The following is a 56,739-nucleotide window of genomic DNA, read 5'->3' as shown; positions in this document are numbered from 1 at the left end:
ACGGCGATCAGCACCAGGGCACCGGTCCGTCCCACGGATCGGTGGCCCCGGCAGCCCCCTCGGTTCATATGCAAAGGGTAGTCATTCGGCTACTGTCTGCGCATGTCGTCGAACGGGTGAGATTACCGCGTCGAAAGCCGGTCACCGCCCGCGGAAAGGAGCTGCCGTGACAGCCGGCAAACGCATTCTCGTCACCGGCGCGGGCTCCGGCTTCGGCCGTGCCGCCGCCCTGCGCCTCGCCGAACGCGGACACCACGTCATCGCGGCGGCCGAGAACCGCCCGCAGATGACCGAGCTGACCCGGGAAGCGGACCGGCGCGAAATCCCGCTCCGGGTGGAGAATTTGGACGTCACCAGCGCACTCCATCGCCGCCAGGCGCACACCTGGGACGTGGACGTGCTGTTCAACAACGCCGCCGTCGGGGAAATGGGCCCGCTGTCCGAAATCCCCCTGGAACTGGTCCGGCAGGTCTTCGAGGTGAATGTCTTCGGCCCTCTCGCCCTGGCCCAGGGATTCGCCCGGCAGATGGCCGGACGTGGCAGCGGCCGCATCGTCTGGCTGTCGTCCATCGCCGGCCTGACGACCAATCCGTATCTCGGTCCGTACTGCGCGTCCAAGTACGCCATCGAGTCGATCGCCCAGGCGATGCACGATGAACTCAAACCGCTGGGTGTCCAGGTGTGCACCATCAACCCGGGCCCGTACCAGACCGGCTTCAACGACCGGATGGGTGACGCGCTGCGCGTCTGGTTCGACCGGGAGAAATCCTTCAGCGCCGAGCACTTCACCACGGACCTGGGCGTCGAGGTCCGGCTCGCCGACGATTACCACGAGATGACCGGCGAGAGCCAGCAGGACCCCGAGGAGATCGTCGAACTCTTCGTGCGGGTCGCGGAGGAGGAATCCGGTCTCTTCCGCAATTTCCTTCCGGCGGACCGTATCGACGAGGTGAAGCGGCAGCAGGCGGCGATCTGGGACCTTGGACAGTGAGACCGGACACCGGGCGGCCCCGGCGGGAGGCCGCCGGGACCCGTCCCCGCACCCCACTTGGAGGAGCCGTGCCCGCGCAGACCGTCCCGCTCCGTCCCGTCCCCGGCCCCCGCGGCCTGCCGTGGCTCGGGAACCTCCTCGCCTTCGGCAAGGACCCGCTTGCTTTCATGACCCGGCTGCGGGACGAGTACGGGGACGCCGTGACGTGGTCCCTGGGGCCACGGCGCAGCCTGTTCCTCTCCCACCCGCAGCACATCGCCGAATTCCTGGCCTCCCGGGAGCACAGTTACGGCCTCCTGGAAGTCGGCTGGTCGTTCCAGCAGATCACCGGCGAGAGCGTCATACGCAGTACGGGTGCCGAGTGGCGCCGTAAGCGGGCCCTGGTCCAGCCGGCCGTCCGCCCGCGTCAAGTGCGCCAGTACGCCCGGGTCATGGTCGACAGCGCGCTCGCGGCGGCCGACCGGTGGCAGGACGGCGGCCGCGTCGACGTACACCGGGAGATGGTGGTCCTCAGCCAGCGCGTCGTCATCCGTACGCTGTTCGGCAACGACCTCGGTGACCGTGCCCGGGCGGTCGGCGCGGCGATGGCGGTGGCCGAGCAGGTGATGGCCCGCGAGCTGCGCGGCGTCGGGCTCCTCCTGCCGGACCGGGTGCGTACGCCCTCCCGGAGGCGACTGCTCCGCGCCCTCGCCGTCATCGACGCCGAGGTGCACCGACTGATCATCGCGCGGCGCGACGGACCGGCCGCCGCCGACGGTACCGGCAGCGCGGGCGCATGCGACGAGGGCGGAGGCGACGACCTGCTGGCCCGGCTCCTCGAAGCCCGGGACGAGGAGGGCCGTCCGCTCACCGCCAAGGAGGTCCGCGACGAAGCCGTGACGCTCTGGGCGGCCGGTCACGAGACGACCTCCACCGCGCTGACCTGGACCTGGTACCTGCTGTCGCGGTCGCCGGAAGCGCGGGCCCGGCTGGACGACGAACTGGACCGGGTCCTCGGCGGGCGCCCACCCACCGTCGACGACTACGAACGGCTCACCTGGACCCGGCAGATCGTCAAGGAGGCCCTGCGGATCTACCCGCCGTCCTGGGTGATTCCCGCCGTGGCCCGGGAGGGCGCCGTGCTGGGCGGCACCGCCGTCCCGGCCGGTACGGCGGTGTGGTGCAGCCAGTGGACGGCCCACCGCGATCCGCGCTGGTTCCCCGACCCGGCGGTGTTCCGCCCCGAACGCTGGGACGCCGACGCCCCCGACGTCATCCCCGACCACGCCTGGTTCCCGTTCGGCGGCGGTCCCCGTGGCTGCATCGGCGCGCGGTTCGCGCAGGTGGAGGCGGCGCTGCTGCTGGCCACTCTGGCGCAGCGCTTCCACCTGGAGCTCCCATCGGAGGAAGTGCCCCACCGGACCGGCATCCTCGTCCAGCCCGCCGTACCGCTGATCGCCACCCTGCGTGCGCGCCCGTGACTCCGCCCGCGGCTCGCCCTCCAGTGCCGTCAGCCCAGCATGCCCAGCTCGGTGTCCGGGCGGCAGCCGTAACACGCCTCCACGCCCCGGCTCAGGGCGTCGGCCGCCTGCGCACGGCTGATGGCCCGGCCGCGTGCCTGGCCGCACCCGCCGACATGGACACGGACGGGCCGCCCGTTGCGGCCTCCGAGGCGCTCGGTCTCCAGCAGCCAGTCGGGCCGGGGAGGCCGCACCGGTGCGGGGCGGTCGCGCTCCGCCTGTTCGAGGTGCTGGATGCGGGCCCGGACGGTGGCGAGCTGCAGGCGCAGCCACGTCTCCAGGGTGCGGAGACGCGGCAGATCAGGGGGCAATTCGCTCACGCGTTCGAGTCTATCCTTCCGGCGTCACGACGACCGGACATGCCGGCGGGTGGGCCGGATGGGCCGGGCGCGGAGGTCATCGCTACGGTCGCCGGATGGGGAACTGGCACCAGGACGGTGTCCGCGCGCGGATACGGGAGATGGCAGCACGGGACCCGGAGCGGGGGCCTCTCGGTGCGTGCACGCACGGCTATGCCCTGGCGCCACGGCTCCCGGAGGCGGAGATCCGGGCGTTCGGGGAATCCCACGGCATCGCGCTGCCGGTGGAGTACCGGTCCTTCGTCGCCGACGTGGGCGACGGCCCGGCCGGGCCCGGACACGGCCTGATGCCGTTGACCGTCCCTCGCCCGGAGGCCGACGAGGAGTGGGCCGCGGACGACGAGTGGGCGGAGGACCGGCTGCCGGGCCGGCTCGCCGAACCGTTCCCGCTCGCCGCCCCTCTGCCCGGCCGGATCGGGGCGCGGGCCGGTGCACTGACCGGGGGCACCCTCATGCTGGCCGAACAGGGCTGCGGCATCTTCGTCCGGCTCGTCCTGAACGGCCCGTACGCGGGCGAGGTCTGGCAGATCGATCCGGACCGGGGCGGCTTCGTACCGGTCAGCCCCGGGTTTCGCGCCTGGTACACCGACTGGCTGGCGGGCCCGTGAGCGCACGCTCACGGGCCGATACCCGACACCCGCAACGCGTACCGGGGCGTACGGGCCGGAATCACCCCACGGCGTCCTGGCCGGTGGTGACAGGCGCGGGAGGCAGGGGAGCGGCGCGGGCCGGAGCCCGGCAGGCCACCGCGGCGCACAACAGGGCGGCCGCGATGCCGCCCAGGTGGGCACGGCTGGAGAGGGTGGCGGTCAGCACGCACTCCAGCGAGAAGGTCACCACCGTACCCACGCTCAGTACGGGAGCCCGGCAGGCCCAGCCGGTGCAGATCAGCAGCCCCAGTACGGCCGCGGACGGGCCGGTGTCGGCCAGCGTCGCCTCGGCCGGCGGGACCGCCAGGGGATGGTCCGGGCCGAGGGTGAGCAGGAAGCGCGCGAAGAACGTCGCCGCGGCGGTGACGACCAGGGACACGGCCAGGGTGCGCAGTGTCCCGAGGACGCACTCGGCCACTCCGAAGATCACGGCCACTTGCAGGAGCGCTCCCCACCACGGGAGCCCCGGCGCGGGCGCGAACAGCGACAGCGGCAGTCGCAGCAGCACCAGCCGGACCGGGACGTCCGCCCGTACACCGCCGAGCGACCAGACCAGCCGTTCTCCGGCGTCCGTCAGGGTGAGTGCGTGAAAGACGATCACGAGGACCACGGAGGCCGCCGTCAGCGGTACCGCGGCCAGTCGGCGACGGCACAGCGCCGTCCAGGTCGGTCCGGCGACCCGGTGCCACTGCGCCAGGAGGGCCCGGCCGGTGCGTGCCGGCAGACCGGGCGCGCGCTCCCGCGAACCGCCGGCCGCTCGGCCGACGTCCGCCGGACGCCGCCCCGGCCCCGAGCGCCCCGTCTTCGGACCAGGCGGCCGCCGCTCGGCACGCGGAAGCCGCCGTTTCGTATCGACGCAATCCTGCCCCCGGCGCGACAGCCCCCGCTCCCGGCGCGGCAGGTCCTGTTCCCGGGGGCCCTGTCCCCGGGACGGCAGTCCTCGCTCCCGGCGCGCAAGGGGCCGCCATGCGCGGATCACGAGCCGGTCCTGTTCGTCATCGCCCCTCCGGCGCGAACCGGCGACCGGGTCGCGGTCCGGCGATCGTGGTCAGCCGTTGTTCAACGCGTACGTCACCCGTGCCTCACGCGTACCTCACAGGTACCTCACTCGTCCCCGGCACGGCTCCCACGGCCCGCCGGACTCCGCCGGTTCACTCTTTCGCCACGGGTGCCCCGGCGGGCCGGATGCATGTCGGCCACCGGCGGCTGAGGTCACCTCAGCCCGCCCGCGCCGGCGGATCCGACCGGCCACGGCCCGGCCGTCCGCCCCGCGTCCTGCGAGGATGTCAAAATACGACGTTCCTCGTACAATGATGATCCCCGGCAGGAACCGACCGCCCGGAGCCGACTTCCAGGAGCCGCCATGACGACCACCACGACGACATCCGCCGACCGGCCCGGTGCCCGCGTCCTGGACCACCCGGACCGTTCGGCGATCCGTCTCGAAGACGTACTGCACGCGCTCGCCGACCCGATGCGGCTGCGGATCGTCCGCCGCCTGGCCGCCGCCGAGGGCGAACTGTCCTGCACGGTCATCGAGCTGCCCGTCAGCAAGTCCACCTGTACGCACCACTACCGCGTACTGCGCGAGCACGGCGTCATCAGCCAGATCTACCGCGGCACCGCCAAGATGAACGTGCTGCGCCGCGCCGACCTGGACGAACTCTTCCCCGGCCTGATCGAACGCGTCCTGAAGGCGGCGGAACTCCAGGACGAACGCCTCGACGCCCCGGCTGACAGGGCGTAGCGGCACCCGGGCGCGCCGGCCCTTCCCGACGTCCCGGCTCAACACCCCCCACCCGCACTTTCACCCCCGTCCCCGCCCCCACCTCCTTTCCCGCCCCTTTCTCCCTCACCGCCCCCACACCTGGCTGCCGCCAGCAGCTCGGGCCAGTCGGCGATCTTCACGGTGGTCCGTCCCAGCCCCCGGCCGAGCGCGGTTTCCGCCGCCTCGATGCCCAGCCAGCCCGGCCAGCGGACCGGCCGCTGCCCGCTGCGCAGCAACGCGGCCACCGGATCCTCCGGCAGCGGCTCGCGCGCCAGCTCGTCCGCGTCCGCCAGCAACGCGGCCGCGGTCTGCTTCGCACACGGCCGGTTCGTGCCGATCACCCCGGTCGGCCCCCGCTTGATCCACCCCGCCACGTACTCGCCGGGACACGGCACACCCTCCCGCAGCACCCGGCCCTCCACGTGCGGCACGGTCCCGGTGGCCGCGTCGAACGGCAGCCCCGGCTGCGGCGTCCCCTTGTACCCGACCGAGCGCAGGACCAGCTGCGCCGCGATCTCCTCGTACTGCCCGGTCCCCGTGACCCCGCCCAGCCCGTCCGGAACCGTCCGCTCGAACCGCACCCCCCGCACCCCCGCGTCCGCGTCTCCGACCACTTCGACCGGCCGTAGGAAGAACCGCAACCGAACCCGCCGCCGCCCGCCGGCCACTTCCTCACTTCCCCCCTCCGCTCCCTGCGCCCCCTTCCCCTCGGCCCAGCCGCGCAGCACCTCCACATTGCGGCGGTTCACCGCGGGCAGCCCCGAAGGGTCGCCGTACGCCGGGTCCAACGCCAGTTCCCCGGGGTCCACGAGCACGTCGGCGCCCGGCAGCGCACCCAGTTCGCGCAGTTCCTTGGTGGTGAACTTGGCCTGCGACGGCCCCCGCCGCCCCACCATCCACACGTCCTCCACCCGGCTCTCCGCGAGCGCGCCGAGCGCCGCCTGCGGCACGTCCGTACGCGCCAGCTCGTCGGCCCCGCGGGCGAGGATCCGGGCCACGTCCACCGCGACATTGCCGACGCCGATCACCACCGCTGACCGCGCGGTCAGCGGGAAACGGCCGTCCGCCGCGTCCGGATGCGCGCTGTACCAGGAGACGAAGGCGGTGGCGGAGTGGCTGCCGGGCAGGTCCTCACCCGGGATGCCGAGGTGGCGGTCGGTGGCGGCTCCCACGCAGTACACCACCGCGTGGAACATGCGCCGCAGCTCCCGTGGCCCGAGGCCGTCGGCCCCCACGTCGACATTGCCGAGGAAGTGCACGCGCGGGTGCTCCAGCACCGTACGGAGGTTGTGCTGCAGCGATTTGATCTTCTCGTGGTCGGGCGCGACACCGTAGCGGACCAGCCCGTACGGGCACGGCAGCCGGTCGAGCACGTACACCTCGACATCCGGTACGGCCTCCTGCCCGACCAGCGCCTGAGCGGTGTAGACGCCACTGGGTCCCGAACCGATCACTGCGACACGAAGCACGGAAGGCCCCTTCCCGCGGAGTACTTCCAGAGTCGCACCGGTGCGGGGTACGCGGGAGGTGTGCCGCCGGAGTTGCCCCACGGAACGGCGACAGCGCCCCGTAACTCTCCAGGGTGAACCTCGCACCCAAATCGGCATTCACCCGATCAAGCGATTTCCGCAGCGCCCTGGAGCCCTCTCCCTGGCCCTGCCCCTGCGCCTACCCCTCCGCAGCAGCACCTTCCCGCCCCAGCACCGGCGGCGGGTCCTGTACCGGCGGCTCCTGTACTGGCAGCGACTCCTGTACTGGTGGCGGGCCCAGCACTGGTGGCGGGCCCTGTGCCGACGGCGGAGCCAGCGCCGGCGGCGGGTCCTGAAGCGGAGGCGGACCCTCCAGCGGCGGTTCCGGCCCTTCGCTGGGCGGGGTCCCCAGCTCCCAGTCCAGGCCGTACCGCTGGAACAGCTCCGCCCGAAGCCGCGCGGCGGGCATCGGTGCCCCCGGCAACAACACTGCCACCACCGACCCCATCAACAACGCCCGCAACAGCCGGTAGTCCGTGTCCGCGTCCTCGGTGCCGTACCGCTCCACCGTGTCACGCAGCAGAAACGCCAGCCGCTGCTGTTCGGGGCACTGGATGAAACCTTCCGCCGTCAGAATCCCGGCCATGTGCGTACGCATCAACAGCGGACGCTCCTGCGCCAGCCCCAGAATCGCGTCGATCGCCCGCGCCAGCCGCTCACGGCCCGCGTCCTCGCCCGCCGGCACCGGCTCACGGTCGAGCGCCGCCTGCAACGAGTGGTGCATCAGCCGGTGCACGGCCGACTGCAGAAGCTGCCGTTTGCCCGGGAAGTAGTACGAGATCAGCCCACGCGCCGACCCGGCACGGCAGGCGATGTCCCCGAGCGTCGTCGCCTCGTACCCGCGCTCGTCCACCAGCTCGACGGTCGCCTGCAACAGACGCTCCCGGGAACGCCGCCGCAACTCTTCATTGACCGAGGGGCTGCGGGGGGACATGCTGTTAACTCCTGCGTTGACTGGCTGAGAGCCAATATACTCAGCAGGTCTCCGGATGTCCGCCCCGACGCGGCCAGGACCCGGAAGAGCCGCCTGAGTCGGGCGACGCGGGGGATCGCCCGACTCAGGCGCGCGTGGTGTCAGTCACACCTCCTGTGACCTGCGTTTCTGCAGGTCACAGGAGGTGTGGCGGGTCGGGGTGGATGTGCAAGTTCGATCATCTCAGGCCGCCTGTGGTCGTACTGATGCTGACTCGATGCGGACTTTCCTGATGGAGCGTCAGGTGCAAACTGGTTACGCTCCGTGTCGGCCGCGAGGGGGCTCGATCTGGGTCTGGGGGCGTCAGTGAGGCGAAAGCGGCTCCCGACAGGGAGATGACTGCCTCAGTCGCGAGATGATGGGCGCGACTGTCGACCGCTCATGAGTTCCTTGCACCCGCTTGCCGACCACCACGCGTCGGTAAGCGGGCGCATGCTCGGCTGCGAAACCGTAAGGTCGTGGGCTCTACATGAAAGAGGGTCGCTTCCGAAAATCGTCAAGGCAGACGATCTCGGTACGTACGTCATGAAGTCGTCTATCGCACTGGGCTGACCTGCGCGTATGCGCTCCCGCGTGTCTGTGACCTGCAGCGATGCCTCTTTCTGCGTCTTTCAGGGCCGTGCCGCGTTATGCGGCCGATTCTCCCCAACCACTCCCCACCGGGGGCCATACTCCCCAAATTCTCCCCAGGGAGCACTCGCCGCAGACGTCGGCAACGTGCGCTATCAGCCCCTCCGCTGAGCTTCCGCCGCGCACGCTGCGTGACGCAGTCGAGCCTTCCGGTGGCGCGTGGGCCTGGTTTGGTCACGTAGGAGCTACGCCCGGGAGCCGGATCGGGTTGTGTGCTGTTCTTTCTATCGGCGGGCCGCGGTTGGTGCTGCGGACCCGCGCGTGTGCTGCATGGGTGCCCGCAGGTCTAGAGGCGGTTCAGGTGATGTGCTCCTCCCTTGGTTTCGCGTCGGCTGCAGCTCGTCCTTTTCCTGGCGGATGATGTCGATGTCGGAGTGGGGGAGGCTGCTGTCCCTTTGTGGGACGGCGGCCTTGCTGCATGCCTGAGAGGTTCACTTCGATCCCAGGGCGGTACCGCTCAGGACGCTACGGGCCTTCGATCCCGCCAGAGCGAAGAGGATGCGGGGCTGACTTCGGCATGGTGACCTTGGCGATCCCCGCAGAGATGTCCGTCCCAATGGTCGCCACGTCGGTGAAGGTCACATTCCACCTGCGGTTCTGCAGCCGCTGCTGTTCGCGGCGGAGCGCGTCATGCAATGTCCGCATGCCCGGGTCGAGAATCCAGGTCCCGTCCCGGTAGTGCTCGAACCCGAGGCGCGACCACGCGCGGCCAAGGCGAGCGCGAGCCGCAGCGAGGGCCGCCTCGTCCGCTTCCCTCCAGGAGCCCGTAGGAGGCATGGGGGCGTCGTCCAGGGGTCCGGGGAACAAGGCGATCACCCCAGCCCCGTGGCTGAGGTAGTCCAGGGCCAGCCCGGTGAGGTAGACGCCGAGCCCCTGTCCGCGAAAGCGCCGGTCCATCCTGACGCGGTCAACGATCGGGGTCTTGCCCGGAAGAGCGAGGTCCTCGTACAACTCGTCCCGTAGGCCCCCCTGCTCGGGGTCGTACAGGGCGGTCCCGATCTCGCAGAGATCGACGCTGACGGCGTCGAGGCTCTCGACGATGTCCGGCGAGCGCCAGTGGTCGACGACGTGCAGCTCGATCGTCCCGAAGCAGGGGCCGGGGCCTTCGTCCTTGAGGTGCATGCTGATGTCCCAGCGCTGGACGCTGTCGTCGTGCCACGGCGCGAGCCAGTGCTCGCTTGAGTAGCTGAGGATGATGTCGTCGATGCCTACGGTCTGTACCCATGCGCAGGGGGCAGCCTGATCCTTGGCCGGCGGCGCCTGGACGGGGGCGGTATGCGGACGCCGCTCACGACTCCTCGCTCTCAGGGCGAGCGTGCGGGATCAGCGGTCGCGTGCTCTCGTGTTCGGTGACGATCAGTCCGGCCGTGGAGGCCGGGAGCACCTGGGGGGTGGTGAGGATGATCTGGGCGTCGTCGCCGGCGGTCACTGCACAGACCTTCAGGGCAGCGTTGACAAGGCGCTCGCCTTCGGGGCCGCCGCCGAGGCCGTCGAAGGGGGCGTCGAGCCACTGGGTGGCGGGCAGGCGGACGAGCGGCATGGTACGGGCGGCTTCGAGGCACATGAGGTGGTAGGCCGTGTGGGCCAGGCTCACCAGGCCCGCGGACCGGGCGAGTTGCTCCATCGACCGGTCGAGCACGTCTTCGCCCGCATGAAGACATGGAAGATCCTCCGTGACTGCCGCCTCAAGGGCGACGGTGTCCACCACGCCATGCTCGGCATCGCCCGGATGCACAACCTCGCCCTCGCCGGATAGGTCGTAGGCAGCAGGGTGGCTGGCCCGCTTGCACGAGGCGACTCCAAGATCTTTGTGGGACAGCCCTTAGGTGGGCGAAGAGAAGTCTCGTCCGGCATGGTGCGTTTGCCTGGAAGGTGACGCAGGATACGGGCAAATATGTACCGGCTTGACTCGGTGGGCTCGAAACCAGGCCCCTTGGGCAACACCTGTTGGGGGAGGGAAGTTCACACCCAGCAGAACGACGGATCTTGGGGCGGGATGGCGCTCTCGCCCCTACTGTCTCTTAGTGTGACTGACATCACGACTGCTTCCCGGGGTGGGGCGAGCGCCTATCGCGGAGTCAAGTTGGCATGGCGAATCTTTCGGCAACGTAAGTGGCTCTCGTACCTCCGCTTGCAGGCCGTACTGAGGGCTCTGATGACGGCCGAAGGGCCCGTGCCTGCGGCCGTTAATGAAGCCGCACTAACGATCTGCGCAATACTCGACACTACTGAAGTTCCCATGGAGGTCGCGCGGGGCCGCATGGTCCGGATGAGGCGTTGGCTCCGGGAACGGATCACCCATGGCGTTAGGTATCCCAGATTTGACAGTGTGTTCCGCGATACCTACTGGGATCGCTTGCGGCTCTGGGGTGAGGCCGCAGCCCGACATCCTGGAGGTGTTAAGGCGCTCAATCATGCAGGTTTCTTGCCGGGGTACTCGGATACGGACCGCGCTCGGAAATTTGCTGACCGGCTGGTCGCTTACACGCAGCGTCTACTCTTGGATCACGGCCTGCCGGAGCAGCAGAACCGTGTTCGTGACGAAATGGCCAGTGAAGTGTTCCGCGGGATACCGCGCTCGGAGTTGAGTAACCGTGAGCGGTACCGGCAAATTACCGTGCGCTCGTTGACTTACGGCATCGGATCGTCACTTTTCACGCTGCTAGCTTTCGGGCAAGACCTGGATAACTCGGCCATTTTGGGTGGAGTGGCGGCTACCTCTGCCGCGATCACCGACATCTCTCACGGAGGGCTTGGTCGACTCAGTGGGCCGATGCTTGCTGCGCGTCGGCAGGCAAGGGACTGGTTGGCTTCAACTTTGCCGCTCTGGCTCCTGGCGCACGTCACCTGGGCCGAAGGTGCAACACCTCCTAAACCTGGCCGAGCAATCGACTGCCTTGCGCATGTTCTGGCGGCCCTAACAGCGGGGGAGGCGAAACTTAAAGGCCCTCACGAGGGCGAGCAGGTCGTTCGGCACTTAAAGCACTTGATCGAATCAGCCGATCGCGTCGGGGATGCAGCCCTGCATACAGCGTTAATGAACGTAGAGGGCGCCATAGTTTTCAGTCCGGACAACATCGCAAAATCACTCAGTGCTCTGCATTCCCTAGTCGCAGGAGTCCCCGACCTTTCAGGGCCGAGTTAAGTTTATGTCGCCACGTCGCTGTAGAGTACGGGAATTTGTACGACCGCACCACGCGACCTGGTGCTGTCGGCTGCGCGCCAGGTGAGGGTGGCGTGCGGGTGGTGCAAGAGGTTGGTGGACCAGGCGGGGTGGCGGTCGCGGCCGAAGTTGGTGGGGACCACCAACCAGCTGCCGTCGGCGAAGGCGTACAGGGGGACTGTGTGGCACCGTCCGGTGCGGCGGCCAGGCGCCGGGCGTATTCGGTGGTTGTGGCCAGTGCGGGGCTGCGATCGCACAGTGGCACCGGCGCACGCCAGTCAGCGTCTTCCCCGCTCAATCACCCCTCGCGAGGATTCAGTCAGGGGCTGCCGCTGTGATGTGGCTCAGCACGCACAGCCAGCGGCCGTCCCGCTTCACGAACACATCAGTCGTCCACTCGGCAGCGTCAAAGCTCTGTCCCCGGTAGTGGGCCGTGTTCGTCACTCGTCCGGTGAAAACCGCAGTATCGCCGTACACCCGGACCCTGGCCTGATTCACGAGGTTCATGGCCGAGTGGGTCAGCTCCCCGGACTCGACGACCGCGAGAAAGTCTTCCCTGCAGGCGACGCCCGATGCCGAGACGATCACCCACTCGTCGGCCATGAAGCGGCCGATCCGTGCGGCATCGTTGGAGACGACCGCAGCCGCCCAGTCCTCCGCGACAGTGATGAGCTGAGCGCGCACCGTGTCGTCTTCTGGACCCTTCGGGGGTGTGCCAGCGTAGTCGCCCACCGCTCGATCCTAGCCGGAAACGCAGTCTGCGGCCCCCTGCCAGCCCTGCTGCAGTGAGGTCCGGCCGGCGCCCGAGAGCAGAGCGGAAATGGTGTGTCGCTTCGGTGAGCCGTCCTCCGGAGCAGGTTGTTGCCGAAGTCTTCTCCCCGAGGCCCGCAACGTCTCGGGACTGGATCGTGCTCGTTGACGGCACACGCCGCCAGCCCGATCTGGCCCACACCGAAGCCGCCCGCCGCGGCATCCACCCTCACGTGCTGCTCGGCTTCGTCATCGCCGTCGAGTACGGTTCGACGGCCGCGCACGCCACCCACCCGGTCGGCAGTCGTGAGGCCGAGATCTGGACCGCAGAAAAACTCACCGTGACCCATACCGCCCGTGAACATCAACGCCTCCGCCTCGGCCCTGACCGGCCAGAAATACAACCTCACTGCTTGACCACAACCGTCACTTCAGAGGATGCGCACCGACATCCGTTGTGCTCAGGTCGTCGGGGGCTGTCAGGTGTCGGTGGGGCCGGTGTCGGGTGGGTCGGGCAGGTGCAGGTTTTCGTGGACGATGGCGTGGGCGAGGGTGGTGAGGTCGGTGTCGGTGGTGTGGGCGTGGGCGCGCAGGAGGGCGAGAGCTTGGCCGGTGGTGAGGGTGTGGCGGTAGCTGATGATGCCGGTGGCCTGGTGGACGACGGCGTCGGCGGGCAGGTACCAGGCGTAGGTGAGGTCGTCCTCGGCAGGCTGGGGGGCGGCCAGGAGCAGGAGTTCCGCGGCGTCGGTGTGCAGCTGGGCGGTGTGCAGATCGGCCGTGGAGAGCGGGCCGGGCTGGTCGCGGTAGAGGGTCAGGGCCACTCCGGACTGCTGGGCGGGGTCGGGGCCGTGGAGGGCGGGCAGGGCGAAGGCGGCGCGGATGTGGTGGGCCTGGGCCTGCTGGGCGAAGACGGGCCACTGGCGTGTGGTGTGGGGGTCGGCGAGATCATTGGCGAGCACGGGGGTGCCCTGGGTCAGGGCCTGGACGCAGGGGCCTTCACCGAGGTTGATCTGCAGTCTCTCGCCGTGGTCGGCCAGCGGGCCGGCGGCGCACAGGGACGCCCGTTGCGCCAAGGCCGCATCGGCCGCCAGGGTCAGGCCCACTCGCCGAACGCTGGCACACCACCCTCGACGACGCCTTCGACGCCCTGCGCCGCCACGCCCGCGCCCACCAACTGCCCCTGACCAGGATGTGCCAGCAGCTCATCGACGGCACCCTCGACACCAGCACCATCCGGCGCCCCTGACCCACCACCCGGCCCGGCATCCGCCCCAGACCCCGGCGGAAGGACGTGTCCCTCCCGCTCTGCGGCCCGGCACCCACCCTGTTGTAGGGACACCCCATGGACCACGACCATCACACCGCAGCCTGGCAGCACCTGAGCAACGCCGTCGCCACCGGCGGCTTCACCCTCACCACCGCCTGCCGGGCCTGCGCCGACGACCTGGACGCCGACTTCGCCGGCACCACCCTGATCACCGCCGCAGAGCTGCGCCTGCTGGCCGGCGCCACCGACGCACGCGCCCGCCTGGTCGAAGACGCCCAGCTCGTCACCGGCGAAGGCCCGTGCATCGACGCCTACACCCACCGCGAACCCGTCGACGTCACCGACCTGCGGCACGCACACCCCCGCTGGCCCGCCTACGCCCCCACCGCCTGCGAACAAGGCGCCCGCAGCGTCCTGGCCCTGCCCCTGACCTTCGGCAGCCGGGCCATCGGTGCCCTGGATCTCTACCGCTGCACCCCCGCCCCCTTCACCCCGCAACACCAAGCCCGGGCCGGCGCCTACGCCCGCATCATCGCCCTCCTGGCCCTGGACGAGCACCCCCACCTGCTCACCCCGCGAAACCGCCCGCCCCGGCCCGGCCCCCAGGGCTACCCGCCCACCGTCCACATCGCCGCCGGAATCCTCGCCGCCAAGTACGGCCTCACCCCCGACGACGCCCTCGCCCGCCTGCGCGCCCACTCCTTCCGCCACAACCAGCCCCTCCTGCACACCGCCCAGTACGTCCTGGCCCACCAAAGCCTCGACTAGGCCGCGTCCGGTGAATCGTCATTCGATCTTGAAGCGCCTCCCTTGATCGTTTGGGCAGTGTGGGACGTGGCGATCTGACGAACGAGGAGAGGGCTCGGCTCTCGCCGCACCTGCCTGCCAACGGTGGCCGGGGCGGGCGGTGGAATGACCATCGTCGTGTGCTGAATGGCAGTTATCTCCGAGAGCGCACAGGCGATCCCTGGCGGGATCTGCCCCTGCGGTACGGGAAGTGGAAGACCGTCTATGAACGCCATCGTCGATGGTCGGCGGGTGGGGCCTGGGGCCGGATCCTGAAACCCGTCGGATGTGGCTCCGCTGGAGTGAGGCCGCGGGGGCGGTAGGAGTCGGACTGTGTGCCCCTAATTTGCCAGTGATCACGCGTGGTCCCGGGCGGCCGGAGGTGTTGTGCTGCACCTGCTCGACCAGCGCCTGGGTACGGTGCCGCATCACGGTGTTCACTGCTGCCTGTGTCTGGGCGGCCCCTCGTTCCAGGGCGGCGGCCAGCGCCGCGGGAGCGGTGTACGCGCCACCGCTCATGCGTCCGCCTTGCGGTTGTGCTCCTCCAGCCACACGGTCCGCAGCACCGGAACCGAGGACACCTCGCCGAGCGCCGCGACCCGGTAGGTACGGCCGACGGCCTGCTGCGCCTCGGCCTGGGTCATGGCGTCGTGGCCGGGCTGCGCGATCACGATCTTCGGGTGGTTCTCGTCGGTCCAGCCGACGTCGTACTGGCGTGGCTCATTCATGATCGGTGTCCTACTTCTCGCGGTGGCGGCGGTTGGTGCGGCTACGGATGCCGGCAGGCGCGCCGACGGAGCGGGCCAACAGGTCTGGCCGGGTGCGGGCGCCCTCTGCTTCCGGGGAAGTGGCCTTACAGAAGAGCATGACGAGCGGACCACGAGGTCCTCGACGGGGCGGGCTGTGGCCGGTCGCACGTCCAGGCGCCCTGGTCGAAGACGTACAAGGCCCGCCGCCATGGCGGGTCCCGCTCAAGCCCTTCAAAATCGGTCATGCGTTCTGTTGTGCTCGACGTGTCACGCCCGGCCGCACCACACCAGGCGTTCGGCACCGAGGCCCGGGAGCGCATGGCTCAGTTCCTGTAGTTGATCTTCTTTTCCCGCATCAGCTTCTCCAGTTCTGTGTCCGACAATGGGCGCAGGGTGCGTAGGAGATCGCGCAGCCCGGGTTCGTCGAGGGTCTGGCTGGTGACCTGGGCCTCCGCGTTTCCAAGGCGGCGGACTAGGGTGACTTCGCGGGAGCCGCCGGTGAGGCCGCGGACGATGCGCATCTCGCCGTGCGCGTCGACCGCGCAGGTCATGCGTGTGTCCGCGGGCTCGGGACAGCGGAGTGCCGGCGTAAGCGGCGGACTCACGGTCAGGCCCACGTATCCGACCTCGTACCCCGCCCGGACGGGAAGGTACTCGACGCTGAAGGAGGCCGGGCCGACCTCGGCACGGGAGACCTGCATACCCGGCGGGGCAGCGCCCAGGTACAGCAGCTCCGGCTTTTCTCGGTACCGCGCGACCTCCGCCTCGTGCTGGCGCTGCTGGGCCTGCGCCGGGCCGATGTAGCCCCCGTAGGCTGCCGCGGACGCCAGTACGGTCAGCGCCCCCAGCCGCACCCAGCGGCCCGGCACGAACAACGCCGCGGCCACGGCGTACGGGACCCCCGTCAGCGCGATGCGGATACCGGCGCTGCCCAGCTCGACCTCCCCGAAGTGGGCGGCCAGACCGCCCAGGACACCGAGCGTGCCGAGGACGAAGACCAGGACCGCCCAGCCCAGCCGCTGTGACGCGGAGCCGCACAGCGGCACCACGGTCCGCGCCGGCAGGCCCGCCGTGGCCAGCAGGCCCACTGTCAGCGGCACACCCAACGCGAAGACCGGCACCGCCGCACCGGCCCCTCCACCCCAGTTCGACAGCACCAGCCCGTAGCCGAGCGTCGGCACCACGGCCGCCGTCAGCGCCCAGACCAGGAAGAGATGCAGGGCCGTCAGTGCCCTTCTGCCGCTGTGCATACCGTGGAGCTTGCCAGCCGACGTCCGGGCGCACATGAGTTCTCGTACTCAGACTCAGAACGCCCGGCCTGCGCTGAGAGTCGCTCAAGCGGTATCGCGAGAGGCCCTACGTACCGTTCCTTCGCACCGGTTTCGTTGAGTGATCTTCGGCGAGCGGCGGGCAGCGCTTGGCCTGTCGAAGGTTAAGCGCGCAGGTCAGTCGGCGTAACCGGTGGGTTCGTGTGCCCCCGTAGTCCTTGAGAAGGTCTCGTCCATGACCGGAAAACCGAGAACAGCATCATGGGCCGATGGCAAGGCCCTGTACGACGTCGTCCCCGTCCTCGACGGTTTCATCGAGATCATCGGCCGGAATCTGGTCTGAATCCGGCCGCCCGGAGCATGGCGACGTTCCTTTCCTTGTAGCGCCGGTTGACGACGAGCCGCTGAGCTGCGAGTCGGCACCTCCCGCCGGTGCCCGGCGGAGCCGGCCCGTACGGCGTGTCAGGTGTGCCGTTTGGCCCACAGCGGGGTGATGACGGCGAGCAGGACGGCCGCGATGCCGATCTGGAAGATATGGCGGATCCAGTCGATACCGCCGGTGTCGCGCACGCCGAAGGCGGTGGCGAGCGCGTTGCCGGCAACGGCGCCGATCATGCCCAGGATGATCGTCAGCCACAGCGGAACGGGCTGCCGCCCGGGCAGGACCAGCTTGGCCAGCAGCCCGACGACGAGGCCCGCGATGACGGCCCACAGAAACGACACGACGACTCCTTCCGCTGGAGGTGCCCCCTCGGGCGCCTGTACGCGTGCCCCTCGCGGCCCGCCGTACGCCCCGCAATATGACCATTCGGTCACCGATCTTCACGTCCTGCTCAGATAACGGTCACTCGTCGGTATGGTCCTGGAAAACGGTCGATGCCGTCCGTCTTCCGGACATGGGGGGCGTAACGGCACGTGTACAAAGGGGACTTGATGTTACGTATGCAGCGCATCCGCCGTCGTTTCCGTCCGGCTCTGATCGCCGCCGCCGTCGCGGCCTCGCTCGCCCTGCCGCTCGCCGCCGCCGGCCCGGCCGCCGCGTCGGCGCAGCCCCGGCCCGCCTCGGAGCGTACGGCGATGTACGCCCGTGACCACGACGGTGTGCTGTGGCAGTACGAGGGCACGGGGTGGACCGTTCCGCCGTTCCGGCCGCGGGCGAGAATCGGTGGGGGCTGGGACGAGTATGTGCAGATCACCTCGCTCGGGGGGACGTCGGCCGACGGTACGGGGGACGTCGCGGCCGTCGACCGGAGCGGGAAGCTGTACTTCTACGAGGGCAGCGGCGATCCGTCCGCGCCGTTCAAGTCTCGGCAGGCCATCGGATACGGGTGGGACCGGTACATCAGCATCACGGGTGCGGGCGACGCCAACAACGACGGCAAGAACGACCTGGTGGCCCGCGACACCGATGGCGGCCTCTACTTCTACGCCGGTACGGGCAAGCCCTCCGCCCCGTTCGCGCCGCCGGTGCGGGTGAGCGGCGGCTGGCAGGTCTACGACCACCTGACCACCTTCGGCAACGGCCTCCTGGCCCGCGACACGGACGGCGTGCTCTGGAAGTACCAGGCCACCGGCTCCAGCGACCCTTCCCGGCCCTTCGAGAGCCGGGCCCGCGTGGGCGGCGGCTGGAACATCTACGCCGACTTCGTCGGCATCCGGGACCTGGACGGCGACCAGCTGCCCGATCTGACCGCCCGCGACCTCGACGGCAACCTGTCGGTCTACGAGGGAATGCGCTACCAGGGTGGGATCGTTCCCAACAAGGCCATCCCGGTCGATGGCGGCTGGAACATCTACGACCTCCTGTTCTGACCTGCTCCGGTCCGACCTGCCCCGGTCCGGCCCGTTCCGGCCGGCCGGAGCAGGGCCCGCCGCACGCCCGAGAAGCCCCGGCCGCTTGAACGGGCCTTGCCCCGGAATCTTGGACACGGGCTATGCGGCTTGGGCCAGAGTAGTTGATGTTATGTCGAGTGCTGTCCCGTAGGCGATGGGACTGCGTTGTCCGAGGCGGGAGTGACGGCGTCGGGTGTTGTAGCGATTGAGCCAGCGGAACGCGTCGAGGCGAGCCTCGTGTTCGCTGGACCAGTGCTTTCGGCCCTGAAGCGTCTCGCGTTTGAACGTCGCGTTGAAGGACTCGGCGAGCGCGTTGTCCGCGCTGGAGCCGATCGCGCTCATGGACTGGCGGACGCCGGCCTGGCGGCAGGCATCGGCGAAGGCCCGGCTGGTGTACTGGGCCCCGTGGCCGGTGTGCAGGACCGCCCCGGCGAGGCTGCCGCGGGTTTGTTCGGCGGCGGTCAGGGGTCAGGGCGTCGGTGACCAGGTCGGTGCGCATGTGGTCCGCGATCGCCCAGCCGGTCATGCGGCGTGAGACGAGATCGATGACGGTGGCCGAATACAGGAACGTCCCGCCGTCCAGCGGGAGATAGGTGATGTCACCGACGTACTTCGTGTTTGGCTCGCGTGCCGTGAAGTCACGGCCGACGAGGTCCGGGGCCTTCGCCGCGGCCGGATCCGCGACAGTGGTGCGGTGCCTGCGGCGCAAGCGCACACCTGCCAGACCGATGCTGCGCATCACCCGCGCGATCCGCTTGTGGTTGACCCGCTCGCCCGCCTCGCGGAGTTCGGCAGTGACCCTGGGGACGCCGTAGGTGCCGTCAGACTCGCCGTGCACGGCCCGTATCCGGGCGGCGAGGCGGGCGTCGGCCGCCTGCCGCACGGCCCGGTCCGCGGCCGTGCGACGCCAGTAGCAGAAGCTGGAGCGGGCGATGCCCAGGATGGTGCACAGCCGCTTCACGCCGTAGCGGCGGTGGTGGCCGGCAACGAACTGGAAGCGGTTCACCAGTGCGTCTCCCCGGCGAAATACTTCGCCGCCTTCCGCAGGATCTCGCGCTCTTCTTCGAGTTCACGGACCTTCTTGCGCAGAACGGCGTTCTCCGCCTCCAACGGCGTCGGCGGCTCGGTCAGCACCTCCGCCCGGCGCCCCCGGGACCGGCTCGCTCCGGCCACCCGGACCCAGTTCCGCAAGGTTTCGGGGTCGATCCCCAGATCTGCGGCGACCTGCCTGATCGTCGCCTCGGGCCGCGACTGGTACAGCGCGACCGCGTCCGCCTTGAACTGCGGCGGATCGTTCTTCATGACCACGAAATGTCCGTTCTCAGATCCTCAGGATCCAGTGTCTCGCGTGTCCAAGATCAAGGGGTAAGGCCCGTCCGCGAACGTCCCCGCGGAGAACTGCGCCTCCCGGTGCTCGGCCAGGCACGCGGACGCACTCTGCTGCGGCATCAACTCCCGGCACACTGCCCGCACATCAGGCCCCACCCGACGAGGAGTCTCGGCCCCCTGCATACCCGCAGTCTGGTCCTGGCCCTTCTGAGCCGGGACCAGACTCTCCGACATCTTCAGTGATTTTCTAGGCAGATTTTCCGCACCTCGGGAAAGCTGGGTGCTCGTCAAGTCGTCGACGACGAGATCGTCCAACGGGCCGCGGCCGCACAGCACATCGCGGCCGGCCCGGTCAGGCTCGTCACCTACGACACCGGGCACGCTGGCGTTTCGACGCTTCGACGGGCACCCGCACCACGTGCTGGAGGTAGCGGTGTGGGACAGCCTGTCCGGACACGGCGTCCGCGTCCTCGATTTCGATGCGGCTGGCCTGCATGACCGCAGCGGCGTCGTGCTGTCCCTGAGGAAGGACGGGGCATGCTCCAGTGGGCCCTTAGCGCGGACCTCGGCAGATGCAATGCCGTCTACGACAAGACCCTGACAGCCGAGTGTGCCCGCAGCACCGCGGCCGTGATGACGGGCGCGGCGGCCAGCAGCCTCGCCACGCTCGGCCACCACGTGCGAGGCAGGTTTCTGGACGCGCTGCCCTTCCCGGAACTGATCGTCGACGGGAAAACGGTGGAATAGCACGAGTCTGTCTCCTGGCCCGGATCGGGGGTGAAGCGCCCCGATTCTGGCTGGCTGGAGCATTCGGCTTCCGGAAGCCGTCCAAGTGGGCACGGCAAGCAATCGGCTGATCGGCATGGAGCAGGGTGTTGTTCTTGATCAGACGCGGTCGGCACGTCCCGGGCAGCGACGACAGCCGATATGTGGTGTTTCCCAGCTTGCCCAGGACTAAATGGAGACTCAGCCGATTGTTCGGCGTGTGTTTGTTCAGTGCGGTGTCCTGACACTGAACAACGAGTCGCAGCTATACCGGACACCAACAGGCCGCCTCGTTGCGGCGATGCGGCTGGGAACCGATCGGGGCGGCGTGCAACGGGAAACGGTGCGCCGCTTCTCCGGCAATGTTGGGGAGGGCTTCATGAGATTCGTCAAGACCGGGGTCGCGGCAGCTGCCGCATTGGTCGTTGCCGTCGCGGTGCCCGCAGCAGGCCAGGCCAGTGGTGATGCGGAGAAGACCGCGCCACAGCCCCGAGCGCTCACCGCGGCCGAGGTGAAAGCGGAGAAACGGCCTTGCGGTCTGTCGGTCGACCAGCCGGGAGGTACGGGTGCCCCGGCTTGGATCTACTGGAACAACTGCTGGGCGGACAACCACGGCCTGAGCGAAACCCCGGTCTTCTCGAACGGCAAGGGGAACACCTACACCTACGTCCGGATTTGCCAGTATATCGCGCCCGGCCACACCGAGGGGTGGTATTTCCCCGCGGGTTCCTATCCTCCGGAGCCAACGAGTGTCACCGGGGTCACCTACTGCAAGTAAGCACCGATGGCAGCGGCACGTAGCAGGTTCCGCGGGATGACAACGTGCTGAGCGGCTGCCTGCGGTTCAGAGGGCAGATCGCGTCAGTGGGCCCCGGCAGGCGTCGCCGGGGCCCACTGACGTCCGGGGCAATCAACGGCGGGACTGGTGGGCCCGGGCGGCGTACCGGCGGACGCCGCCCGGGCCCGGGCGCAGGGAGCGCCATGTGCCCAGGGGCCTTACGTGCGGGCCCTCGCCTGCGGTGGGATCGGCCGTACGGTCATCGCGGTTGCGGACGTACCCGGACCGCCGTTGTCGCATCCGTAGAAACCGGGCGACAGGACGGCCATTTTCTGCAGGCAGTTGCCGAGCGCGGTCTGACCGTAGGCGTTGGGGTGCGCGTCTTCCTGAATGTGGCCCTGGAAGAAGGAGATGTCGCGGGCCCATTCGCTGACAGTGTCGCCAGGGTTCTGCTCGTCGGCCTGACGGGTGTCCCGTCCGCACACCTCCCGGCGCTCGAGGGCATTGCGCAGGTCGAGGAATTCCACGTTGTTCTCCCGGGCGACCTGCCGCAGATTCTCGGAGATCTGCGGGATCAGCCGGTCGCGGGCCCAGTCCTCGTCGGCGCCGTAGAACGGACAGCCGCGCCGGTTCGAGTCGGGGCGGTCGGGGAAACGGGACTCGCTGCCGCGCGGCAGGGGTGAGGGGTAGGACTGCAAGATGATGCGGTAGCCGCTCTGGGCCCCCATCGCGGTGCGAATGTCGGCGATGGCTGCGGCGATGCCGGCGCGTACGTCGGCAAGTTTGCGGTCGACGTTGGGCTGGTGCAGATCGTTACAAGGGCCCAGGCCGATCGCGTAGCGCCGTACGCAGTCCGTGATGATACCGGTGAAATCCAGGTCGTTGCCGCCGATGGACAACACGATGTACTTCACCTGTGCCTGGGCGGCGATGTTGGCGAGCTGGTCGACCTGGGGTGGTTCCCCTTTGAAGGTGGTGTTGCGCACGTGGGTGGTCTCGGCGCCCGAACACGCCAGGTTGACGCGTGTGGTGACCGGGAGACCGGAGCTTCTGCCTTCGATCTCGGCGGTGTCCGAGCGGTGGCATCCGTTGCCGCCGTCGGCGGTGGTGCCGCCGTAGATCCTGGCCGGGTCGTAGTCGCAGGACAGTATGGTGCAGGTGGCCGCCCGGTCGGATCCGTTACGGGTCAGGTCCCCGGTGGGTGAGTTGCCGTTCCAGCGGCCGCCCTCGCCGGAGATGTAGCTGTCGCCCATGGCCACCGCGACGGTCTCGCCTGGCGGTAGTCTGCGCGGCGCGTTCTTCAGCCGGACAGAGGAGATTCTGTCGTTCATCTTCAGCCCGACGTTCACGACCCGGTCGCCGTAGTAGTCCTCGGACAGGCCGCGGAAGTCGGTGGCCTGGTAGGCCGTGACCTGTGTGCAGTTGTTGTACATGACGAAGGAAGTCGTTGTGGTGCTCGCGGTGTGGCCCAGGTCCCTGATGCCGTACCCGCTGGCGTCGCAGGAGCCGTCACTGCTGCTGTAGACCTCCCAGTTGCCGCGCAGTTGCTCGTGCTCATAGACCTTCAGCAGCAGAGTCCGGGCCTGCTTGGCCTCGGCCAGCGGCTTCTCGGCGCGCTGTCCGCAGGTGCGCGAGACAACGCGGGAGAAGCGCTGTCCTGGCTTGACCGGATCAAGGACGGTCAGGCAGTCCTCGGCGGTCATCTTGGGCCGGGGCATCGCGGACCGGGGGCCCGGCGTCCGAGGGCCCGGGTGTGGCGTCGGTGGTGTTGCCGGCGAAACGGCTGTGGGGGCGGTGGACGTGCTGGAAGAGACGGGCGCCGTCTCGGCGGCGTTCGCCGTAGCGGTCAGTGCCACCCCGGGGAGCATCACGGCCGCGACGACGGCCGCGGTGCGTCTGAGAGCACGCATGGAAGGACAGTCCTTTCCCGTGTGGAAGAACGACACATTCCCCATCGGCCGGGCTCCCGCCGGCCCGGCTTCCTCCCGGTAGCCGGGCCGTACGGCCACCCGGCCGAAGGAATGGCGCACCGTCGGCTGCCGCGTCTCCGATCAGTTCTTGCCTGCGCGGCCGCCGATGGGCGCTTCATGTGTGCCGGGTATACCGGAGGCTCGTTGTTCAGGGTCATGGCGGCGCGTTGAACAAACACACACCGAACAATGGGCCGGGCGGGTGGCGAAAGGTGGGGACGTGGCTCAGCCCCGGTCCCGGTGACTGGTGGATGGTTCCGTGCAGGGTGGTGTGTAGGCGACCCCGGGGAAGTACTGGTCCCATTGGGCACGGGTGATGGCTGGATGGACGGTGCGGCAGATGCGGGCGGTGACGCGGTCCAGGTCGGTGTCCCACAGCTTCACGGAGCCGTCTGCGTCCGTGGAGGCGAGGGCGGTCCCGCGGGGCTGGAAGGCCACTGAGTAGATCTTGGCGGTGTGCCCGGTGAGCCGCGCCGTCTCTACGGGGTGCCGTGGATCGGCGGTATCCCATAAGCGGACGATCTGGTCGTTGCCCGCGCTGGCAAGGCGGGTGCCGTCGGGGCTGAAGGCCGCGTCCTGGAGGGTGGCGGTGTGCGCGCAGCACCGACAGCTCACGGGCCGACCCGGCCGGTGTCACGGCACGCAGTCTGACAGTGCGGTCCGCGCTGTAGCTCACCATGAGGTCGCCATGGGAGACGAAGGTCAGACCGGTGATGTCGGTGTGGCCGGTGACGCTGCGCAGCCTTTCAGGGTTCCGGGGGTCGGCGATGTTCCACAGTCGGATGGTGGGATCGACACCGCTGGCGGCCAGGACCGTGCCGCTGGGGTGGAAGCTCACGGACACGAGGGAACCGGTACGGCTGGGAATGGCGGCCAGGCGGCGGGGGCGTGCCGGACGGCTGAGGTCCCACAGGCGGATGGTCTGGTCCGTGCCGGCACCGGCCAGGAGGCGGCCGCGGGGGTGGAAGGCGACCGACATGACACCGGATCCGGGGCCGCCAGGAGTACCGGTGGGACCGGGGAGAGTAGTGATGCGCTCGGGGCGGTGAGGGTTGCTGACGTCCCACAGTTGGATGGTGTGCGCCGCGCCGCCTGTGGCGAGCATTCGGCCGTCGGGGCTGAAGGCCACCGTATGGACGGCCTCGCCCTGGCCGGTCAGGGTGGCCAGGCGGGTGGGCGCGGCGGGATCGGTGACGTTCCAGAGCCGGACCGTGCGGTCGGCACTCCCGGTGGCCAGTATCCGCCCGTCGGGGCTGAAGGCCACGCTGTAGACGATGCCGGTGTGGCGTGCAGTCAGGGCGCGCAGGTCTTCCAGGCGGACGCTGTAGTCGTCACTGGCGGTGGCCAGCGTGGTGCCGTCCGGGCTGAACGCGGCCGAGGAGACCATGTCGGTGTGACCGGCGAGGACGGTCAGCAGCGTCGGGGGGCCGCCCGGTCCGGCAGTGAGCCAGATCCGTACGGTGTCGTCGGTACCGGCACTGGCCACCATATCGCCGTCGGGGCTGAATGTGAGAGCGTTGATGACGTCGGTGTGGCCGGCGAGCGATGCGGTACGCGAACGGGGCCTGGAGGCGGTGGTGACATCCCACAGTTGGATGGTCCGGCCGGTCCCGGCGGTGGCCAGCGTCGTGCCGTCGGGGCTGAAGGCCGTCGCATAGCCCGCCGAGGTCAACGTGGTGAGGTGGCGGTGACGAGCGGGGTGGGTGACGTCCCACAGGTGGGTCGTGGCGTCGTAGTCGGCGGTCGCCAGCGTCGTGCCGTCGGGGCTGAAGGCCACGGAGCTGACGTTGTCGCGATGCTTTCTCAGGACGGCCAGCGCGCGGGGCCTGCGGGGATCGGCCACGTCCCAGAGCCGGGCCGTACCATCCTGGCCTCCTGTGGCCAGCAACGAGCCCGTGGGGTGGAAGGCCAGAGCGCTGATGTCCGCTGAGTGACCCGTGACCACGGACAGATGACGGGGCTGTCGCGGATCGGTGACATCCCACAGACGAATCGTCCGATCCCAGCCAACGGTGGCCAGTACGCGGCCGTCCGCGCGGAAGGCGGCAGCCTGGACGGTGGCGGTATGCCCCTTCAGGGTCGACAGTTGCCGGGGCCGGTGCCGGTTCTTGACGTCCCACAGCTTGATGGTCCGGTCCATGCTGGTGGTCGCGACCACGGTGCCGTCGGGGCTGAAGGCTGCGTGGGTGGTGCCGCGGTGGTGCCCGGTCAGCCGCGTCGTGTACGGCTGGGAGGACGTGCCGAGCACACTGTCGCGCGTCTCGTCCTGCGGGGCCAGCCGGTGGGCGGCGAGCCGTAGCTGCGCCGCCAAGGCCGGATCCCTCACCTGAAGCGCGGCGGCCTGCGCCACCGCCTTGCGGGCCAGCGCACTGTTACGTTCTTCGGTCGCCCGGCGTTCGGCCCCCACCGTGTAGAGCGCGCCCGCGGCGGACAACACCACGAACACGACGAGTAGCGCGACCAGTCGGCGCAGTCGGCGGGCGCGGCGGCGGGCCGCGGCGCTCTCCGCTGCCTCGGCAGCCAGGCCGGCGTCCAAGAACGCCCGCTCACGCACGGTCAGGGCGGTCTCGTCGTGTTTGAGGAGGCTCTTGGCCAGGGCGAGGCGGGTGCCCCGGTACAGGGCGCCGGAATCACGGCCGAGCGCCTCCCATTCCTGGGCGGCCTCGGTGAGCTGGCGGTGCAGGCGCAGCCGGTCGCGGTCTTCGGTCAGCCACCGGCGCAACCGCGGCCAGCTGCGGATCAGCGCCTCGTGGGTGATCTCCACATGGCCACGGTCCAAGGTGAGCAGCCGGGCGCAGGCCGCATGGTCCAAGACGGTCGTGAGGTCCGCGGTTTCGTCGAGTTCACTGCGCGGGATGCGGCGTTTGGTGTCCTCGGTGCCCTCGCCCAGGGCGGTCAGCCGCAAGAACAGAGGCCGGGCCAGGCGCTGTTGGCGGCCGGTGAGGGCGGTGTAGAGGGCCTTCCGCGCTCTGGGCCAGCGCACCGTCGAGCCCACCGGCCGCCTGGAAGCCGGCCAGCGTCAGCGTGGTGCCCTGCCTGCGCCGCCAGGTCTCCAGCAGAGCGTGAGAGAGCAGCGGCAGCATACCCACCTGCCCGTGGACCTGCGCGGTCAGCGCCGCCAGCAGCGCCCCCTCCACCCGGCATCCGGCGCGGGCGGCCGGCTGGACGATGGCCCGGTGCAGCTCGCAACTGGTCATCGGGCCCAGCGTGACCTGCGCGTCGCACAATGCCTCCACCAGCTGTGCGTGCTGGGTGCAGTGCGGGTAGAAGTCGGCGCGCACGCCCAGCACCACCCGGCAGCGGCTGTTCGGGGCGTGCGCCGCGGTGACCAGCGCGGCGATGAAGGCAGCACGCTCCCGCTCACTGCCGCATACGGTGAAGACTTCCTCGAACTGGTCCACCACCACGACGACCTCTGCCTCGTCCGAAGCCAGGACGGCAATCTGGCGCAGCACCCGGTTCAGCTCCGCGTGGTCGGCCGAGAGGTCGCTGCGGAGCCAGCCGGGGGAGCGGCCGACGTGCGGCGCCAGGTGAATCGCGCACTCCTCCAGCGGGTGGCTCCCGGGCGTGAAGAGCAGGGGGAGCAATTGCGCGTTCCGGGCACGCAGGCAAGGCACGAGGCCGGCCCGTAGCAGTGAGGATTTGCCCGCTCCCGAGGCACCGAAGAGGGCCACGAAGCGCTGTCCTTGCAGGCGTGTGGCCAGCTCTTCGACCAGCCGCTCGCGGCCGAAGAACCAGTCGGCGTCCTGCGCCCGGAAGGCTGCCAGCCCCGCGTACGGCGCACGCTCTGCGTCCTTCGCGCCGGCTGTCTCCCGCACTGCGGCCTCGGCGGCGAGCTCGGCCGCCACCTCCCGCCAGCGCCGCTCCCACTGCTGGACGTCACCTCCGCAGGCGCGCACATACGCCACCGCCACCGCCAGGCTGGGCAGTTGCCGCCCCGCAGCGGCTCCGGAGAGGGCCGCGGCCGAGTAGTGCGCACGCTCCGCCAGCACCCGGTACGTAGGACCACCGGCCTGAGCCCGCAGCCGCCGCAGATCTGCGGCGAACCGCAGCAGCGGGCTGTCCCCAGGATCAAGGGGTCGCTCTGCGCGAGGCATCGCCCCACCTCCCCGAGCCCCGCATTGTTCAGCATCCGTTTGTATGTCACCAGCTACTGGACACTGGACAACAGGTTCTTGCCGAGCCGGTGGCACCGGTCCAGCGGCGGGTGGCTCTTTCAGCTTCACATCGAGGGTGCCGCAGGCGCGGTACGCCACTGGGAGCCGGCCGAATCCACCCTCGTCGCGTCGTTGAGCACCCACCCCTGGGATGTGTCAGCCACCGGTGTCGGGACAGCGCTCTCGGGGAAGCCGGCCGGGCCCGGCCGGCTTCCCCCAGGGGCGGCGGAGGTCCGCGGCCAGCGGCCGGGCGAGGCGGAGTCGGATGTGGGCGGCGATGACCCGGTCCTTGCGATGCTGGCCGGAGCGGCTGGTGAGGATTTCAGCGAAGGAGCGGATGAGCTGTTCGGCGGCGGCCAGCTCAGGGCAGTTGGCGAAGATGCCGGCGAGGCTTCGGGGCGGCTGCGCGGAAATTCGCCGGTCCCGCCACACCGCGGGGGAGAGCGCCACCGACCGTTGGCCGCACACTCGTACGCTCGCGCCAACGACCACGACCACGCCGATGCCCCAGGCTCGATGACCAGCCTGGTTCACGCCTCGGTCGCGCGAGACCTGCGGCCGCCTGAACGAGGTATGGCGTGGAAGACGTGTGGACGGGGGTGTGACTGCCCCCGCCCGCGTTTGCCCTCACTGGATTCGCCGTGCTGGCGAGTGCGGTGCCATACGAAAGCGGCCCCGACTTGGAACTCGTATGAGAAAGAAGGTTCTTCCAACGGGTTCGGGGTGGGGGTCCTGCTCTTCGGGAAAGTTCTCCCGCGCCTCATTCCAGTCGGCCGAAACGGCGGGCGGCCCACAGCAGCACGCCCGCGCCCAGCAGGACCAGGACCACGATTTCAAGTGCGGCCGGGGGCTGCCAGTCGTCCCAGAGCACCCCGGTGGCGGCAGTGGAGCCGGGGACGTGGTGTGCGATGCTGCGGCGCAGGACGTCGACGGCGTAGGCCAAAGGGTTGACGGCGGCCAGCTGGGCGAGCCAGCCGGGCAGAGCGGTCAGCGGGAAGAAGGCTCCGGACAGGAAGAGCAGCGGCATCAGGGCGAGGCTGAGCAGGATGTGGAAGGACTCGACCGTACGGATGCCGATGGCCAGCGCCGCCGCCAGGATCGTGAGGACGAACGAGGTCAACGCCATTGTGGCCAGCAGCGACAGGAGCAGCACGGGTTCGTAGGGCAGCCCGACGATGCCTGCGGTGGCGAGCAGGACCGCGCCCTGGACGGTGGCCTCCGTGGTACCGCCGAGGCAGCTGCCGTACAGCAGGGTGGAGCGGCGTACGGGCGCCATCAGTGTCTCGCGCAGGTAGCCGCTCTCGCGGTCGGTGATCAGGCGCATGCCGACGGTCACCGCGGGAGTCTGCACGGTCATCACCAGTACGCCGGGGAAGAGGTAGGCGCGGTAGTCGCTGCCGACGGCCGTAGCGGGCACCAGGGCGGCCAGGCCGCCGCCGAGGAGCAGCAGGAACAGCAGGGGCTGGACCAGCATCAGGGTGGTCTGCGCGGGCTGGGCGAACATGCGCAGCAGGTCGCGCAGGACGAGCGCGTGGACGGCGCGCAGTTCCCGTACGAGAGGGCCCGGCGTGTCGGTGGCGGGTGGCGCCGGGGCCGGCTGCCGCGGTGGTGCGGGGCGATCTGCGGGGGCCGTCACCGCTGTCTCCCCTCCTTGTGATCAGGCGAGGCGCCACCGTGACCGGGAGCCGTGTCGACGTGGCCTGGTGGCGGGCCGGGGTGGGTGATGCGGCGGCCCGTGTGGTGGAAGAAGACGTCGTCCAGGGTGGGTTCCGAGAGGGTGATGGCATGCACGGAAATGCCGCGCGCGGCCAGGGCGGCGCACACCCGGGGCACCTGCTGCGCTCCCGCCGCCACGGCGACCGTCAGGCCGTCCGGTCCGGTGGCCGGGCGCAGGGAGAGGTCGTGACGCAGGGCGGTGGCCGCCGCGGCATCGTCGCCGGTGTGCACGCGTACCTGGTCGTCGCCGATCGCGGCCTTCAGGGCCGCCGGGGTGCCGTGGGCGACGACGCGGCCGTGGTCGAGGATGGCGATGCGGTCGCAGTGCTCGGCCTCGTCCAGGTAGTGGGTGGTGACGAACAGGGTGGTGCGGTGCTCGGCGCGGAGCCGCGCCAGGTGGTCCCAGACCTGGACGCGGGCGCGCGGGTCGAGGCCGACGGTGGGCTCGTCGAGGAAGAGCACGCCGGGCTCGTGGAGCAGGGCGCGGGCGATCTCCAAGCGGCGGCGTAGCCCGCCGGAGAGGGTGCGTACACGGTCCCGGCGCCGCTCGGTCAGCCCGGTCAGTTCCAGGAGTGTGGCACTGCGCGCGCGGGAGCGGCTGCGGGAGAGGCCGTACAGGCGCGCGTGGAGGAGGAGGTTGCGTTCGATGCTGAGGTCGGGGTCGACGGCGCTGTGCTGGAACAGCAGGCCGACACCGCGCCGTACCTGCTGCGGCTGGGTACGGACATCGGCCCCGGCCACCCGGGCCTGCCCCGAGGTGGGGCGGGCCAGGGCGCAGAGCATCGCGATGGTGGTGGTCTTGCCGGCGCCGTTGGGACCGAGAAAGGCGAACGTCTCCCCGGGGTGCACATGAAGGTCGACTCCGCGGACCGCCTCCGTGCCGGGATAGTGCTTGGTCAGGCCGTGGACGCAGATCGCGTACCGGGCGGTGTGGTCAGCATGGCCGACTTCGCCGGTGCGGCCCGCGTGATCACCGTCGTCGGTGTGATCATTGCGATCGGTGTGACCGGCATCGTCTCCGGCGCCGGTCACCGTCCCGCTCCCGGTGCACGACCGACGTGCGGCGCCCGGCCGCGCGGCCCCGCTGACCAGCCCACCCGGCTCGCCGTCCGGCTCATCTGTCCGCTTCCTTTTGACGTGGCACGCTGCACCCCTCACGCTGGAAATAGAGGGAAAAATACCCTATATGTCGCGTAAGTTCTGCGCGGCGCCGACCTGACAGCAGAAGGAAGGTGACGATGATGCGCCTGCGCTACACGCCTCCGAAGGTCGTCCGCATCGGGCGAGTCGAGAAGCTGACCGGGCAGCTGCGGCGGGGAACCCCCGACGTGGTTGGCCACGGCAACCTGTTCTGACCGACTCTCAGTACGGGGCGGAGCCGGACGGTTCCGCCCCGTGCCGGGGACCAACCCGGGGAGCGGGGAGAGCGATGGCCGTCCAGTACCTGACGGAGTTTCCCGGCTGTTCCGGACGAGTGGCCGCCGGTGCGACCGTCGTGGACCACGCGTACGTACCGTTCGGCGCCCGCCGCAGCCACCGTCCGCCCGGCAGCTACGTGCGTCAGTGGCTCCCGGAGGGAACGGCCACTCCCGCAAGCGGCACCCTCCAGCCGTTCTCCCATGCCTCCCTTTCCCTCGCCGGACCGCCCCCGCGCGAACTACCACCGGAACGGGTGCAGAGCCTGATCCGCGACGTGGACCGCGGCGCGTACGCCGCCCTACGCCAACTGGGGCCGGATGTCGCCGGCGCAATCGTCACGCCTCGGCGCATTGTCCTCTTCCGAGGGGTGTGCAGCGCCGATCAGCTCTTCTTCCGCGCGTCCGACGGCTGGACACGCTGGTCGAGTGACCCGCGCGACCTGGTCGACGGCCCGCCGCGCTTCGACCACGAAACCCTCTGGCGCGCGTGCCGGGGCGAGGACGTCTTCGTCTTCCCCGGCCTGGAGCGGCTGTCTCCCGGCCGGCTCGTCGTGGCGGACGGCTGGTCCACACATACCGAGACGTACGACGAGATAACGGAACTGCCGATCCCGCGCCGCACCTCACTGCGCACCTACGCCGAAGTCGGCTACGAACTGCTTCGGGAGGAAACCCGCCGGTACGCGTCCGCCGGCCGTACCGGGGTCCTGCTCTCGGGCGGCGTCGATTCCGCGACCGTGCTCGCCGCGCTCGCCGACCACGGGGCCGATGTCACCGCGTACCACATGCGCAGCACCGACCCGCTCGCCGACGAATCGCCGCGGGCGCGCGAGGTGTGCCGCGCGCTGTCGGTTCCTCTGGTGACGGTGGACCCGCCCGGTGAGGACGAGCCCTACTTCCCCGACCGTCACGACTTCCCGCTGCCCTTCAACCACGTCTGGTTCCGCCGCCTGGACCTGACGGCCCGCCGGATTGCCCAGGACGGGGTCCGTACGCTGCTCACCGGCCTGGACGGAGACATCGTCTTCGGCCCGCTGCGCTACGGCCTGTACGACGTCGCCGTCGCCGACGTGCTGTGGCGCGAGCGGTTCGCCATGGCCAACGGCCTGCTCAGCTCCCGATGGGAACTGAGCCGGATCATCCGCAGCCTCCGCCCCGGACGCTCGCTCTACGAAGACCCCGAAGCAACCGCTGAAACCGAGCGTGCCAGCGACTTCCTGGTCCCCGCCCCCGACGCCGGCCCCGAGCGGTACGAGCCGGACTCGGCCGCGCAGGAGCACACACTGAACCTCACGGTCTGGCGGCCGTACGGCATCCACTGCGCCAAGCCCTGGGGCGGGCGCGACCTGCGCCGGCTGTCGGCCCGGCTGCCCAACGCCTACCGGGTCATCCCGTACGGCGGGCGCACCATCGACAAACCCGTACTGCGTCTCGCCGCCGCGCGCCGCGGGGTGCCCTCCTGCGTGTGGCGGCACTACGGGCGGGACTGGCTCGGCTCACCGGACGAGACGTGGTGCCTGCGCCACCCGGACGCCATCGCGGACATCCTGGGCGGGACCGACACCCGGCTGACCGCCCTGGGCATCGTCGACCCGCACCGCCTGGCCACCGTCCTCGCCGACCCGCGCGCCCTGCGCCGCAACGCCGAGAACCTGCTGTGTACGGCCATGGTCGAACTCTTCTTGCATGACCTGGCGCACAAGACCGCCCCGGTGCCCGGGACGTGAACACCGGACGCACGCCTCGGGGCCCATGTCCACGCAACGACCGCCATGGTTCCGGCCCCTGCGACAGGAGATCTACGATGCCGCTGATCCGCCTCGCCGAACAGACCGTATTCGACCCTGCCGACGGTACGGGCGTCCTCCTGGACACCACCGAAGGCGTCTATTTCGAGCTGAACCCCACCGCGACCCTCATCCTGGAAGCGGCCATACGCTGCGAGACCTACGACGAAGCCGTCCGCGACCTCGCGACACGCATCGACGCCGGCGACAGCGAACTGCGCGAGGGCATCACCTCGCTCGCCGCCCAGCTCGCCGAGAGCCGCCTCATCGTGCCGAGTGGTGTGTCGCCGTGACGGGCTGGGCGAGCGGGAGCCGGACGACCACGAACCGGACGGCTGCTGACCGGGCGACCGCGGACTGGGCCTTCCTGCTGTGGGGCGAGGATGCGGCCGGGCCCGTGCCTCGCACGCCCCCATCGGCGCACCTGGCCGCCGCCGTGCACACCGCGCGGGCTCTACGGGGCCTGAGGCGGCACGGCTGGGGCGTGGCGCAGACCCGTCTACGCGATCTGCGGCCGGCCACGGGCGCCCACCGCGGCCTGCCGGAGGCCACGGCCGTCCGCCTCGCCCGCCGGGAACTGGCCCGCTGTCAGCTCGTGGTACGGCTGACCGAGCCCAACGCACTGTGTCTGGCCAGGTCATTCGCGCTGGCTGTCCACCTGTCAGTGCTCGGACTGCCGGCCGAGACCATCATCGCCCGGCAACGGTCGTCGATCGGAGCCCGGTTCGCCTTCCACTCATGGACCGAACTGTACGGCGAGGTCCTCAACGACGTCCCGGTCGTCCAGAGCGGCCACACGGTGCTCCAACGGGTCGGGTGCACCGCGCTCCACTGACCGTCCGAGCGGCCGTCCTCGGGCAAGGCCCCATCGGGCCAGGCTGTGCAGGCGGGCCATGCCCCAGGGCGGCAACCTCACCTCGGTGACCGGCACCAGCGGCACCGCGACGGTCTTCGAGTACGACGACGCGCACCGCATGACCGCCTGGATCGACACCAACGGCAGTGTTACGACTACACCTACGACGCGCACGGCCGCCTGCTGCCCCCACCCAGCCCGCCGGCTGGCTTCGTTCACTTCACGTACTCCGTGGCCGCCACCGCGACCCCGGCCTGGACGACCAGATCGTGAGCGCCGCGATCGGCACCCACTGTCTGGACATCAGCGAGCCGAAGACGCCGCGTGGCGAAGAGCCCGGCTACCGGCTCCACACCGCCCGGTGGGGCCTGTCCGACCTCGACCCCGCCCGGTGCCCACCCACCGTCGTGTCCGACCAGGACCCGCAGTCGCCGGCCGGCCCCGGTGCGCACGCTTCGTGCCGACTACCGGTCCGGGGCCGGGGGAGCGGTAGATTCCCCGCGTCCCGCTGCGCTACGACCGGGCGGTCCTCACCGGCGCGGTGGTGCGGGAGAAGCTGCGCACCACCGCTGTGCGGACCGGGCGTACGACCCCGCCGCGCATCAGCAAGCAGCGATGCCCGAGCGTTGTCGAGCTCAGCGCTCCGCACCCGATCGTGCAGCCCATCGAGGGCGAGGACTACACCGTCCTCGCCCCTCCGCCGCCGGAGAAGCGCACCCGCTGGCGCGTCGACGTGACGCGGGACAGGCGCCGCCTTGCGGGCCATCGCAGCGATGTGGGGCGGGAGGTGGCGGTCAAGAGAGTCGATGTCGTCGCTGAGTCCGGCGCGTAGCCCGTGCAGGCACGCTGCGGTGAAAAGTCTCTGCGGGGCCCCGTTGGTTGTGGCCGGTTGTGAAGGCAGCCTCGGCGCGCGCCTGGGCCCACGCGTACCCGAGGCCCAGCTCAGGATCGCCGTTTTCAGGGGCGGGATCTCCCAGCAGGCCCGTCGGCTCTGCCCGTTCCTCGGGCCCGGGGCCGTCGGCTCGGCTGCGCTGCTGCTTGGTCTGCGGGTACGACCGGCGGGCTCCTCAGAGGTGCCCTCGCGTTGGCGGTACGCGGCGAAAGCATGGCTGCCCTGTTCGAACCTGTGTCGTATCCGCTGATCATTGACTGTCTCTGGCGGTTGGCGGGTTGGTGCAACGCTGGTGCGGGGTGGGCGGTTTTCGATGGGGCAGGGCGGGGGGCCGACGTTAGATAACCGTTAGGTCGGCGCGGCAGAGTGAGGGACACCCGCCGTGGGCCGTGGCTCGTCCGTCCTGGTCTTCGGCGGCCTCGGGCCGCCTGATGTCTTGCGGTCGCCGGGCCCCGGAACTGCGGCCGCACCCTCGCCGGCCAGCCACCTCGACCAGAACGTTTCAGGAGAACCTTCGATGCATCCGATATCCGCACCATGGCGTTTCGGCCGGCGGCTCGGCATTCTCTGCCTTGCCCTGTTCGCCGCGTGCAGCCTGCTGACCGGCAATGCGAAGCCCGCATACGCCGAGACCACCCAGCGCTGGACCGTCATGGACTTCAACATGTCGAACTACCTCCGGTACCAGACCCCCGGCCAGGTCACTCCAGAGACGAGCGCCAACGCCCGCCGCTACCGGTACATGGTGGATCAGCTCCGGGAGCTCGCAAGCCACCCGCTCACTTACGCGGATGCGGGAATGGCCCAGTCTCCGCGAGAGCTGAACAGCAACATCATCGAGATGCGGATCTGGGACAACTTCCGTTCGGACATCGCGCTGTACTTCAGCGCGAGCAACCTCTACCTGCTCGGGTTCGCCGTCGACGGGGTCCACTGGCGGTTCAGCGACACCCCCTCGTCCCTAGCGCGAGAACTGCAGGCCCACTACGGAGGGCCGCTCCCGCTCTTCAACAACCTCGGCTACACCGGGCGCTACCGCGACTTGGACCCCGGCGAGGACCGCGGCAACTTCCGCTACACCTCAGAACGCTTCGCCAACGCCATGCAGAGCCTGCGGCATGTGCGCGACGGGGACACGCGACGCTACCGTGGAGACATCGCCGCGGTCATCGGCGCCACCTCGGAAGCAGCCCGCTTCGGCTGGATCCAGCGACGCATCGACACCGTCATCCTCAACGGACGGGACCCCCAGTCGGACGGCACCGTGCAGAACCTCGGCAACTTCGGCGTAGGCCTGGAGAACGCGTGGTCGTCTCTGTCCAGAGCCGTCCACGAGAGCCTGCGAGGCGAAACCACCCGTCCGGTGACCGTCGACCACCGGACCTACCGCAACTGGACCGACGTCAGCCGCGGCGTCGGCGACAACCAGTCAATCGCGCCCCGCATCGCCCCCTTCATCTCCCTGTACGCCTCCGGCAACTGACCTCACAGCAGACCGCCACACCACACACGCCGACCGTGTGCCCCGCTGTCAAAGTCAGGGGGCGCGGCCGGCCCGCATACAGGGCGCAGCGAACCCGGCACCGGCCGCCTGCCCCGGCCCGGAAACCGCGGAACCCGGCGCCGTCGGCCGCCGTGGCCACCCGCCATCTGAGCCGAAGCAGGATAGCTGTCAATAGGCGGGCTTGCGAAGCCTTGATGAAGTGATACGGCGGTGTCGGTCAATCCGCCCAGTTGCCTGGCGCGCAGGTACGGTGGCCACGCCCTGGGGGCGCCGGGGCGAAGGCAGCTTCAGCAACCGGCGCTCGTAGTGCTCGGCGGGGCTGCCGGGAAGGCGATCAGGAGCAGGGTCACATCGTCAGCGGCGTCGGCCGCGGTGACATCGGGCAGCATGGCCTGCACGACGTGGTCGGCAGCCCTCTCCAGGTCGCCGGCTTGCGAGCGGGCTCGCCCAAGCGCCGCCGTCAGGGCGGTGATGCGGGTGTCGATGTCGCTGTGCGGGGTCTCGACCAAACCGTCGGTGTACAGCGCCAGCGTGGTGCCGGCCCGTGAAAGTATCCAGGGTCGCCATCAGCTCGCGCGGTTTCACCCCGTGCAGCGCCAGGGCCCGGGCCGCCGAACGCAGCTGGCCCATGACCACGGCGGCTTCCAGGCCGCAGCCCATCACATCACCGATGATGATCCCGGTGCGCCCCGCCCCGAAGTCGATCAGGTCGTAGCAGTCCCCGCCCACCCCGCGCCCCTGGGTGGAGGGCAGGTAGCGGGCGGCCGCGTCGGTGCCGGGGACGCGTTCGGCCTCGCCCATCAGCCGCAGTGCCAGGGACAGGTGCCGCAGCTCGGCCAGTTCCTGCTGCGCGCGTTTGCGGCCGGTGACATCACGCATCGTCGAGCAGGCGCCGGTGATGGTGCCGCTGCGGTCGCGGATCGGCCACAGCGTCACGTCGATGTCCAGCTGCCGCCCGTCGCGGGTCAGGCGGCGGGTTTCGTAGTGCTCGATTCGTTCCCCGGCGGCCAGGCGGCGCAGCAGCCCGGCTTCCTCGGCCTTGAGACCGGACGGGATCACCAGCTCGACATGGCGGCCGACGGCCTGGCCGGCCCGGTAGCCGAACAGGCGCTCGGCGGCCGTGTTCCAGAAGGTGATCCGCCTGTCGGCGGTCTTGGTCAGGATCGGGTTTTGCGAGCACTCCATCAGCTGCCGGAACAGCTCCGGCCGGCCGGGGTTGCTGCGCGGGGGTGCCACTGACGTCATCGGTGCCTCATCTCGCACGGCGCATCCCCACCCACGACCTTGGTCCTGCTGGTCACGCAGGCGGCCGGGGTACCTCCTGTGGCCCGATGCCCGACAGGATGCGCACATTGCACCACCGCCGCTCGGACTGCACGGCCTTTGCCCGCTCTTGCCGTTCCTGCGACCACATGGGTCACTTCGGCTCCGTGAAACGATCGTGTGGCGATCGCTTGGGTGCGGCGGGCCGGACGGCGGGGAGGAGAGCCCGGCGGGACGAGGACCTCCAGGCAGGCGCACGTCTGCTCGGCCCTACCAGCGGGGGGCGGGAGGCCGAATGGCTGGGCATGACCGGCTGGCTTCGCTGGTCGCACCAGACGGGTGATGCGGCGGGCCGGACCGATGGCGGCTGGATGCCGGTGACGGCAGCGCCCGGTCCGCCGATGTGCACCGCCTCGGCGGCGCTGGTGACAGCCAGCGGCTGCGGCGCCGCCGCCGTTGTGAACTCGTGTGCTGGCCGGTCCGATGGCGCCGTGACGGGGCCACGCGGTGTCGTTTCGTGGACAGGTGCGTGCCGGGTGTCGTTTTGCGTGCTATCCACGGGCGGTGCGGCAGCGGAGTATGGAGCGATGAGCGGCTGCGTACGAACCGTTCACAGCCTGCGTTGGCCCCGACCCCGCCGACGCGAGTGGCGGGCGGCGGGGACCGGACATCAGGCACGGCTGGTCCCGCCGCTTCACTGGCACCGCCCAGATGTCTACGGGGAGCGCAGGGTCTGCTGGGGAGTGCGGCCGTAGGCGGTCCGGTAGGTGGCGGCGAAGCGGCTCGGGTGGGCGAAGCCCCAGCGGGCGGCGATCGCGGTGACCGTGGCACCGCTGCCGGGGGTGGCGTCGACGAGGTCCTGGTGGGCGTGGGCGAGACGGACGCGCCGCAGGTAACCGGTGGGTGTGACGTCCATGTGGCGGCGGAAGGCGTGCTGGAGAGCCCGCGGGCTGACGTGCGCGGCCGCAGCGATCTCGGACAGGCCGATGTCGGCGTCGGGATGCGATTCGATGAAGGCCACCGCCCGGCGCACCGTCGACGGAGTCGCGTCGCGCGACGCGGAGGCGGCGGGGTCGCTGTGGTGGTTCAGGGTGTGGGGGAAGACTGCGAGCGCGGCGGTGGCAAGAAGACGGGTGATGCCGGAGAGGACCAGGGGCTGGGCGACGGCTTCCGGGCCGGCAGCGACCTCTGCCAGGGCGAACGCGACCGTGCGCTTCCAGTACCTGGCCATCTGAGGACTTACGGCCTTGGAGTCGGTGAAGCGCAGCGGACCAGCGGGCAGGCCCGAAGCTGCCGCCGCCATGGCCAGTTGTTCTGTCGCGAGGCCGACCGTGCGAAATTGGGCATCGGTAACCCGGCCGACGCAGGGGGCGTCGGGCGGGGAGATCAACAGCACGTCGCCCGGGCCGAACCGCTGGCTGTCGTGTCCCCAGGAATGTTCCAGGCGGCCGTGCGTGCCCTGGAGGGACGAGAAGAGCAGGGGCTGCAGGGGCTCACGGCGATAGGTGATGTCAGCTGCCAGCACCATCCGGTCGAGGGAGAGCTCCCCTAAAACGTACCGGCAGTGAGTGATCTTCTGGTGCGGGCCGAGGCCGTGTACCTGAAGGCGGGCACCGTAGGCGGCGTCCAGGAATGCCCGGCATGCTTCCGGGTCGGTACTGGAGAATTCAACCAGGTTAGGCTGGGTGGAACTTCCCGCGCTCACAGCGCCACATTCTCTCTCAACGGGCCAGCTACAAGAGGGCGCGGCGCGCAGTACGGCGCAGTCCTCGGGGCGCCGCCCATCGTACCGGGCATGGTCTTTCCCGGCTCGTGCACCAACGGCCGCTTGGAGGACCTGCGGGCTGCGGCCTCCGTCATCGAGGGGCGCTCCGTGGCCGCAGACACCCGCCTGCTCGTCGTCCACGGTTCCATGGAGGTCCGAAAGGAAGCCGAGGTCGAAGGGCTGCACGAAGTCTTCCTGGCGTCCGGCGTCGAATGGCGGTCGCCGGGCTGCTCGATGTGCCTGGGGATGAACACCGACCGGCTCGAAGGCGCAGTGCGCAGCGCGTCCACCTCCAACCGCAACTATGAGGGCAGGCAGGGCACCGCCGCCCGTACCCATCTGGTCTCCCCGGAGGTGGCCGCCGCCACGGCGGTCACCGGCTGGCTCGCCGCCCCCACCGACCTGGCATGAGAGGTCTCACACCTGTGCAACCCTCCACCCAGCACACCGGCACCGCGGTGCCCGTGCGCCGACGACATCGACCAGATCCTGCCCGCGGAGTTCTGCAAGCGGGTGGTCAAATCGGGCTACGCGGATGCGTTGTTCAAGCGCTGGCGGGATCGGGGCGACTGCGTCATCGACCGGCCCGAACACCGCGGCGCGACGATCCTGCTGGCCGGTAAGGACTTCGGCATCGGCAGCTCGCGCGAGCACGCCGTCTGGGCGTTGCGCGACGGCGGCTTCCTGGCCGTGGTGGCCACCGGATTCAGGGACATCTTCCGGCGCAACGCACTGAACAACGGACTCATCCCGGTCGATCTGCCGGCGCCGGTGATCGAGGGGCTGGTGGACCGGGTGGAGGCCGACCCCGAATTCCGGCTCACCGTCGACCTGCGGGCCCGCTGCCTGCGCTGGGCGGACGGCGGCGCCGATTTCCCGGTCGACGACCGGGCGCGCCGAATGCTGCTGGAAGGCCAGGACGCCATCGAGCAGACACTGCTGCGGGAGGACACCATCGCAGCGCGAGGCGGACCGCGCCCCCTGGCTGCCGGCCGTCGAACGAGGAGCGTTCGACGCAGTTGCATCGGGCTGAAGAGCACCAGCACCTTGACGCGAAGCACGCAGGTCGTGTGTCAGGCCCTCGTGAGGATGTACGAAGCCCGTCTGTGACACCGGGCTCCCAGTGGACGATAAGCCCGGGGAGCTTGGCCTCCCATGCGGGGCACAACGCGCTGAGGATCGTGTCGGATGCAGTAGTCGGCACCGAGTCGCCGTCAGGCGCAGCGGTCGGAAGGAAGTGTCAGGTCGCGACGGCGAGCTTGGACATCACAGGTCACCTGGAACCGGTGCCGACTCCAGAGTGACCGGGCTGCCCTTGCACAGTCACACAAGTGGACACCTTGATCGTAGGCCCATGGCTCCCTTCGGTTCCCTGGTACCTCGACCGTTGGCTCTGCCGCGGCAGCTCTCTGAGGAAGACCGCGAAAGGCTGGGCCAGAGGTGATCGTTGGCTTGGACAAGCACCGGATGGCCCAGCCTGTCCGGTGGGTGTGCGGTTACCTGTCAGGGGCACCGGCCGGCGATGGCCAGGATGCTCGGGGAGCGTACGGTGCCGGGTGTTGAGCCCGCGGGGCGGCGGTTCCAGCCGCCGCCCCGCTGCCCGTTCGTCCCGTACGGGCTGGTCCTGATACGCCGTGCCGGCCTGTCGCTGCAGCGAAGCCGGAGTGGCGGCCGATGCTGTTCTCGTTCAGGAACCTGATGGCGCCTCGCACGTACTCGTCCGGGAAACGGGCCGCAGGCTGCCCGGACGCGAGCGCCGCATCCTGTACTGGCGGTTCTTCGAGGACATGACGCACAGCGCGATCGCCGCCGAGCTGGGCCTGTCCCAGATGCACGTCTCGCGCCTGATCAGCCGGGCCCTGGCCCGGGTTCGGGCGGAGGTGGAGCACAACGCGGAGCAGGAGTACGGGGCCGCTGCGTGATCAATGGGTGCTTCGGTGTGGGCTCCACCCCGTTGATGCCTCCCGTTGCGTGAAAGACACCGGCTGCGTGCAGGGCCGGGGCGTTGGCTGTGACAAGGGCAAGAGGAAGGGGTAGCTGACTCTGGCGGGACCGTAGGAGATCCGGTAGCCGCACCGTGTGCACTCTTCGGTGATCACGTGGTCGGCCTCGGTCTGCGAGCGGTGGTGCTGTGGCGCGCAGCCGTGCGTGGCCATGGTGGGAAGCATGGTCATCTCCTCGCGCCGGGCGCACGCCGACGCGAAGCTCATTGTTGCGACACCGCACGGTGAGCCCAAGCTCGGTACCGGCCGCCGCGAGTCGGCGGTGCGCCGCAGCCTTCCCCGTGGCCGCGGCGCACCTGGCAGGCGGGGCCGTTGGGAGACGGCCCCGCGCTGTGGCTAGCGCAGATGACGGCCCCAGTGCTTGGTGTCGACGATGCGGTGGTGGTCGTTGCGCAGGGTGGCGGTGTCGCGCCGGTTGTCCCAGGCGTAGTTGCGGCGGTTCTGGAAGACGTCGCGCCAGGTGTCGCGTCCGTGGCCGGTGCGCACGCGCACTTCCTGGCGGCCGCCCAGGCGCAGGTGGTTGAAGCGGTAGGTCTTGTGGGTACGCTCGCTGGTCAGGGTCCAGCCCTTGAGGTTGACCGGGCGGTGGCCGGTGTTCTTGACGGTGACCCACTCGGCGTTCAGGGAGCGGTTGGAGCCGTCGTCGCGGCCGGGGCTGTCGGCCTGCACCGCGCCGATGACGACGGGGGAGCGGTGGGTGGCGGGCAGGGTGCGGGTGTCGGTGGCCGTGGCCGGCAGGGCGGCGGCGCCGACGAGGGTGGCCGAGCCGAGCGCGAGGGCCGCGAGACGGGCGGAACGGGACAAGGTGAACCTCCTGCGGACGGCCCCGCCGCGGGCGGGGCCGGTAGGACGAGATGCCCGGACGGGTGCCGGGCGGACTCACTGTGCGCCCGTGCGGCAGACAGTGGTTGAACATGCGACGGCCCATTACAGAACCCGGACATTTGCACAACCCCTGTGTGTCCACCATGCACGCCCCGGCGCCCAGCCGTAGGCCACACGCCCCCTGGCACGCCGCACCGCACACGTCCGTGAACTGGCCCTTTCCGGGCTCGTGGCGCGCGGGGGTGGCCTCCCGCACGGGTGTGCAGGTATGGCGTGGGCTGCTGGGAACGCATGTCCATGCCGAAGAGGGTTCGCGACGGCGCTGCGGGCGAGGGGAGAACCGTTCAGGCAGTGGGGTGTGCGGAGAGCCGTGCGTTGCCTTCCGGCGTACCGATCGTTTGATCCGATGCGACGCGCTCAGCGTTCCTGCCCGGTTCCCTCATGGCTGCTCAACAAGGACCGGTGAGCGGGGTGTTCGCCGCTTGGGCGGCGTTCCCCGGCGCAGGGGGCTGGGCGATATCCCTTCGGGATGCGGGCACCTGGTCTGCACCAGGTGCCCGGTTCGTCATCTTCGAAAGTTGAAGGACCACACGTGCAGCACTTCGTGAAACACAGCGTGCTGGTCGCCGCGACGGCGACCGGAATACTGGCCGGCACGGCGGTGGGCGCACATGCCGACTCAGGTGCCGCGGGACGCACCGCGGCCGCCCCCGGCGTTCTCGCGGGCAACCTGCTCCAGGCCCCGGCGCATGTACCGGTGAACCTGTGCGGCAACACCGTCAACGTCATCGGCCTGCTCAACCCCGCCTTCGCCAACCACTGCGCCAGCACCGGCAGCGGCCACCGCCCACCCGGGCACAAGCCTCCAGGCGGCCACCAGCCGCCTGGCCACAAGCCTCCGGGGCACAAGCCGCCGGGCAACCACCAGCCCCCCGGTCATAAGCCTCCCGGCCACAAACCGCCCGGGCATAAGCCACCGGGGCACCAGCCCCCGGGGCACCATCAGCCGCCCGGCGACCGGCCGCCGGGGCATGAGGTACCCGGGACTCCGGGGCCGGGGGGGGGGTCACCAGCCGCCCACTGATCCTCAGGGGCCGGGGCACCGGCCGCCGGCTGATGTCGCCGGAGAAGTGGACTCCCGCAACCCGTCGGCCGCCACCCCGGCCGGGGGCAGGGGCCGAGAGGCCGGGCACGCCGCCCAGGCCCCGGCCCTGGCACACACCGGCAGCGAACACCTCGGTGCTGCGGCTGCCACGAGCGGCGCTCTGCTGCTCGGCGGTATGGCACTCGTGCGCCGCAGCCGGAGCCCGCGCGACTGACCCCCGCCCCGCTGGCACTGCGTGACCAGCCGCACCTGGCGGCTCCAGCAGCGGGAGCCGCCAGTCGAGCACTCCGGCCCGGCGCCGCGGCAGGGGCGTCGGGCCCGCACGTGCTCCACGGTGCGCCATGATCACCGGCTTCCTCTTCGCGGCCCGGGCGGTCTTCTGGACGGAGCAACGAAGCCCCGCCCCTGCGGTCACGTACCGTTGCGGTTCCTTCACTCAATCGTCACGGTCAGTGCTGTCACAGCGATGGTGGCGGTGACGGTGGCTCGGCGAAGAGCGCACCGCGCCCGGCCGTCAGCTCCAGGCGGCGCCAGGTGCGGCCGTCGTCGGTCAGCGCGCGGACTGCGGCAGTGGTGTCGGCGTAAACGGGCAGCAGCGGACCGGTCCCCGTCCGTTCGATGACCTTGCGTACGGCGGGGCAGGGCCCGGCCTGCAGCAGTTCACCGCCGACCGAGTGCAGGCGCATGGCCTTGCGGACCAAAACGGCCAGGGCATCGATACTCAGCCGCTCCACCGCCGACACATCAAGAATCACCGTGGGTGCTGTCGCGCCGCACCGGATGACGGAGGCCAGACAGCTGACTGTCTCGCACGACCCGTCAGGCAGGGCCAGCAGATGGTACTGAGCAGGCCGTGCCGCCGTCATCAAAGCCTCACAGTCGCAGAGTTGGGCGCCCAGGCCCAAGAGCGCGCAGCTCGCATGGCGCAACGCGAGGACCGTGCCACTGACATACCCGGCCGCCCGAGCGCCACTCCGTCCCACCGGAACGAAGTTCTCTACGCCTCTCTCCTGCCACGGGTAGCTGTTCTTCGCAGAATACTCACCAGTCCCTGGCCGCAGGGCACCTGCGCGGGGCAACCGGCAGGGGGTGGCGCACGCAGGAGCATGGCGCGCCGAGGACCACGGCACCGGGCGGCAGCCGAAGACCGAGGGACGAAGCCTTGCTCCCCTCCCCGTCCCTTGTTCGAAGGGGGTGGACTCAAAGCCGCATCGGCCGTTCAGATGTGGTCAGTTCACGGCCGCACGCGAGCGCAAGGAGGCGGAAGAGCGCATTCCTTTGATAGGGAAACCGTTTGCTCCGACGGTTGCCGTGCGGTCCGTAAGGTGGCGTCCCACCGTCGGCAGGACACCTGTCGCAGGTGCCCTCTTCCGGCAAGGAGCTGTCCCACTTGAGCATTCGCTGTCCCGCACCGCAGGGGAAGGTCCGCACGGTGCGGCCCACCGGCGAACTCGACCTGTCGACGGCCCCGGCGCTGCGCGACCTCCTTCGCGGAGACGAGGCAGCACCCGCGGCCCGCCTCATCGCCGACCTCACCGCCGTGACCTTCATGGACACCAGCGCCCTCACCGAACTCGAAACCGCCCTGGCCCGCGGCGAGGCCGACGGCGGCTGGCTGCGCCTGGTCTACCATCAGCCCGCCATCGGCCGGCTGCTCCGGCTGACCGGACTGACTCGACGCTTTCCCCGCTACGCCACCGTCCAGGACGCCTGTGCAGGCCGTCCGGCCCGGGCCGTAGCCGTCCGCTCTGCTGCCGCATCCGCAGGATCGGCCGTACGCGGGGTTGGCCCCCTGCACTGTGCCTGGCCCCACGCCCCGGCATGGCGCCATGAGCTTGCCGGATGCCTGGCAGGAGGCCGGCAGGGGGCGTGGCCGAAACCCGCGTGACCGTGCAGAAGAGGCCGAGCTTCTCGGCGGCCTGCAACATTTTTTGCAGTACAGGTCCGGTGCTGTCGCTGGTCTCCCGGCGGGCGTGCGCCCGGCGTACGCCCGCCCGGTGTGCCGGGTGTCGCCGGAACTGCCGGGCAGGCCGGTTGTCCAGGGGCTTTGAGGGCACCCGGCACTCACCCGCCGTCCCGCCTTCGTACCCGGAAAGCGAGCCCCATGTACCAGCCGCACGCCCGCACCCTGCGAGCCGAGTACCTCCTGCCCCACACCGAGCGCGCGGCCTTGTGGGCGCGGCGCCTGACCGGCTTGTACCTCGGCCGAGAAGACACCGGGCGGCACCCCGTCGACACCTGCGACGCGGCGGTGGTGGTCTCCGAACTGGTCACCAACGCCGTCCGCCATACGCATGGCGCCTGCCGCCTGCGCTTATGCCTTTACAGTGGGCACCTGAGCGTCGAAGTGCACGATGACAGCCCGGCCCGGCTCCGGCCCCGGCCAGTCGGAGGGGAAGCGGAAGACGGCCGTGGCCTGGCTTTGGTTGGCGCCATAGCCCAGACGCTGGATGTCCGCTGCGATCTGGGCGGCGGCAAGACCGTCCGGGCGACGCTTGGCACCGATCGAAAGCCGGCCGAAGTGGCCGGCGGCTTCGCTGCGGCTGACGGCAGCACCCGAAGGCGGGCGTGAGGACGTCCGGGGGCGCCGCCCTCACGCCCGGGTCATCCCCGCCTGTTGGCGGCGACCTGCGGTCCCAGGGGAGCAGGACGGTCAGCAGCCCGGCTCACAGGAACAGGCCCTTACCGGCCATCCCCGTCAAGCTGCTGAGCGGCGCGGTGCGCCGCACCAGCTGGGTGCTGCATCTCAGGGCCCGGTCGGGGCTCGCCGCACCCCCTGGCCATGGAAAGACGACGTGTCCCATGCGCCTCGTGGTGTCGCCGTCCGTGGTCCGTGCGGTCTTCGGGCGGGCTTTGCCGATTCCGCCTCCGGGCCCGGGCCGGCTGGCGTACCGTACGGGCGGCCCGCCTCGACGAGATGCGAGCACGAGGCGGGCCGCCTGCACAGCAGACCCAAGAGTCTTGCGGACAAGGCGTTGGCGAAAATCTGGACGGCGATGCCGGAGCGCGATGCAGGAGCCGCATGATGCCGACGAAGCAGCTGCCGACCGTGACCGAAGGCCAGCTCCGTCTCCCTGCCCTTGCGCGTGTTTCTGCGGAGGGCCGGGTGCGCTGTCCCGCAGGACCGCGCCGGGCCGGCCGGGGCTGACGGTCGCGTTCCGGTTCGGCCGAAAGGACACGTTGGCAAACGACAGGAACGGGGACTCGGCACCGGTGTGTCAACGAAGTGGGAAGAACAAGGGGCGCACGGCGCCCGGGTTCGACGGCGTGCGCCTGGTGCATGCGGCCGCCCGCAAGCGCGACCGGGCCCGCCTTCCCCAGCGGTTGTGCGCGGCCCTGTGCCGGGGCCTGCCGGTGGAGGAGGTGTCCTTGTGCCTGTCCACCAGCCCAATCTCCCAGCAGGTACTGGGCACCTGCGGAGCGGCGGCACTGTGCCTGGAAGAGGTGCAGTTCGAAACCGGCGAAGGCCCCGGCACCGACGCCGCCGCCACCGGCCGCCCCGTGCTCTACCCCGACCTGCACACCCAGCCGATGCCCTACCCCTTCTTCGCCCCGCGCCTGCAGGAGGAGGCAGCGCACGTGGCAGCCGTCTACGCCTTCCCGCTCACCCTCGGCACGCACACCTTCGGCACCGCGCAATGCGTGCGCTTCGACCCGCTGCGCCTGAATGCTCTGGCGCTGACTCAGGCGGCTGCGGCCATGGACGCGGCCGCGGCACTGGTCGCCGACTTCTGCCTGCCCCACTTCGCCGCCGACGACACGCTGCCCTGGGAGCCCGCAGAGACCATCGACGCGCACTGGGGCACCACCTACCGGGCCACCGGAGTGCTGGCCGGCATCCTGGACACTTCCGTCGCCGACGCCCTCGCGCGCCTGCGCGCCTTGGCCTTCGCCACCGGCCGCCCGCTGCCCGCCCTGGCCCACGACATCCTCCACAACCGGCGGCCGACGGCCGGCGGTGACAACTGACCCGGCTGACAGGCATCCGGTGGTCTCACGGCATCCTGGCTGACGACAGCGTGCCGGGTACCCGTCCGTCCGGGCGAGTGCCTGCTTTCGATCCCGGCTCCCCGCCCCAGCGCGTTGTTCCGTTGCACAAGCTGCGTCGTTGTGAAGCTTGCGTCGGTGTAGATGTCTCCCTGCCCGCAGTAGAACACTTCGCTGCCCTGCCGCGGCAGCACGACAGCAAACCGGCACTGGCGGAACGTCAGGCGAACGGTGGCGCCCCGGATGGCTCGCGCCGACCGGGCGGGGCCGTGGAGAGACGAAGCGGGTGTTTACCGGTAGTTCGTTAAACCCGGCGTAGCGTGGTTGACGGCACGACGGGCTCGCCGTAGGCCGGTGGTAGGAGCTCGACTAACGTGCTGGAGGCTGACGATGACCTCCCGACGTCCCTGTCCGCCCGCGCCGGGACCGATGGAGGAGTACGCGGCCCGGTTCGACGAGGTGTTCGCCACCCTGGCCCAACGGCGAGGGTTCCGCGAGGGATCGTTCCGGCAGCGGTATTGGCGTCCATGAGGGAGGAGAGGGCGGCCTGAATCATCTCGTGACTGTCGGCGTAGGGATTGGTTCCCGAATTGACGACGGCTCGCAAGGCGTCGGCCATGCCGAGTTTGGCGGTGGCGTAGTCGATGAATCGGCGAGTCCAGGCTCGCAGGGCTTGAGGCGGTGACATCGCCGCAAGGAGGCCGGGGACGGCGTCGCACAGCCGGGCCACTTCGTTGCGGTACGCCGCCTCGATCAGGGCCTCCCGGGTCGGGAAGTTGCGGTAGAAAGTGCCGGTTCCCGCGCCCGCTTCCTTGGCGATGCGCTCGAAGTGCGCGTCCAGTCCCTCCTCGGTGAACACACGCACCGCGGCGGCCAGGATCTTGTCCCGGTTCCGTTGTGCGTCAGCCCGCAGCGGGCGTCCTGCATCCCGGGTCATCGGCGGCTCTTCCCTGTCTCCATTTGCTAAGTGGAGGAACCGCCGCTTAGTGTCCGACGAAGTGGCGGTGCCTCCACTTTCACTGTAGGGCGCGGCCGCCCCCACTCCTCCGCTGGAAGGGCTGTCCATCATGTCGGGAATCGAAGGAAAAGTCGTGGCGATCACGGGTGCCAGCAGCGGCATCGGTGAGGCGACCGCACTCCTGCTCGCCGAGCGCGGCGCGAAGATCGTCCTCGGGGCACGCCGTCCGGAGCGTCTTGAGGGTCTGGCCGCCCGCATCGAAAAGGCCGGCGGTCATGCCGCCTGGGTCCGCACGGACGTGACGCGACGAGAGGACATGTCCGGCCTCGTCAAGCTGGCCCGCGATCGGTACGGCAAGCTCGACGTCCTCGTCAGCAATGCCGGGGTCGGTTTGATCTCCCGTCTGGATGACCTGCGCGTCGAGGACTGGGAGGAGATGATCGACGTCAATCTCAAAGGGGTCCTGTACGGGATCGCCGCAGCCCTTCCCGTCTTCCGGGAGCAGGGCTTCGGGCACTTCGTCAACACCGTGTCCACCGCCGGACTGCGCACCGTGCCGCTCCAGTCGGTGTACGCCGGCACGAAGAACGCTGTACGGACCATCTCAGAGGGCCTGCGGCAAGAGGCCGGTGACAGCCTGCGCGTGACCGTCGTCTCGCCCGGCGCCGTCCGCACGGACTTCGCAGAGCGCATGGATCCGGCTGTGAAGACCCAGATCGACAAGATGATGGAGACCGCTCTTTCGCCGGACGCGGTGGCCCGCGCCATCGCCTTTGCCGTCGAGCAGCCGGACGGTGTCGATGTAAGTGACATCGTGGTTCGCCCCACCGCCCAGGGATAGTGCACGCAACCGTGCAGCCCGCCCCCACGTTCCTGGCGAACTCACGGATACCCCCAGTCGACGCATACGGACCGACCCCCGAGTTCCCGCTGAACAAGCTTCAGTTCAACTGAACTCACGGGCCTCGCCGGGTGTGAGTAGTTGCGGTACAGAAAGTGCCGTTTAGATTGATCACGCTCCGGCCGGCGCCGGGGTGAGCGGATCGTCCGGCCACCGGATGCGGACTCGGCGAGGCTGCCGGGGATGCCGTAGGCGTCCTGGAGGTCGGCGAAGTCGGCGTGTGCCTGGGCGACGGCTTCGGGGTACGCCTCCTGCTGCCCGCGCTTGGCGAGCGCGCGGCAGATGCTCGCGACGCTTAGGGCCTGACCCTTGCGCTTGCCGGTGGGGATGATCAGGCCGGGCTGGATCCGCTCGACCGACTCGCCGTTCGCCCGGCGCCGGAGCACGGTGTGCAGCATGTCCTCGGTGATGACGGGTGGCCGGCCGCCGTGCTTGCCCTTGCGGGCCGCCGCGTCGAATCCTTCGAGGGGCGACTCGCGGATGTTCTCCCGCTGGTTCTCCGCCAACGCGGCGAAGAACGCGAGCAGCAGGCGGCCGGGCCCGCGGGGGTCGTACATCGGGCAGGGGGCCGGCGAGCATCTCCAGGGCCAGGCCGTGGGCGGTGAGGTGGTCGGCGAGCGCGGTGAGTTCGGCCGCGTCCCGGCCCAGGCGCGCATGAACTCGACGGCGTAGCGCCGCAGGTGGTGGTCCAGGACCTCGTCCGGGCAGGAGACGGGGACGTAGACCGTCAGGTTCGCGGTGAAGCCGTCGGCGGTGTCGCCGAACTGGATCAGCGCTCGCCCGACGACGGTGCCGTCGGCCTGGAAGAGATTGGAGGACATCTTTCGCAGGAACCCTGACTCTGGGAGGAGTTCGGCCGCGTCCTTGGCCCAGTCCAGCGCGTCGGTGCCCCAGCCGTCCATGTAGAGGGAGGCGACGTGGGGGCCGATGGTCTCCACCACGCGCGCACCGATCTCATCGGTGCCCATCACGTAGTGCTCGGGGTGCGCCGTGAGAAGCGGCTTCTCGTCGCCGGCGAAGGCTTTGTCCATCCAGGCCGGGCACTCACCCGAGCTCAGGCCCTTCGTCGCGAGCACGGTGGTGCCCCCCCGAAGGTGCCGTCGGAGGTACGGGCGCTTTCGCACAGGAAGGCGTTGCCCTCCCCGATCTCGGCGGCCAAGAGGTCGAGGAGTCCCTGGCGGCCGAGCAGCGTCCGGAAGCGGTCCACTGCGCGGCGGGCGTAGAACAGTTCGAAGTCGTCGGTGCTCCGGCGCCAGCGGGTCCGGCCTGAAGCGTCACGGTGACGGGCGGAGTTATCTGGTTCTCGGGCATGGTCGAACCTACCTCCTGTGGCCCGATGCCCGTCAGGATGCGCACACTGCACCATCTCCGCTCGGACTGCACTTCCTTTGCCCGCTCTTGCCGTTCCTGTGACCACACATGTCACTTCGGCTCCAGGAAGCGACCGCATGGTGTCGGGTGCACGCCTGTTCAGATGCTGGGGCTCGCGGTTGCCTCCGACGGCGACTCCATGGTGGCGGAAGCCTCAGCGGGGATGGTCATGCCGATCCTGTCGTTGTCGTGGGCCACCTCCAGCCGCGCCGTATAGGAGCCGGGGGCTTGGGGGCGGAAGGTGACGACCAGAGTGCAGACGATCTGCCGGTCACCAGTGGTCGAGCATCCTTGGTGCTGCACGGTCAAGGATGGCGGCTGGGTCTGCGGGATGATGGAGAAGGTGACGTGTTCTTTGGTGTCACAGTTGTAGCCGGTGTAGGTGAAAGTGCGGCTGCTTTCGCTCCCCACGCGCACGGTAGGGAATTGCGACGAGTTCTCACCCTCCAGTTGACAGTCGGAAGGCCGGCGGCTGGAGGACGGCGGGGTGGCGGGATAGGACGGCATGTCCGGTGGGCCGGAGGCAGGCAGCCGGGATCTGCCGCCCTGGCTGGTGCCCCGCTCCGCAGGCTTCTCGGAGGACCCGCCCGCTCCCGGGCGCGAGGGGGCGTGTGTGCCGTGGTGGCCGGGAGCGGTGGTGAAGCCGGGAGCGGAATGGGAGGTGGGCTCGGAGCGGGCGGCAGGCGGGCTGTCGCCACCCGAGGTGAGCAGTCCTGCCAGCAGGCCCCCCACGCCCAGCACCATCACCCCGATCCCGGCCGCCAGTGGAGTGCTCGCTGCTGATCCTGAGCCATCCGGCGGTTCGGCCCCGCCTTCCTGCGGGCTATCTGCCGTCGTCGGGCCCGTACCGCCAATGGCCTGGCCGGCGGTGATGCCGCCTGCCGCGGAAGCCAGCGCCGCGGTCGCACTCGCCAGGCCCAGAGCCTTGCGCCGTACATCCTCCTCCTGTGCGAAGTACCTCATGTCCTTGGTGGCACCGAGCCTGGTGGCGGCCGCGCCGCCGAGCGTCAACGCCTCCTTCCAGGCACCCCAGCACAGGCTGCGGGCCAGTACAGGTGCGGCGGCCCGCGCCAAATCCCGTACGGCCGTGTCGTGGCCCTGTTGTGCCGCCGACGCGAGCGCGCGCCGCACCAGCCCTGTCCCGGCGGCGACCTCACGTCGGCCGGGACGCTGGCTGATCCAGTCGGCGAGTGCGGTGGCGGCGCCGGACGCGGTCCGCAGGGCGCCGGACCGTTGGGCGGTCAGGACGGCGAGCTGACCACCGGCGCGGTAGCCGCCACTTTCCCGGGTGACCAGGCGCAACTGCTGTAGCTCCGCCAAGGCCCCCGGCGCGGGTATGCCGGCACCGACCGCCCCGAGAAGGGCCGTGGGCACGGGAAGCGGATGGAAGGCACACAGGGCACCGAGCAGCCGGGCGGCCTCCTGCCCGAGCCGTCCGGCGAGCCCGGAGGCCACCGCGGCCTCGTCTGCGGTGAAGGCCGTGGCGGCGGCGCTGCCTCCCGCCTCCAACAGGGCCGCCGAGGCGACCAAGGCGCGCGGATGCCCGTGCACCTCGGCGGCGAACCGGGCGGCGTCCCGGGCCTCGGCGTCGCTGAGCGGCCGCTGGAGTTCCTGTTCGAGCAGGGCGAGCGAAGCGCTCACCGGCAGACCGCCGATCCGGCAGGCTCGGATACCGGCCCCCGATTCCGCCGAACCGTGCTCGGTCGAGGAGGCCAGCACGTCACAGCCGGGTAGCGCGTCCCGCAGCGCGGCAAGCCCGCCGGGATCGGGATCCTCGAAGTCGTCGACGACGACCAGGGCTTCCACCGGCGCCATAAGCCGCTTCAGGCGCGCCGTGCCGGGCTTGTAGTCCTCGGTGTCGTAACAGGATTGGAAAATTTGCTGGAGTACATCTTCGACGCCTAGGCCGGCCGCTTGAACGAAGACCACCGGGGCGTCCGGTCCGCGGTCCGCGGCGACGCGGCTCAGCAGGGCCGTCCTGCCGCTGCCCGGCGGGCCGTGCACCCGGACGGCATAACCCTCGGCGAGCCGGGTGTCGATGCGGGCGCGTTCCCCGTCGCGCCCGAGCAGCACAGGCGCTCGTGGGGGCCGGACCCACTCCGCCGGCCGGGGGCGGCGTCGGACCTGCGGTGGCCCCCCAGCGCTCGGCGCCACGGACGATCCGTGGTCCAGCACGACGATGTGGTTCACAACGTTGACGTCGTTGTGATCGCCGACGACCAACTGCCCGCGCACGTTCTGTACTTGGACGCTCGTACCCAACTGCCGCTCCGTCCCCCGTACCGGCCACTGGGACAGCAATACAACAACCCGCGGTCCGACTCGATGCTATGTCACATCTTGGGCAAGTGTGACTTGTCGGCCACCTCTTCTGCCAGAATCGGGACACCTCTGGGACACCTTTGCCTGCGGGTGTCCCTTCAGAGATTGGCCCATGCCAGCCGCACGGGCTGCGACGGCGTCTCGGCGGAGAACGCCCGCAGGACGCTCGTGCCGGGCTCTCTGCTGATGACCATGAGCGGAGTGATCAACTGCCTCCGTTGGGTTGAGTGCTACTGATTCCAGGCGGTCTTCCTCGGCGAGGAAGACCGGGCACCATGACGGGTAAACCCCGACCGCGAGTTGGGTGTCACATGACCCGCCGACCAGTCCCTAGACAGGGATCGAGGACTGTCAAGCCCCGGGTTTGGTGGAGAGTGAGTTAGCTGGATTTCTGGAGTGACGGGTGGGGTTCGGCCGCGTAGTGGGTGGCCTCGTGTTCGGCGGGGGTGAGGTGCCCGAGCCCGAGGCGACGATCAGGCAGGTCGCCGCCGATCTGGGGATCAACCCCGAAACCTTGCGGAACTGGGTCCGGGTGGCCGGAGCGAGCCGGTCCCGGGGGCGCCGGGCGGAGGTGCTGACCGAGCCGCCGACGCCGTTGGAGGCGGAGAACGCCGTTCTGCGCAAGAAGGTCCGTGAACTGGAAGAAGAGCGCGAGATCCTGCGGAAGGCGGCGAAGTATTTCGCCGGGGAGACGCACTGGTGAACCGCTTCCAGTTCGTTGCCGGCCACCACCGCCGCTACGGCGTGAAGCGGCTGTGCACCATCCTGGGCATCGCCCGCTCCAGCTTCTGCTACTGGCGTCGCACGGCCGCGGACCGGGCCGCACGGCAGGCGGCCGACGCCCGCCTCGCCGCCCGGATACGGGCCGTGCACCGCGAGTCTGACGGCACCTACGGCGTCCCCAGGATCACTGCCGAACTCCGCGAGGCGGGCGAGCGGGTCAACCACAAGCGGATCGCGCGGGTGATGCGCAGCATCGGTCTGGCAGGTGTGCGCTTGCGCCGCAGGCACCGCACCACTGTCGCGGATCCGGCCGCGGCGAAGGCCCCGGACCTCGTCGGCCGTGACTTCACGGCACGCGAGCCAAACACGAAGTACGTCGGTGACATCACCTATCTCCCGCTGGACGGCGGGACGTTCCTGTATTCGGCCACCGTCATCGATCTCGCCTCACGCCGCATGACCGGCTGGGCGATCGCGGACCACATGCGCACCGACCTGGTCACCGACGCCCTGACCGCCGCCGAACAAACCCGCGGCAGCCTCGCCGGGGCGGTCCTGCACACCGGCCACGGGGCCCAGTACACCAGCCTCTGGGAAAACGTGCTCCGCTGGTGCGGTCCTCCGGGGCGCGGGGGACGCATGGGGGACCGGCGGGCTTCCGATGTCTGGGGGACACGAGGGATCCGAGTGGCCACAGAGCTAAGGGCTGTCCCACAAAGATCTTGGAGTCGCCTCGTGCAAGCGGGCCAGCCACCCTGCTGCCTACGACCTATCCGGCGAGGGCGAGGTTGTGCATCCGGGCGATGCCGAGCATGGCGTGGTGGACACCGTCGCCCTTGAGGCGGCAGTCACGGAGGATCTTCCATGTCTTCATGCGGGCGAAGACGTGCTCGACCCGGGCCCGGACCTGCTTGTGGGACTTATTGTGCTCCTCCTTCCAGTCCGGGAGTTGGCTCTGGCCTCGCTGTCGGCGGTGCGGGATGACAAGGCCGGTGCCCAGGTAGCCGCCGTCGGCGATCGTGAGGGTCTTGCCGACGGTGGCCTTGGCGCCAGACTCCTCCCACGCCTTGCAGTCGTTGCGGTTCCCGGCGAGCGGCCGGCCGACCACGACAACCAGGCGGGTGTCGGCGTCGATGACGACCTGGTGGTTGGTGGAGTAACGTAGTTCTTCGACCGCTCGGCGATGGTGTGGTCACGGGTGGGGACCAGGGTGCCGTCCACGATGAGCACGGTGTCTTTGGCGAACCGCTTGCGGGGCTGGACTGCGAGCAGGGGTCCAAGGTGGTTGATGACTCGGCCGGCCGTGGACTTCGAGACGCCGAACAGCGGCGCGAGCTGCCGCAACGTCAGGTTCGTTCGCCAGTAGGCCGTGACCAGCAACACCCGGTCCTCCAGCGGCAGACTCCACGGACGGCCTCGGTGGATCACATCTGCTCCATCGCGTCGGAGCGCGGTCAGCAGCTTGCCGAAGCAGCGCGGGCTCAGCCCTGCGAACGGGGTTGTCCAGGACGGCTCCGACGCCGTGATCACACTCGTCACACCATGATCATCACTCAGGCCGACCTCATGCCGAGGCATGCCCACAGCTACGCTGATCGAGGCAGTCCACAGTGAGTAAAACCGGGGGAAACCGTGAACCGACCGCTGCTGTTCCTCGACGTGGACGGGCCACTCAACCCCTATGCAGCCAAGCCGGAGAGGCGTCCCGACGGCTACACCACGCTCCGGGTCCCCCGGAACGACGCCCATCAGGACGACAGGGGCCTGTCGTCCCGACGACGCCCCCTGCGAGTCTGGCTCAACCCGGAGCACGGACGAATCCTGCTCCGGCTCGGCTTCGAGCTGTGCTGGGCCACCACATGGATGGACGACGCCAACCGGTGGATCGCACCGGTCCTCGGCCTTCCGGAACTTCCCTTCGTGAACTTCGGCGACGTCCTGCTCCAAGAACGCCCTGATGGAGTCCACTGGAAGACCGGACCGCTAGTGGACCACGCAGGCGGCCGTCCTTTCGCCTGGGTGGACGATGAGCAGAGCGAGCTGGATCAGACTTACGTGACCGCCCACCACCCAGGGCCCGGGCTCCTCCACCACATCAACCCACGGATCGGCCTCCGGGAGAACGACTTCCACACGCTCGCCGACTTCGCCCGGTCCCTGGACACCTCACGAACCACCGGCTGAACACCTCGCCAGCTCCGCAGGCTGCTCCGCACTCGGATCCAAGATCTTTGCGGGACAGCCCCCAGGCTCTCACATGATCTTCACCGTTTCGCGGCCTTGCGCGGAACAATCGTGGGCCTCGCAGGCGTTGGCAGTCCCGGAGTCGAGGAGGGGAAGGTGTCGGGGCTGAAGCTGTTCCACACGGCGAATGGCGGCGTGAGCGAGGTTGCGCCGCGTCTTGCTGAGGTCGAGGCGGATGTGCAGCACCTCATCGAGGCGCACATGGAGACGATGCTGGGCGTGCGGTTCCTGGCGAGCGAGTACAGCACCGGACCGGTGCACGGCGGGCGGATCGACTCGCTGGGCCTGGACGAGAACGACGCGCCGGTGGTCGTCGAGTACAAGCGCGGCACGGATGCGGGTGTGATCAACCAGGGCCTGTTCTACCTGGCGTGGCTGATGGACCACCGCGCCGAGTTCGGGCACCTGGCCCGCGAGCGCCTGGGAGCGGCAGCCGCCTCGCAGGTGCGGTGGAGCGCGCCGCGGCTGATCTGCGTGGCGGGCGACTTCACCCGTTACGACGTGCACGCCGTGCGCGAGCACCGGCGCAGCATCGACCTGGTCCGCTACCGCTTCTACGGCGAGCGGCTCGTCGGCCTGGAGACGGTGGCCTCCGTCACGGGGCAGACGGCGGGATTTGGGGCGGCCCGTCGCCGGCGCATGGCCGAGAGGACGCGCGGGCACCTGACGCAGGGGGCGATGGCCGAGCTGGCCGCCGCGGTCGACGAGAGACTGCTGGGCCTGGGGCAGGACATCACCACGACCGAGAACCGCCTCTACCGGGCGTACCGGCGGCTGCGGAACTTCGCCTGCGTGTGCCCGCCGCAGCAGACCAAGCTGCTCGTCTACCTCAAGGCCGACCCGAAGGAGTCGGCCTGGTGCCCGGCTTCACCCGGGACGTAACGGGGCTGGGCCACCACGGCACCGGCAACCTGGAGGTCCGGCTGCGCACGGAGCGGGACCTGGAGCGGGCCCAGGACCTGTTCCGCCTCAGCTACGCCGCGGCGTAGCGCGAGACGCTGTAGGGCGGCGTCCTGGCCGGGATGAAGTTGTGACAGGTCTGGTGTCGGTGGCCTTTCGACGGCGGGGCAGAAGTGGCGGTGGACTTTCAATGGTGCGGTGATTTCCCGGTTTGGCCAACCGGGGGCCGCTGATACAAAGCGCCGGGTAGGCGCTCGGTGCGTCGAACGCCTACCCGGCTGTCGCCTATAGGAAGGGAGTGTCACGGTATGCGTTCTGAATCCTCACCGTCTTGGTGGGATCGCCCCCTGTCGCAGGGGACCCAAGGGGCCGTCTTCGCCTTCTCCCTGGCCGTGCTGGTGCTGACGGGCGGCCTCCTGCTGGTCGCCCTTACCGATCAGTGGCTCGCCTGGATCCGGTGGGGCCTGGAGACGGCCGGCATCCTTACGGTCTTGGGGCTCGCCTGCGCCCTGGCCATCCGCTGGGTGACCAGGCCCGGTTACTGACCTCTGCGCTTCAGGGTGACGCTTATTGTGTCCTTCGGCGCACTGTCGCCTGTATGGGTGAGGTGCGAGCGTATGAGCTTGATCCCCTTTCGTTCTGACCACTGGATACCGATGCAGCGGCAGGTCAGGGTAGGTGCAATGAAGTCACGCACCACATCCGGCAGGGGACAGTTGGACCCAGTAGCTGAATCAGTCGCCGTCTACAGCGGCCATGCCGACGACTACGCGGCGGTGCACGCTCCGAAGATGGCGGATCGTGTCGAGCGGTTCGCGGTGTCCTTGCCTGCGCCTTCGCTGATCCTCGACGCCGGGTGCGGTCCGGGCCGCGACCTTGCGCGATTCCAGAAGTATGGGCATGTAGTGCGTGGTGTCGATCTCAACCCGGTGTTCGTGGCGATGGCCAACGCCCACGCGCCCACCTCACAGTGCGACCTGCGCGA

At 69.9% G+C, this 56,739-nt stretch carries 48 protein-coding genes and 13 pseudogenes (1 of these 61 only partly in view); 32 read left to right on the top strand and 29 right to left on the bottom strand.

What is annotated here, in order from left to right:
• Positions 1 to 68 carry the 5' portion of a hypothetical protein gene (locus tag ACZ4QV_RS11845; RefSeq protein WP_361640246.1) on the bottom strand. 295 nt of this gene lie to the left of the window's left edge, so the window shows 68 of its 363 coding nt (coding positions 1–68); the start codon lies at positions 66 to 68; its stop codon lies off the left edge, out of view.
• Between the two features lie 98 nt (positions 69 to 166).
• Here ACZ4QV_RS11845 and ACZ4QV_RS11840 point away from each other — a divergent pair, with 98 nt between their 5' ends.
• Positions 167 to 991, top strand: coding sequence for an SDR family oxidoreductase (locus tag ACZ4QV_RS11840; protein WP_361147462.1), 825 nt, complete (start codon positions 167 to 169; stop codon positions 989 to 991).
• A gap of 68 nt (positions 992 to 1,059) precedes the next feature.
• Positions 1,060 to 2,451 (top strand): cytochrome P450, encoded by a 1,392-nt coding sequence (locus tag ACZ4QV_RS11835; protein WP_361147459.1) that lies wholly within the window; start codon positions 1,060 to 1,062, stop codon positions 2,449 to 2,451.
• A 29-nt stretch (positions 2,452 to 2,480) separates the two neighbouring features.
• On the opposite strand, the gene ACZ4QV_RS11830 is transcribed toward ACZ4QV_RS11835, so the two are convergent.
• Positions 2,481 to 2,810 carry a DUF6233 domain-containing protein gene (locus ACZ4QV_RS11830; protein WP_361147456.1) on the bottom strand — a complete coding sequence of 110 codons (330 nt, stop codon included), beginning with the start codon at positions 2,808 to 2,810 and terminating at the stop codon, positions 2,481 to 2,483.
• 95 nt (positions 2,811 to 2,905) lie between these two features.
• On the opposite strand from ACZ4QV_RS11830, the gene ACZ4QV_RS11825 reads away from it, so the two are divergent.
• Positions 2,906 to 3,457: an SMI1/KNR4 family protein gene (locus ACZ4QV_RS11825; RefSeq protein WP_361640250.1), complete on the top strand. Its 552-nt coding sequence runs from the start codon at positions 2,906 to 2,908 to the stop codon at positions 3,455 to 3,457.
• 61 nt (positions 3,458 to 3,518) lie between these two features.
• Here ACZ4QV_RS11825 and ACZ4QV_RS11820 read toward each other — a convergent pair whose 3' ends face one another.
• The gene (locus ACZ4QV_RS11820; protein ID WP_361592321.1) at positions 3,519 to 4,100 is read right to left on the bottom strand and encodes a hypothetical protein; all 582 of its coding nucleotides are present in this window, start codon (positions 4,098 to 4,100) and stop codon (positions 3,519 to 3,521) included.
• Positions 4,101 to 4,862: 762 nt separating this feature from the next.
• Here ACZ4QV_RS11820 and ACZ4QV_RS11815 point away from each other — a divergent pair.
• Positions 4,863 to 5,246, top strand: a complete 384-nt coding sequence (locus tag ACZ4QV_RS11815) for an ArsR/SmtB family transcription factor (RefSeq protein WP_361147448.1) — start codon at positions 4,863 to 4,865, stop codon at positions 5,244 to 5,246.
• Positions 5,247 to 5,284: 38 nt separating this feature from the next.
• On the opposite strand, the gene ACZ4QV_RS11810 is transcribed toward ACZ4QV_RS11815, so the two are convergent.
• From ACZ4QV_RS11810 to ACZ4QV_RS11795, 4 genes and pseudogenes are all read right to left on the bottom strand, one after another.
• A complete protein-coding gene (locus ACZ4QV_RS11810; protein ID WP_361147446.1) occupies positions 5,285 to 6,736 on the bottom strand; it encodes an FAD-dependent oxidoreductase in 1,452 nt (483 codons plus the stop codon).
• Positions 6,737 to 7,082: 346 nt separating this feature from the next.
• A pseudogene (locus ACZ4QV_RS11805) lies at positions 7,083 to 7,730 on the bottom strand (TetR/AcrR family transcriptional regulator); the annotation flags it as partial.
• Positions 7,731 to 8,864: 1,134 nt separating this feature from the next.
• Entirely contained in the window at positions 8,865 to 9,521 is a 657-nt protein-coding gene (locus ACZ4QV_RS11800; RefSeq protein ID WP_361640252.1) for a hypothetical protein, read from the bottom strand.
• A gap of 166 nt (positions 9,522 to 9,687) precedes the next feature.
• Complete coding sequence (locus ACZ4QV_RS11795) at positions 9,688 to 10,038, bottom strand: hypothetical protein (protein ID WP_361640266.1); 351 nt, start codon at positions 10,036 to 10,038, stop codon at positions 9,688 to 9,690.
• Here ACZ4QV_RS11795 and ACZ4QV_RS11790 point away from each other — a divergent pair.
• Both ACZ4QV_RS11790 and ACZ4QV_RS11785 read left to right on the top strand, forming a co-directional pair.
• Positions 10,030 to 10,155: pseudogene (locus ACZ4QV_RS11790) on the top strand (IS5/IS1182 family transposase); the annotation flags it as partial. The gene ACZ4QV_RS11795 and the pseudogene ACZ4QV_RS11790 overlap by 9 nt on opposite strands.
• 573 nt (positions 10,156 to 10,728) lie before the next feature.
• Positions 10,729 to 11,544, top strand: coding sequence for a hypothetical protein (locus ACZ4QV_RS11785; protein ID WP_361640254.1), 816 nt, complete (start codon positions 10,729 to 10,731; stop codon positions 11,542 to 11,544).
• 2 nt (positions 11,545 to 11,546) lie between these two features.
• Here the strand turns inward: ACZ4QV_RS11785 and ACZ4QV_RS11780 are convergent, their stop codons facing one another.
• Positions 11,547 to 11,819, bottom strand: coding sequence for a nitroreductase/quinone reductase family protein (locus ACZ4QV_RS11780; protein WP_361640256.1), 273 nt, complete (start codon positions 11,817 to 11,819; stop codon positions 11,547 to 11,549).
• A 58-nt stretch (positions 11,820 to 11,877) separates the two neighbouring features.
• A complete protein-coding gene (locus ACZ4QV_RS11775; protein WP_361640258.1) occupies positions 11,878 to 12,294 on the bottom strand; it encodes a nuclear transport factor 2 family protein in 417 nt (138 codons plus the stop codon).
• Here ACZ4QV_RS11775 and ACZ4QV_RS11770 point away from each other — a divergent pair.
• Positions 12,234 to 12,653, top strand: a pseudogene (locus tag ACZ4QV_RS11770) (hypothetical protein); the annotation flags it as partial. The gene ACZ4QV_RS11775 and the pseudogene ACZ4QV_RS11770 overlap by 61 nt on opposite strands.
• Positions 12,654 to 12,791: 138 nt before the next feature.
• Here the strand turns inward: ACZ4QV_RS11770 and ACZ4QV_RS11765 are convergent.
• Positions 12,792 to 13,415, bottom strand: coding sequence for a GAF domain-containing protein (locus tag ACZ4QV_RS11765; RefSeq protein WP_361640260.1), 624 nt, complete (start codon positions 13,413 to 13,415; stop codon positions 12,792 to 12,794).
• 239 nt (positions 13,416 to 13,654) lie between these two features.
• On the opposite strand from ACZ4QV_RS11765, the gene ACZ4QV_RS11760 reads away from it, so the two are divergent.
• Positions 13,655 to 14,347: a GAF and ANTAR domain-containing protein gene (locus tag ACZ4QV_RS11760; protein ID WP_361157963.1), complete on the top strand. Its 693-nt coding sequence runs from the start codon at positions 13,655 to 13,657 to the stop codon at positions 14,345 to 14,347.
• Between the two features lie 59 nt (positions 14,348 to 14,406).
• Positions 14,407 to 14,649 (top strand): annotated as a pseudogene (locus tag ACZ4QV_RS11755) (transposase); the annotation flags it as partial.
• A 231-nt stretch (positions 14,650 to 14,880) separates the two neighbouring features.
• On the opposite strand, the gene ACZ4QV_RS11750 reads toward ACZ4QV_RS11755, so the two are convergent.
• From ACZ4QV_RS11750 to ACZ4QV_RS11740, 3 genes are all read right to left on the bottom strand, one after another.
• Positions 14,881 to 15,093 carry a hypothetical protein gene (locus ACZ4QV_RS11750; RefSeq protein WP_361640262.1) on the bottom strand — a complete coding sequence of 71 codons (213 nt, stop codon included), beginning with the start codon at positions 15,091 to 15,093 and terminating at the stop codon, positions 14,881 to 14,883.
• A 344-nt stretch (positions 15,094 to 15,437) separates the two neighbouring features.
• Positions 15,438 to 16,364: a hypothetical protein gene (locus ACZ4QV_RS11745; protein WP_361592181.1), complete on the bottom strand. Its 927-nt coding sequence runs from the start codon at positions 16,362 to 16,364 to the stop codon at positions 15,438 to 15,440.
• Positions 16,365 to 16,844: 480 nt separating this feature from the next.
• Positions 16,845 to 17,105 (bottom strand): GlsB/YeaQ/YmgE family stress response membrane protein, encoded by a 261-nt coding sequence (locus tag ACZ4QV_RS11740; protein ID WP_361157971.1) that lies wholly within the window; start codon positions 17,103 to 17,105, stop codon positions 16,845 to 16,847.
• A 207-nt stretch (positions 17,106 to 17,312) separates the two neighbouring features.
• Between ACZ4QV_RS11740 and ACZ4QV_RS11735 the strand changes: the two genes are divergently transcribed.
• The gene (locus ACZ4QV_RS11735) at positions 17,313 to 18,194 is read left to right on the top strand and encodes a hypothetical protein (protein WP_467762830.1); all 882 of its coding nucleotides are present in this window, start codon (positions 17,313 to 17,315) and stop codon (positions 18,192 to 18,194) included.
• A 120-nt stretch (positions 18,195 to 18,314) separates the two neighbouring features.
• Here the strand turns inward: ACZ4QV_RS11735 and ACZ4QV_RS11730 are convergent.
• Positions 18,315 to 19,523, bottom strand: a pseudogene (locus tag ACZ4QV_RS11730) (IS3 family transposase).
• A gap of 558 nt (positions 19,524 to 20,081) precedes the next feature.
• Here ACZ4QV_RS11730 and ACZ4QV_RS11725 point away from each other — a divergent pair.
• Positions 20,082 to 20,291, top strand: coding sequence for a hypothetical protein (locus ACZ4QV_RS11725; RefSeq protein ID WP_361593097.1), 210 nt, complete (start codon positions 20,082 to 20,084; stop codon positions 20,289 to 20,291).
• Between the two features lie 211 nt (positions 20,292 to 20,502).
• Complete coding sequence (locus ACZ4QV_RS11720) at positions 20,503 to 21,087, top strand: hypothetical protein (RefSeq protein WP_361157979.1); 585 nt, start codon at positions 20,503 to 20,505, stop codon at positions 21,085 to 21,087.
• A 218-nt stretch (positions 21,088 to 21,305) separates the two neighbouring features.
• Here ACZ4QV_RS11720 and ACZ4QV_RS11715 read toward each other — a convergent pair whose 3' ends face one another.
• The 6 genes from ACZ4QV_RS11715 to ACZ4QV_RS11690 all read right to left on the bottom strand — a co-directional run bounded on the left by ACZ4QV_RS11715 (position 21,306) and on the right by ACZ4QV_RS11690 (position 29,962).
• The gene (locus ACZ4QV_RS11715) at positions 21,306 to 22,805 is read right to left on the bottom strand and encodes a GDSL-type esterase/lipase family protein (protein ID WP_467762829.1); all 1,500 of its coding nucleotides are present in this window, start codon (positions 22,803 to 22,805) and stop codon (positions 21,306 to 21,308) included.
• A 406-nt stretch (positions 22,806 to 23,211) separates the two neighbouring features.
• A complete protein-coding gene (locus tag ACZ4QV_RS11710; protein WP_467762912.1) occupies positions 23,212 to 25,962 on the bottom strand; it encodes a WD40 repeat domain-containing protein in 2,751 nt (916 codons plus the stop codon).
• Positions 25,901 to 27,154: an nSTAND1 domain-containing NTPase gene (locus ACZ4QV_RS11705; protein ID WP_361592024.1), complete on the bottom strand. Its 1,254-nt coding sequence runs from the start codon at positions 27,152 to 27,154 to the stop codon at positions 25,901 to 25,903. Before ACZ4QV_RS11705 ends, ACZ4QV_RS11710 begins: the two co-directional genes overlap by 62 nt.
• A gap of 216 nt (positions 27,155 to 27,370) precedes the next feature.
• Positions 27,371 to 27,664 carry a hypothetical protein gene (locus ACZ4QV_RS11700; protein ID WP_361592062.1) on the bottom strand — a complete coding sequence of 98 codons (294 nt, stop codon included), beginning with the start codon at positions 27,662 to 27,664 and terminating at the stop codon, positions 27,371 to 27,373.
• Positions 27,665 to 27,974: 310 nt separating this feature from the next.
• Positions 27,975 to 28,850 (bottom strand): ABC transporter permease, encoded by an 876-nt coding sequence (locus tag ACZ4QV_RS11695; RefSeq protein WP_467762828.1) that lies wholly within the window; start codon positions 28,848 to 28,850, stop codon positions 27,975 to 27,977.
• Positions 28,847 to 29,962, bottom strand: coding sequence for an ABC transporter ATP-binding protein (locus tag ACZ4QV_RS11690; protein ID WP_467762827.1), 1,116 nt, complete (start codon positions 29,960 to 29,962; stop codon positions 28,847 to 28,849). Before ACZ4QV_RS11690 ends, ACZ4QV_RS11695 begins: the two co-directional genes overlap by 4 nt.
• A gap of 200 nt (positions 29,963 to 30,162) precedes the next feature.
• Between ACZ4QV_RS11690 and ACZ4QV_RS11685 the strand changes: the two genes are divergently transcribed.
• From ACZ4QV_RS11685 to ACZ4QV_RS11660, 6 genes are all read left to right on the top strand, one after another.
• Positions 30,163 to 30,285: a lasso RiPP family leader peptide-containing protein gene (locus ACZ4QV_RS11685; protein WP_361157987.1), complete on the top strand. Its 123-nt coding sequence runs from the start codon at positions 30,163 to 30,165 to the stop codon at positions 30,283 to 30,285.
• 74 nt (positions 30,286 to 30,359) lie between these two features.
• Positions 30,360 to 32,075, top strand: a complete 1,716-nt coding sequence (locus ACZ4QV_RS11680; RefSeq protein WP_361592027.1) for an asparagine synthase C-terminal domain-containing protein — start codon at positions 30,360 to 30,362, stop codon at positions 32,073 to 32,075.
• 77 nt (positions 32,076 to 32,152) lie between these two features.
• Positions 32,153 to 32,428, top strand: coding sequence for a PqqD family protein (locus ACZ4QV_RS11675; protein ID WP_361157993.1), 276 nt, complete (start codon positions 32,153 to 32,155; stop codon positions 32,426 to 32,428).
• Positions 32,429 to 32,532: 104 nt separating this feature from the next.
• Complete coding sequence (locus tag ACZ4QV_RS11670) at positions 32,533 to 32,970, top strand: lasso peptide biosynthesis protein (protein WP_361157995.1); 438 nt, start codon at positions 32,533 to 32,535, stop codon at positions 32,968 to 32,970.
• 565 nt (positions 32,971 to 33,535) lie between these two features.
• The gene (locus tag ACZ4QV_RS11665) at positions 33,536 to 33,823 is read left to right on the top strand and encodes a hypothetical protein (RefSeq protein ID WP_467762826.1); all 288 of its coding nucleotides are present in this window, start codon (positions 33,536 to 33,538) and stop codon (positions 33,821 to 33,823) included.
• A gap of 577 nt (positions 33,824 to 34,400) precedes the next feature.
• Positions 34,401 to 35,366, top strand: a complete 966-nt coding sequence (locus ACZ4QV_RS11660; protein ID WP_361157998.1) for a ribosome-inactivating family protein — start codon at positions 34,401 to 34,403, stop codon at positions 35,364 to 35,366.
• A gap of 308 nt (positions 35,367 to 35,674) precedes the next feature.
• On the opposite strand, the gene ACZ4QV_RS11655 is transcribed toward ACZ4QV_RS11660, so the two are convergent.
• From ACZ4QV_RS11655 to ACZ4QV_RS11645, 3 genes and pseudogenes are all read right to left on the bottom strand, one after another.
• Positions 35,675 to 35,896 (bottom strand): hypothetical protein, encoded by a 222-nt coding sequence (locus ACZ4QV_RS11655; protein WP_361158001.1) that lies wholly within the window; start codon positions 35,894 to 35,896, stop codon positions 35,675 to 35,677.
• Positions 35,897 to 35,989: 93 nt separating this feature from the next.
• Positions 35,990 to 36,632, bottom strand: a pseudogene (locus ACZ4QV_RS11650) (PAS domain-containing protein); the annotation flags it as partial.
• Positions 36,633 to 37,365: 733 nt separating this feature from the next.
• On the bottom strand, positions 37,366 to 38,355 hold the full coding sequence (locus tag ACZ4QV_RS11645) for a helix-turn-helix domain-containing protein (protein ID WP_467762825.1): 990 nt from the start codon (positions 38,353 to 38,355) through the stop codon (positions 37,366 to 37,368).
• A gap of 54 nt (positions 38,356 to 38,409) precedes the next feature.
• Here ACZ4QV_RS11645 and ACZ4QV_RS11640 point away from each other — a divergent pair.
• The 3 genes and pseudogenes from ACZ4QV_RS11640 to ACZ4QV_RS11630 form a co-directional block, all read left to right on the top strand.
• Positions 38,410 to 38,826: pseudogene (locus tag ACZ4QV_RS11640) on the top strand (aconitase family protein); the annotation flags it as partial.
• Between the two features lie 102 nt (positions 38,827 to 38,928).
• Positions 38,929 to 39,525, top strand: coding sequence for a 3-isopropylmalate dehydratase small subunit (locus tag ACZ4QV_RS11635; RefSeq protein WP_361158008.1), 597 nt, complete (start codon positions 38,929 to 38,931; stop codon positions 39,523 to 39,525).
• A gap of 611 nt (positions 39,526 to 40,136) precedes the next feature.
• Positions 40,137 to 40,337, top strand: a pseudogene (locus ACZ4QV_RS11630) (sigma-70 family RNA polymerase sigma factor); the annotation flags it as partial.
• 417 nt (positions 40,338 to 40,754) lie between these two features.
• Here ACZ4QV_RS11630 and ACZ4QV_RS11625 read toward each other — a convergent pair.
• Positions 40,755 to 41,222 (bottom strand): lamin tail domain-containing protein, encoded by a 468-nt coding sequence (locus ACZ4QV_RS11625; RefSeq protein WP_361158010.1) that lies wholly within the window; start codon positions 41,220 to 41,222, stop codon positions 40,755 to 40,757.
• A gap of 550 nt (positions 41,223 to 41,772) precedes the next feature.
• On the opposite strand from ACZ4QV_RS11625, the gene ACZ4QV_RS11620 reads away from it, so the two are divergent.
• Positions 41,773 to 42,327, top strand: coding sequence for a chaplin (locus tag ACZ4QV_RS11620; RefSeq protein ID WP_361639772.1), 555 nt, complete (start codon positions 41,773 to 41,775; stop codon positions 42,325 to 42,327).
• Positions 42,328 to 42,806: 479 nt separating this feature from the next.
• Here ACZ4QV_RS11620 and ACZ4QV_RS11615 read toward each other — a convergent pair whose 3' ends face one another.
• Positions 42,807 to 43,103: an STAS domain-containing protein gene (locus tag ACZ4QV_RS11615; protein ID WP_361158016.1), complete on the bottom strand. Its 297-nt coding sequence runs from the start codon at positions 43,101 to 43,103 to the stop codon at positions 42,807 to 42,809.
• A gap of 635 nt (positions 43,104 to 43,738) precedes the next feature.
• Here ACZ4QV_RS11615 and ACZ4QV_RS11610 point away from each other — a divergent pair.
• The 3 genes from ACZ4QV_RS11610 (at position 43,739) to ACZ4QV_RS11600 (ending at position 46,317) form a co-directional block, all read left to right on the top strand.
• Positions 43,739 to 44,236 carry an STAS domain-containing protein gene (locus ACZ4QV_RS11610; RefSeq protein WP_467762824.1) on the top strand — a complete coding sequence of 166 codons (498 nt, stop codon included), beginning with the start codon at positions 43,739 to 43,741 and terminating at the stop codon, positions 44,234 to 44,236.
• Between the two features lie 216 nt (positions 44,237 to 44,452).
• Positions 44,453 to 44,920: an ATP-binding protein gene (locus ACZ4QV_RS11605; RefSeq protein WP_361592044.1), complete on the top strand. Its 468-nt coding sequence runs from the start codon at positions 44,453 to 44,455 to the stop codon at positions 44,918 to 44,920.
• Between the two features lie 695 nt (positions 44,921 to 45,615).
• Positions 45,616 to 46,317, top strand: a complete 702-nt coding sequence (locus ACZ4QV_RS11600) for a GAF and ANTAR domain-containing protein (RefSeq protein WP_361639770.1) — start codon at positions 45,616 to 45,618, stop codon at positions 46,315 to 46,317.
• 517 nt (positions 46,318 to 46,834) lie between these two features.
• On the opposite strand, the pseudogene ACZ4QV_RS11595 reads toward ACZ4QV_RS11600, so the two are convergent.
• A pseudogene (locus ACZ4QV_RS11595) lies at positions 46,835 to 47,272 on the bottom strand (TetR/AcrR family transcriptional regulator); the annotation flags it as partial.
• A 130-nt stretch (positions 47,273 to 47,402) separates the two neighbouring features.
• On the opposite strand from ACZ4QV_RS11595, the gene ACZ4QV_RS11590 reads away from it, so the two are divergent.
• Positions 47,403 to 48,134 (top strand): SDR family oxidoreductase, encoded by a 732-nt coding sequence (locus ACZ4QV_RS11590; protein ID WP_361618546.1) that lies wholly within the window; start codon positions 47,403 to 47,405, stop codon positions 48,132 to 48,134.
• Between the two features lie 41 nt (positions 48,135 to 48,175).
• Here ACZ4QV_RS11590 and ACZ4QV_RS11585 read toward each other — a convergent pair whose 3' ends face one another.
• A complete protein-coding gene (locus tag ACZ4QV_RS11585) occupies positions 48,176 to 49,270 on the bottom strand; it encodes a serine integrase family protein (RefSeq protein ID WP_467762823.1) in 1,095 nt (364 codons plus the stop codon).
• A gap of 394 nt (positions 49,271 to 49,664) precedes the next feature.
• The gene (locus ACZ4QV_RS11580) at positions 49,665 to 51,827 is read right to left on the bottom strand and encodes a hypothetical protein (RefSeq protein ID WP_467762822.1); all 2,163 of its coding nucleotides are present in this window, start codon (positions 51,825 to 51,827) and stop codon (positions 49,665 to 49,667) included.
• A gap of 177 nt (positions 51,828 to 52,004) precedes the next feature.
• Here ACZ4QV_RS11580 and ACZ4QV_RS11575 point away from each other — a divergent pair.
• Together ACZ4QV_RS11575 and ACZ4QV_RS11570 are read left to right on the top strand one after the other, a co-directional pair.
• Positions 52,005 to 52,121: pseudogene (locus ACZ4QV_RS11575) on the top strand (mini-circle protein); the annotation flags it as partial.
• Positions 52,122 to 52,290: 169 nt separating this feature from the next.
• A pseudogene (locus ACZ4QV_RS11570) lies at positions 52,291 to 53,198 on the top strand (IS3 family transposase); the annotation flags it as partial.
• 181 nt (positions 53,199 to 53,379) lie between these two features.
• Here ACZ4QV_RS11570 and ACZ4QV_RS11565 read toward each other — a convergent pair.
• Positions 53,380 to 54,149: pseudogene (locus ACZ4QV_RS11565) on the bottom strand (transposase).
• A gap of 93 nt (positions 54,150 to 54,242) precedes the next feature.
• Here ACZ4QV_RS11565 and ACZ4QV_RS11560 point away from each other — a divergent pair.
• The 4 genes and pseudogenes from ACZ4QV_RS11560 to ACZ4QV_RS11545 form a co-directional block, all read left to right on the top strand.
• Positions 54,243 to 54,794: a hypothetical protein gene (locus ACZ4QV_RS11560; RefSeq protein WP_361592479.1), complete on the top strand. Its 552-nt coding sequence runs from the start codon at positions 54,243 to 54,245 to the stop codon at positions 54,792 to 54,794.
• Positions 54,795 to 54,950: 156 nt separating this feature from the next.
• Positions 54,951 to 55,843: pseudogene (locus ACZ4QV_RS11555) on the top strand (DUF5655 domain-containing protein).
• Positions 55,844 to 56,062: 219 nt separating this feature from the next.
• Positions 56,063 to 56,299 (top strand): hypothetical protein, encoded by a 237-nt coding sequence (locus ACZ4QV_RS11550; protein WP_361593062.1) that lies wholly within the window; start codon positions 56,063 to 56,065, stop codon positions 56,297 to 56,299.
• Positions 56,300 to 56,371: 72 nt separating this feature from the next.
• Positions 56,372 to 56,739: class I SAM-dependent methyltransferase (locus ACZ4QV_RS11545; protein WP_467762821.1), on the top strand; the 368-nt coding region annotated here is incomplete at its 3' end.

This window comes from Streptomyces sp. NPDC026394 (assembly GCF_055567735.1).
The sequence above is the reverse complement of the archived record's forward strand: the minus strand, read 5'-3'. Positions and strand labels throughout refer to the sequence as shown.

Excerpts from the sequence above, each read along its gene's own strand:
- ACZ4QV_RS11825 (WP_361640250.1), top strand. The coding sequence starts at position 2,906 with ATGGGGAACTGGCACCAGGACGGTGTCCGCGCGCGGATACGGGAGATG.
- ACZ4QV_RS11815 (WP_361147448.1), top strand. The coding sequence starts at position 4,863 with ATGACGACCACCACGACGACATCCGCCGACCGGCCCGGTGCCCGCGTC.
- ACZ4QV_RS11800 (WP_361640252.1), bottom strand. The coding sequence starts at position 9,521 with ATGCACCTCAAGGACGAAGGCCCCGGCCCCTGCTTCGGGACGATCGAG.
- ACZ4QV_RS11760 (WP_361157963.1), top strand. The coding sequence starts at position 13,655 with ATGGACCACGACCATCACACCGCAGCCTGGCAGCACCTGAGCAACGCC.
- ACZ4QV_RS11750 (WP_361640262.1), bottom strand. The coding sequence starts at position 15,093 with ATGAATGAGCCACGCCAGTACGACGTCGGCTGGACCGACGAGAACCAC.
- ACZ4QV_RS11745 (WP_361592181.1), bottom strand. The coding sequence starts at position 16,364 with ATGCACAGCGGCAGAAGGGCACTGACGGCCCTGCATCTCTTCCTGGTC.
- ACZ4QV_RS11725 (WP_361593097.1), top strand. The coding sequence starts at position 20,082 with ATGCTCCAGTGGGCCCTTAGCGCGGACCTCGGCAGATGCAATGCCGTC.
- ACZ4QV_RS11720 (WP_361157979.1), top strand. The coding sequence starts at position 20,503 with ATGGAGACTCAGCCGATTGTTCGGCGTGTGTTTGTTCAGTGCGGTGTC.
- ACZ4QV_RS11715 (WP_467762829.1), bottom strand. The coding sequence starts at position 22,805 with ATGCCCCGGCCCAAGATGACCGCCGAGGACTGCCTGACCGTCCTTGAT.
- ACZ4QV_RS11705 (WP_361592024.1), bottom strand. The coding sequence starts at position 27,154 with ATGCCTCGCGCAGAGCGACCCCTTGATCCTGGGGACAGCCCGCTGCTG.
- ACZ4QV_RS11680 (WP_361592027.1), top strand. The coding sequence starts at position 30,360 with ATGGCCGTCCAGTACCTGACGGAGTTTCCCGGCTGTTCCGGACGAGTG.
- ACZ4QV_RS11675 (WP_361157993.1), top strand. The coding sequence starts at position 32,153 with ATGCCGCTGATCCGCCTCGCCGAACAGACCGTATTCGACCCTGCCGAC.
- ACZ4QV_RS11660 (WP_361157998.1), top strand. The coding sequence starts at position 34,401 with ATGCATCCGATATCCGCACCATGGCGTTTCGGCCGGCGGCTCGGCATT.
- ACZ4QV_RS11620 (WP_361639772.1), top strand. The coding sequence starts at position 41,773 with ATGCGGGCACCTGGTCTGCACCAGGTGCCCGGTTCGTCATCTTCGAAA.
- ACZ4QV_RS11605 (WP_361592044.1), top strand. The coding sequence starts at position 44,453 with ATGTACCAGCCGCACGCCCGCACCCTGCGAGCCGAGTACCTCCTGCCC.
- ACZ4QV_RS11590 (WP_361618546.1), top strand. The coding sequence starts at position 47,403 with ATGTCGGGAATCGAAGGAAAAGTCGTGGCGATCACGGGTGCCAGCAGC.
- ACZ4QV_RS11550 (WP_361593062.1), top strand. The coding sequence starts at position 56,063 with ATGCGTTCTGAATCCTCACCGTCTTGGTGGGATCGCCCCCTGTCGCAG.